At 62.7% G+C, this 57,671-nt stretch carries 53 protein-coding genes (1 of these 53 running past the window's edge); 28 read left to right on the top strand and 25 right to left on the bottom strand.

The window, feature by feature from the left end; translation table 11 throughout:
- The 21 genes from folP to galE all read left to right on the top strand — a co-directional run.
- Positions 1–552, top strand: the 3' portion of a protein-coding gene (gene folP, locus GX444_11140) for a dihydropteroate synthase (GenBank protein ID NLH49147.1). Its footprint begins 258 nt before the window's first position; the window shows 552 of its 810 coding nt (coding positions 259–810); the start codon falls outside the window, past its left edge; it ends in the stop codon at positions 550–552.
- On the top strand, positions 549–1,316 hold the full coding sequence (locus tag GX444_11135) for a TIGR00159 family protein (GenBank protein NLH49146.1): 768 nt from the start codon (positions 549–551) through the stop codon (positions 1,314–1,316). The genes folP and GX444_11135 overlap by 4 nt, the downstream gene beginning before the upstream one ends.
- Positions 1,317–1,318: 2 nt before the next feature.
- Positions 1,319–2,281, top strand: coding sequence for a hypothetical protein (locus GX444_11130; GenBank protein ID NLH49145.1), 963 nt, complete (start codon positions 1,319–1,321; stop codon positions 2,279–2,281).
- Positions 2,282–2,356: 75 nt separating this feature from the next.
- Positions 2,357–3,091 carry a pyridoxine 5'-phosphate synthase gene (locus GX444_11125; GenBank protein NLH49144.1) on the top strand — a complete coding sequence of 245 codons (735 nt, stop codon included), beginning with the start codon at positions 2,357–2,359 and terminating at the stop codon, positions 3,089–3,091.
- A gap of 3 nt (positions 3,092–3,094) precedes the next feature.
- Complete coding sequence (locus GX444_11120) at positions 3,095–3,466, top strand: holo-ACP synthase (GenBank protein ID NLH49143.1); 372 nt, start codon at positions 3,095–3,097, stop codon at positions 3,464–3,466.
- On the top strand, positions 3,463–5,046 hold the full coding sequence (locus GX444_11115) for an NAD(P)H-hydrate dehydratase (GenBank protein NLH49142.1): 1,584 nt from the start codon (positions 3,463–3,465) through the stop codon (positions 5,044–5,046). The genes GX444_11120 and GX444_11115 overlap by 4 nt, the downstream gene beginning before the upstream one ends.
- Positions 5,047–5,051: 5 nt before the next feature.
- The gene (tsaE, locus tag GX444_11110; GenBank protein ID NLH49141.1) at positions 5,052–5,519 is read left to right on the top strand and encodes a tRNA (adenosine(37)-N6)-threonylcarbamoyltransferase complex ATPase subunit type 1 TsaE; all 468 of its coding nucleotides are present in this window, start codon (positions 5,052–5,054) and stop codon (positions 5,517–5,519) included.
- Complete coding sequence (locus tag GX444_11105; GenBank protein ID NLH49140.1) at positions 5,520–6,758, top strand: aspartate kinase; 1,239 nt, start codon at positions 5,520–5,522, stop codon at positions 6,756–6,758.
- 34 nt (positions 6,759–6,792) lie between these two features.
- Entirely contained in the window at positions 6,793–8,358 is a 1,566-nt protein-coding gene (locus GX444_11100) for an oligosaccharide flippase family protein (GenBank protein NLH49139.1), read from the top strand.
- A gap of 104 nt (positions 8,359–8,462) precedes the next feature.
- Complete coding sequence (locus GX444_11095; protein ID NLH49138.1) at positions 8,463–9,374, top strand: formylglycine-generating enzyme family protein; 912 nt, start codon at positions 8,463–8,465, stop codon at positions 9,372–9,374.
- Positions 9,371–10,528, top strand: a complete 1,158-nt coding sequence (locus tag GX444_11090) for a glycosyltransferase family 1 protein (GenBank protein NLH49137.1) — start codon at positions 9,371–9,373, stop codon at positions 10,526–10,528. The genes GX444_11095 and GX444_11090 overlap by 4 nt, the downstream gene beginning before the upstream one ends.
- Positions 10,525–11,697 (top strand): glycosyltransferase family 4 protein, encoded by a 1,173-nt coding sequence (locus GX444_11085; GenBank protein ID NLH49136.1) that lies wholly within the window; start codon positions 10,525–10,527, stop codon positions 11,695–11,697. The genes GX444_11090 and GX444_11085 overlap by 4 nt, the downstream gene beginning before the upstream one ends.
- Positions 11,698–11,756: 59 nt before the next feature.
- On the top strand, positions 11,757–12,986 hold the full coding sequence (locus GX444_11080; protein ID NLH49135.1) for a glycosyltransferase family 1 protein: 1,230 nt from the start codon (positions 11,757–11,759) through the stop codon (positions 12,984–12,986).
- 32 nt (positions 12,987–13,018) lie between these two features.
- Complete coding sequence (locus GX444_11075) at positions 13,019–14,098, top strand: glycosyltransferase family 4 protein (protein ID NLH49134.1); 1,080 nt, start codon at positions 13,019–13,021, stop codon at positions 14,096–14,098.
- 5 nt (positions 14,099–14,103) lie between these two features.
- Positions 14,104–15,486, top strand: coding sequence for an O-antigen ligase family protein (locus GX444_11070; protein NLH49133.1), 1,383 nt, complete (start codon positions 14,104–14,106; stop codon positions 15,484–15,486).
- Positions 15,467–16,846, top strand: a complete 1,380-nt coding sequence (locus tag GX444_11065; protein ID NLH49132.1) for a flippase — start codon at positions 15,467–15,469, stop codon at positions 16,844–16,846. The genes GX444_11070 and GX444_11065 overlap by 20 nt, the downstream gene beginning before the upstream one ends.
- A gap of 2 nt (positions 16,847–16,848) precedes the next feature.
- A complete protein-coding gene (locus tag GX444_11060) occupies positions 16,849–17,958 on the top strand; it encodes a glycosyltransferase family 4 protein (protein NLH49131.1) in 1,110 nt (369 codons plus the stop codon).
- Positions 17,955–19,349 (top strand): undecaprenyl-phosphate glucose phosphotransferase, encoded by a 1,395-nt coding sequence (locus GX444_11055; GenBank protein NLH49130.1) that lies wholly within the window; start codon positions 17,955–17,957, stop codon positions 19,347–19,349. Before GX444_11060 ends, GX444_11055 begins: the two co-directional genes overlap by 4 nt.
- Positions 19,350–19,370: 21 nt before the next feature.
- The gene (locus GX444_11050; protein NLH49129.1) at positions 19,371–20,702 is read left to right on the top strand and encodes a UDP-glucose/GDP-mannose dehydrogenase family protein; all 1,332 of its coding nucleotides are present in this window, start codon (positions 19,371–19,373) and stop codon (positions 20,700–20,702) included.
- A 19-nt stretch (positions 20,703–20,721) separates the two neighbouring features.
- The gene (locus GX444_11045; protein NLH49128.1) at positions 20,722–21,660 is read left to right on the top strand and encodes an SDR family oxidoreductase; all 939 of its coding nucleotides are present in this window, start codon (positions 20,722–20,724) and stop codon (positions 21,658–21,660) included.
- Between the two features lie 3 nt (positions 21,661–21,663).
- Positions 21,664–22,641 carry a UDP-glucose 4-epimerase GalE gene (gene galE, locus GX444_11040; protein ID NLH49127.1) on the top strand — a complete coding sequence of 326 codons (978 nt, stop codon included), beginning with the start codon at positions 21,664–21,666 and terminating at the stop codon, positions 22,639–22,641.
- 9 nt (positions 22,642–22,650) lie between these two features.
- Here the strand turns inward: galE and efp are convergent, their stop codons facing one another.
- Positions 22,651–23,220, bottom strand: coding sequence for an elongation factor P (efp, locus tag GX444_11035; GenBank protein NLH49126.1), 570 nt, complete (start codon positions 23,218–23,220; stop codon positions 22,651–22,653).
- A gap of 153 nt (positions 23,221–23,373) precedes the next feature.
- Here efp and dacB point away from each other — a divergent pair, with 153 nt between their 5' ends.
- Entirely contained in the window at positions 23,374–24,849 is a 1,476-nt protein-coding gene (gene dacB, locus GX444_11030; GenBank protein ID NLH49125.1) for a D-alanyl-D-alanine carboxypeptidase/D-alanyl-D-alanine-endopeptidase, read from the top strand.
- Between the two features lie 37 nt (positions 24,850–24,886).
- Positions 24,887–25,426 (top strand): AAA family ATPase, encoded by a 540-nt coding sequence (locus GX444_11025; GenBank protein ID NLH49124.1) that lies wholly within the window; start codon positions 24,887–24,889, stop codon positions 25,424–25,426.
- Here the strand turns inward: GX444_11025 and GX444_11020 are convergent, their stop codons facing one another.
- From GX444_11020 to GX444_10985, 8 genes are all read right to left on the bottom strand, one after another.
- Positions 25,427–26,359, bottom strand: coding sequence for a dihydroorotate dehydrogenase (locus GX444_11020; protein ID NLH49123.1), 933 nt, complete (start codon positions 26,357–26,359; stop codon positions 25,427–25,429).
- Positions 26,356–27,177: a dihydroorotate dehydrogenase electron transfer subunit gene (locus tag GX444_11015; GenBank protein NLH49122.1), complete on the bottom strand. Its 822-nt coding sequence runs from the start codon at positions 27,175–27,177 to the stop codon at positions 26,356–26,358. The genes GX444_11020 and GX444_11015 overlap by 4 nt, the downstream gene beginning before the upstream one ends.
- Entirely contained in the window at positions 27,174–27,647 is a 474-nt protein-coding gene (rimI, locus tag GX444_11010; protein NLH49121.1) for a ribosomal protein S18-alanine N-acetyltransferase, read from the bottom strand. The genes GX444_11015 and rimI overlap by 4 nt, the downstream gene beginning before the upstream one ends.
- A gap of 1 nt (position 27,648) precedes the next feature.
- Positions 27,649–29,217, bottom strand: a complete 1,569-nt coding sequence (locus GX444_11005) for a hypothetical protein (protein ID NLH49120.1) — start codon at positions 29,215–29,217, stop codon at positions 27,649–27,651.
- An 80-nt stretch (positions 29,218–29,297) separates the two neighbouring features.
- A complete protein-coding gene (locus GX444_11000; protein ID NLH49119.1) occupies positions 29,298–29,996 on the bottom strand; it encodes a hypothetical protein in 699 nt (232 codons plus the stop codon).
- Positions 29,997–30,077: 81 nt separating this feature from the next.
- Positions 30,078–30,974 (bottom strand): FHA domain-containing protein, encoded by an 897-nt coding sequence (locus tag GX444_10995; GenBank protein NLH49118.1) that lies wholly within the window; start codon positions 30,972–30,974, stop codon positions 30,078–30,080.
- Between the two features lie 51 nt (positions 30,975–31,025).
- On the bottom strand, positions 31,026–32,201 hold the full coding sequence (locus GX444_10990) for a glycosyltransferase family 4 protein (GenBank protein ID NLH49117.1): 1,176 nt from the start codon (positions 32,199–32,201) through the stop codon (positions 31,026–31,028).
- On the bottom strand, positions 32,198–33,145 hold the full coding sequence (locus GX444_10985; GenBank protein NLH49116.1) for a glycosyltransferase family 2 protein: 948 nt from the start codon (positions 33,143–33,145) through the stop codon (positions 32,198–32,200). Before GX444_10985 ends, GX444_10990 begins: the two co-directional genes overlap by 4 nt.
- 47 nt (positions 33,146–33,192) lie before the next feature.
- Here GX444_10985 and GX444_10980 point away from each other — a divergent pair, with 47 nt between their 5' ends.
- A complete protein-coding gene (locus GX444_10980; GenBank protein NLH49115.1) occupies positions 33,193–34,593 on the top strand; it encodes a phospholipid carrier-dependent glycosyltransferase in 1,401 nt (466 codons plus the stop codon).
- Here the strand turns inward: GX444_10980 and GX444_10975 are convergent.
- The 6 genes from GX444_10975 to GX444_10950 form a co-directional block, all read right to left on the bottom strand.
- Positions 34,523–35,119, bottom strand: coding sequence for an XTP/dITP diphosphatase (locus GX444_10975; GenBank protein NLH49114.1), 597 nt, complete (start codon positions 35,117–35,119; stop codon positions 34,523–34,525). The genes GX444_10980 and GX444_10975 overlap by 71 nt on opposite strands.
- Positions 35,119–35,847, bottom strand: coding sequence for a ribonuclease PH (rph, locus tag GX444_10970; GenBank protein ID NLH49113.1), 729 nt, complete (start codon positions 35,845–35,847; stop codon positions 35,119–35,121). Before rph ends, GX444_10975 begins: the two co-directional genes overlap by 1 nt.
- Before the next feature lie 8 nt (positions 35,848–35,855).
- Complete coding sequence (locus GX444_10965) at positions 35,856–37,220, bottom strand: CCA tRNA nucleotidyltransferase (protein ID NLH49112.1); 1,365 nt, start codon at positions 37,218–37,220, stop codon at positions 35,856–35,858.
- 144 nt (positions 37,221–37,364) lie between these two features.
- Positions 37,365–37,964 carry a dephospho-CoA kinase gene (locus GX444_10960; GenBank protein NLH49111.1) on the bottom strand — a complete coding sequence of 200 codons (600 nt, stop codon included), beginning with the start codon at positions 37,962–37,964 and terminating at the stop codon, positions 37,365–37,367.
- Complete coding sequence (locus tag GX444_10955; protein NLH49110.1) at positions 37,961–39,154, bottom strand: hypothetical protein; 1,194 nt, start codon at positions 39,152–39,154, stop codon at positions 37,961–37,963. Before GX444_10955 ends, GX444_10960 begins: the two co-directional genes overlap by 4 nt.
- Before the next feature lie 104 nt (positions 39,155–39,258).
- On the bottom strand, positions 39,259–39,843 hold the full coding sequence (locus GX444_10950) for an HD domain-containing protein (GenBank protein NLH49109.1): 585 nt from the start codon (positions 39,841–39,843) through the stop codon (positions 39,259–39,261).
- A 125-nt stretch (positions 39,844–39,968) separates the two neighbouring features.
- On the opposite strand from GX444_10950, the gene GX444_10945 reads away from it, so the two are divergent.
- From GX444_10945 to GX444_10930, 4 genes are read left to right on the top strand one after another with little or no spacing between them, the layout of a single operon-like run.
- On the top strand, positions 39,969–40,544 hold the full coding sequence (locus tag GX444_10945) for an HDIG domain-containing protein (protein ID NLH49108.1): 576 nt from the start codon (positions 39,969–39,971) through the stop codon (positions 40,542–40,544).
- Positions 40,545–40,557: 13 nt separating this feature from the next.
- On the top strand, positions 40,558–40,866 hold the full coding sequence (locus tag GX444_10940; GenBank protein ID NLH49107.1) for a hypothetical protein: 309 nt from the start codon (positions 40,558–40,560) through the stop codon (positions 40,864–40,866).
- Complete coding sequence (locus tag GX444_10935) at positions 40,866–41,807, top strand: alcohol dehydrogenase catalytic domain-containing protein (GenBank protein ID NLH49106.1); 942 nt, start codon at positions 40,866–40,868, stop codon at positions 41,805–41,807. Before GX444_10940 ends, GX444_10935 begins: the two co-directional genes overlap by 1 nt.
- A 2-nt stretch (positions 41,808–41,809) precedes the next feature.
- Positions 41,810–42,886: an alpha/beta fold hydrolase gene (locus tag GX444_10930; protein NLH49105.1), complete on the top strand. Its 1,077-nt coding sequence runs from the start codon at positions 41,810–41,812 to the stop codon at positions 42,884–42,886.
- On the opposite strand, the gene GX444_10925 is transcribed toward GX444_10930, so the two are convergent.
- From GX444_10925 to acnA, 10 genes are all read right to left on the bottom strand, one after another.
- A complete protein-coding gene (locus GX444_10925; GenBank protein NLH49104.1) occupies positions 42,883–44,052 on the bottom strand; it encodes an MFS transporter in 1,170 nt (389 codons plus the stop codon). The two genes, GX444_10930 and GX444_10925, sit on opposite strands and share 4 nt — an antisense overlap.
- Positions 44,053–44,133: 81 nt before the next feature.
- Positions 44,134–45,288, bottom strand: coding sequence for an AmmeMemoRadiSam system radical SAM enzyme (gene amrS, locus GX444_10920; GenBank protein ID NLH49103.1), 1,155 nt, complete (start codon positions 45,286–45,288; stop codon positions 44,134–44,136).
- A 120-nt stretch (positions 45,289–45,408) separates the two neighbouring features.
- Positions 45,409–46,425 (bottom strand): iron-containing alcohol dehydrogenase family protein, encoded by a 1,017-nt coding sequence (locus tag GX444_10915; GenBank protein NLH49102.1) that lies wholly within the window; start codon positions 46,423–46,425, stop codon positions 45,409–45,411.
- A 137-nt stretch (positions 46,426–46,562) separates the two neighbouring features.
- Positions 46,563–47,801: a citrate (Si)-synthase gene (locus tag GX444_10910; protein NLH49101.1), complete on the bottom strand. Its 1,239-nt coding sequence runs from the start codon at positions 47,799–47,801 to the stop codon at positions 46,563–46,565.
- 92 nt (positions 47,802–47,893) lie between these two features.
- Positions 47,894–49,300 carry an aspartate ammonia-lyase gene (locus GX444_10905; GenBank protein NLH49100.1) on the bottom strand — a complete coding sequence of 469 codons (1,407 nt, stop codon included), beginning with the start codon at positions 49,298–49,300 and terminating at the stop codon, positions 47,894–47,896.
- A 21-nt stretch (positions 49,301–49,321) separates the two neighbouring features.
- Entirely contained in the window at positions 49,322–50,035 is a 714-nt protein-coding gene (locus tag GX444_10900; protein NLH49099.1) for a succinate dehydrogenase/fumarate reductase iron-sulfur subunit, read from the bottom strand.
- A 14-nt stretch (positions 50,036–50,049) separates the two neighbouring features.
- A complete protein-coding gene (locus GX444_10895) occupies positions 50,050–51,702 on the bottom strand; it encodes an FAD-binding protein (protein ID NLH49098.1) in 1,653 nt (550 codons plus the stop codon).
- Between the two features lie 80 nt (positions 51,703–51,782).
- Positions 51,783–52,643 (bottom strand): 2-oxoacid ferredoxin oxidoreductase, encoded by an 861-nt coding sequence (locus GX444_10890; GenBank protein NLH49097.1) that lies wholly within the window; start codon positions 52,641–52,643, stop codon positions 51,783–51,785.
- A 152-nt stretch (positions 52,644–52,795) separates the two neighbouring features.
- On the bottom strand, positions 52,796–54,505 hold the full coding sequence (locus GX444_10885; GenBank protein ID NLH49096.1) for a 2-oxoacid:acceptor oxidoreductase subunit alpha: 1,710 nt from the start codon (positions 54,503–54,505) through the stop codon (positions 52,796–52,798).
- A 38-nt stretch (positions 54,506–54,543) separates the two neighbouring features.
- Positions 54,544–57,255 carry an aconitate hydratase AcnA gene (gene acnA / locus GX444_10880; protein ID NLH49095.1) on the bottom strand — a complete coding sequence of 904 codons (2,712 nt, stop codon included), beginning with the start codon at positions 57,253–57,255 and terminating at the stop codon, positions 54,544–54,546.
- Positions 57,256–57,671 lie beyond the last annotated feature (416 nt).

Here is a 57,671-nt window from a genome sequence, read left to right as displayed (position 1 = left end):
GTCGATACCCGGCGGGCGGCGGTCGCGCGGGCCGCGATCGAAGCCGGAGCGAACATCATCAACGATGTCTCCGCCTTGAGCGATCCGCCGATGGCGGAACTGGCGGCGGCGACCGGCGCCGGCGTGGTGCTGATGCACATGCAGGGGACGCCGGAGACGATGCAACAAGCGCCGCATTATTCCGACGTGCTGGCGGAAGTGACGGATTTTTTGGCGGCGCGGGCCGCCTTTGCCCAGTCCGCCGGGATCGCCCGCGAAAGCATCGTCATTGACCCCGGCATCGGTTTTGGCAAGAATTTGGAGCACAATCTGACTTTACTCGGCCGGTTGGGCCGATTGACGGCAACGGGATTCCCGGTTCTCATCGGTCCGAGCCGAAAAGCGTTCATCGGCGCCTTGACCGGCGCCGGCGCGGCGGCGCGGCTACCGGGAACCTTGGCGGCGGTTTCGTTGTCGGTTGCTCTGGGGGCGCGTCTGGTGCGGGTGCACGACGTGGCTGCGGCCGTCCAGGCGATCCAGGTGGCGACGGCGATCAAACAGGCGGGCGGATGAATCCGGAATTTTTCGAAACCCTGCGCTCGACATTCTTCGAGATCAATTTCATTGATCTGCTGGATATCTTTCTCGTCGCGCTGGTGATTTATCGCATCCTGCTGATGATCCGCGGAACCCGCGCCCTGCAAATCCTGGTCGGCCTGGGCGTGATTTTCTTCGTCTACGCGCTGAGCGACGTGATGGGCCTCTACACCCTGCACTGGATGCTGTCGACGTTTCTCGGCAGCCTGATCCTGATGATCGTCGTTCTGTTTCAAACGGAAATCCGGCGCGGCCTGGCCAAATTCGCGCGCAATCCCTTTGCGGCGCCGCCGGCCGAGGAATCCGAATACGTCGAGGAACTGGTCCGTTCGACCACCGCGCTGACCAACCGGCGCATCGGCGCCCTGATCGTGCTGGAGCGCGAAACCGGCCTGAACGAGTACATCGAGGAAGGCATCCAACTCGATGCCGCGATCAGCCGCGAGTTGATCGTCAGCATTTTTCTGCCGTCCTCGCCGATTCACGACGGCGCGGTGATCATCCGCAAGGGGCGGATCGTGGCGGCGGGTTGCTTCTTCCCGCTGGCCACCGAGGTCGAGCTGGATAAGGATATGGGCACGCGCCACCGGGCGGGCATCGGCGTCTCCCAGGAAACCGACGCGATCGTGTTGATCGTTTCGGAGGAGCGCGCGCAGGTCAGCATGGCGATCGAAGGGCGGATCACCAGCAACTTGTCGGCCGAGCAGTTGACCGACCTGTTGCATACGCATCTCGGGTAACGATGAAACAGAAGATCATCCGATTTTTCACCACCAACCTGCTGTTCAAGCTCGTCAGCCTGGGCTTTGCGGTCGTGCTTTGGATTTATGTGAGTCTGGGCCAGACCGAGTCGGAGGTCCCGGCCAAGGTCAGCGTGGAAACGAAAAATCTGTCGCGGTCGCTCATCCGCACTTCCGATCTGCCGAACGAACTGGAAATCAAGGTCCGCGGCCCGCGCACGGTTTTACGCGGCATCCGCGACCGGCAATTGCGCTATGTCATCGATCTGATGGGCGCGCTGCCCGGGCCGATGGTCGCCAAGGTTTACGCGCCGAAAATCGAGGGTTTGTCCAACGGCGCCAAGGTGACCGAAATCGTCCCCAGCCAGATTCAAATCACGATATCCGAGCGCAAGAACAAGACGGTGCGGGTCAACCCGATTTTCCGCGGCAAACCGTCCGAGGGGTTGGAAGTGCTCGGCACGCTGGTCGAGCCGGAGCTGGTGGAAATTTCCGGCGCCAAGGAAGAGGTCGATCTGTTGACCGAGGTCGATACCGAAATCATCGACCTGACCGGGCACGGCAAAACCTTCACGGTCGAAGTCGGCCTGGATCTGATCAATCGGCACGTCGAGGCGGTCAACGATCAGAGCGTCAAGATCACGGTGCAGATCGGCGAGCCGAACATCAGCCGCATTTTCTATGGCATCCCCATCGAGGTGCGGAATTGCGCGACGGAATGCCGGTTGAACCGCGCCGAGTTGGACGTGCAACTCGAGGGTGCGCAGGCGCCGTTGTTGCAGTTGACACCGAACGAATTGAAGTTGGTGCTGGACGCGGGCGGCCTGGAACCCGGCGGAACCTACGAGGTCGTCCCGGATTTGAAGGTGCCCGAGGGGATGGGGTTCCGAAAAGTCAACATGCCGCCGGTCAAGGTCACCATCCTCGACCAGGCGAAAAAATCGGGTAAAAAAAAGATTAAATAGAGAACGCGCCGGCGAGGCGCGGCGGAATCGCCGCCGCCGGCGTTTCGCGTCGCGCGATCTAGGGAGGAAACGAAAATGCCCGTCAAATTATCCGTGAACGTCGACCATGTCGCCACGGTGCGCGAGGCGCGGAAAATCGACGTGCCCGATCCCGTGCTGGCCGCGGGCCTCGCCGAACTGGCCGGCGCGGACGGGATCACGGTTCATCTGCGGGGCGACCGGCGGCACATTCAGGATCGCGACCTGGAAATCCTCCGCCGGACGGTGAAAACCCATTTGAACGTCGAGATGGCCGTCAGCCAGGAAATGTTGCGCATCGCCTGCGAGGTGCGGCCGGATATGGTGACGCTCGTTCCCGAGCGGCCCGAGGAAGTGACGACCGAGGGCGGGTTGAATATCCTGCACAATAAGGACGGCATCCGCGGCGCGGCCAACCTGTTCGAGGAACACGAGATCGAACTGAGCGTGTTCATCGATCCCGATCTCGATCAGGTCAAGGCGGCGCGCGAGGTCGGCGCCAAGGTGGTCGAAATCAACACGGGCCGCTACTGCGAGGCGAAGAAATCGGCGGACCGCGAACGGGAATTCCAGGCGGTGGTCGACGCGGCGCGGATGGCCGGCAAGTTGCGCCTGGGCGTGGCGGCCGGGCATGGGCTCGATTACAAAAACGTCGGCCCGATCGCCGCGATTCCCGAAATCCGCGAATTGAATATCGGCCACGCGATCATCGCCCGCGCGCTGTTCGTGGGCCTCGATCAGGCCGTCCGCGAAATGATCGACGCCATGAACGGCGTCCGTCCGTTCGAATGAGCCGTGATCCGGGGCGTCGGCGTCGATCTGGTGTCCGTCGAGCGTCTGGGGTGGATCCTCGAACGGACGCCGCGCTTTCGTTCCCGCGTCTTTCATCCGGTTGAAATCCGGCAGGCGGCCGACCGCCCGGATCGACTGGCGGCCCGCTTCGCCGCCAAGGAAGCCTGGCTTAAAGCCATGCAACTGCCGCTCTTTTCCGTCGCACTCACCGAGATCTGGGTCGAAAACGACGATGACGGCCGACCGCGCCTGCGGACCACGGGCGGGGCGGCCGCGCTGCTGGCCGCGCGGGGCGTGACGGAAATCCACCTGAGTCTCAGCCATGACGATCGTCAGGCCATCGCCATGGTCGTGTTGGAAGGAGAGGACCGATGAAACTGGCCACTGCCGCGCAGATGCGCGCCATGGATCGACTGGCGATCGAACATTACGGTATTCCGGGGATCGTGCTGATGGAAAACGCCGGCCGCGGCGTGGCCGACCTGATCGGCGAACACTATCCGGAAGAGTGCGAACTCGGGATCCTGGTGCTGTGCGGTCCGGGCAATAACGGCGGTGACGGTTTCGTCATCGCCCGGCAACTTTTCAATCGCGGTTACGAGGTCGAATGCTTCCTGTTGGGACTGAAAAACAAGCTGACGGGCGACGCGCGAGCCAACTGCCGCGTCGCCGAGCGGATCGGCGTGCCGATCGGCGAATTGCGCAAGGAAAAGGAATTGGCCCGGGCGGCCGAGGCGTTGAGCGAAGCCGGCGTCGTCGTCGACGCGTTGTTCGGCACCGGATTGACGCGGGCGATCGAGGGGCCGGGCGCGGACCTGATCGACCTGGTCAACGAACTCGAGGCGCCGGTCGTTGCCGTGGACGTTCCCAGCGGCCTCAACGCCGACACCGGATACCCGACCGGCCCGGCGGTCATTGCCGATCTGACTTGCACGCTGGCGGTGCCGAAGATCGGCCTGTTCGTGAATCCGGGCGTCGAATATTGCGGCGAGGTGGAAATCGTCGACATCTCCCTGCCGTATTTTCTGCAACAGATCGTCGAACTGCCCGTTCATCTCATCACCGAGATCGACGTCGCGCAGCATTTCGGGCCGCGCGATCCCGAGTCGCACAAGGGCGATTTCGGCCATGCACTGATCGTCGGCGGTTCGCGCGGGATGAGCGGCGCGGTCGTGATGGCCGCCGAAGCCGCGTCGACGGCGGGGGCGGGATTGGTCACGGCGGCGGTCCCCGGTTCGATCCTTTTACCGGTCGAAACGGCCTTGTTGGAGGCGCTGAAGGCCGGGCTGGCCGACGACGGCCACGGGCGATTTTCCGCGGAGGCGCTCGACGCGGTTTTGGCGCTGGCCGAAAAGAAAAGCGTCGTGGCGCTCGGCCCGGGATTGGGCCGCTCCGATAGTCTGGAAACCCTGGTTGCCGGCTTGGCTACCGCGCTGAAAATCCCCCTGGTCATCGACGCGGACGGACTCAACAACCTGGCGCCGAATCTCAAACTGTTGGAAGCCGAACACGGACCGCTGGTGCTGACGCCCCATCCGGGTGAAATGTCGCACCTGCTGGGTGTGCCGACGGAACAGGTTCAGGCCGATCGTTTGGGATCGGCCATCGCGCTGGCGAAGAAAATCAAGGCGATCGTCGTGCTCAAAGGCGCCCGCACAGTCGTCGCCGCGCCGGACGGACAGGCCTGGATCAATCCCACGGGCAACCCAGGCATGGCCAGCGGCGGCATGGGGGACGTATTGACCGGTCTGATCGCCGGGTTGATCGCGCAGGAAATGGACCCGCTGACCGCCGCGATTTGTGGGGTGTATCTGCATGGCCTGGCCGGCGACCGAGCCGCTGACAACGTCGGTGAGCGTGCGCTCACGGCCGGCGCCGTGCTACGGGAACTGCCCGCGACGATCAAATCCATGGAAGATCAACTCGACGAACTGGAAACGGAGTCGGCGGATTGACGGACCTGGGCAGGCTGGAAACCCATAGCGAAAACGAAACCCGCGCGCTGGCGGCGCGACTGGCGGGTTTGCTGCGGCCGGGCGATGTGCTGGCGCTGGTCGGCGACCTGGGCGCTGGAAAAACGCGGTTCGTCCAGGGTTTGGCGCGCGGTTTGGGAGTTCCGGAAGACGTTCCGGTAACCAGCCCCACATTCACTTTGCTGGCGACGTTTCGCCAGGGACGGTTGCCGCTTTTTCATTTCGATCTGTACCGGCTCGCCAACGAGGATGACCTGGCGCGCATCGGGGCGGAGGAATATCTCTGGGGCGAGGGCGTCGCGGCGGTGGAATGGGCCGAGCGAGCGCCGAAAATGATGCCGGACGAGACGCTGTGGATTCACTTTTCGTTTGCCGGCGAGGTCCGAGAGTTGGCTTTTCGTTCGATCGTCGACCGCTGGCGGACGGTGGTGAAGGATTTGGGAGGGCCGGTCTAGGTGGCGCTCATTGTGCAAAAATTCGGCGGCACCAGCGTCGGCACGATCGAGCGGATTCGCGCGGTCGCCGCGCGGGTCGTGCGAACCCACGAGCAAGGCAACGAGGTCGTGGTGGTCGTGTCGGCCATGGCCGGTGAAACCGATCGCCTGCTCGATCTGGCCCGCCGGATCTCCGATCGCCCCAACGAGCGCGAACTCGACCAGTTGGTCGCGACCGGCGAGCAGGTGAGCATCGCCCTGCTGGCGATGGCGATCGAATCGCTGGGCCATCAGGCGCGCTCGTTTCTCGCCCACCAGGTGAAAATCCGCACCGACGCCAATTTCAGCCGCGCGCGCATCGCCTCGATCGATCCGACGGCGATCCTGGACCGGCTCGGCGAACGCAAAATCGCGGTCGTCGCCGGTTTTCAGGGCGAAGACCCGGACGGCAATGTCACCACGTTGGGACGCGGCGGGTCGGACACCACGGCGGTCGCCATCGCGGCGGCTTTGCAGGCCGACGTCTGCGAAATCTACACCGACGTTCCCGGCGTGTTCACGACCGACCCCAATCTCTACGCCAAGGCGCGCAAACTGGCCCGGATCAGCCACGACGAAATGCTCGAGCTGGCGGGGTCCGGCGCCAAGGTGCTGCACATCCGGAGCGTCGCGTTCGCCAAAAAATTCAAGGTGCCGCTGCACGTGCGCAGCTCCTTCGGCGACGAAGAGGGCACGTGGGTGGTGGCGGAGGAGCAGTGCATGGAATCCACCCCGATTACCGGCGTGACCTACGCGAAGAACGAAATGCGCATCCGGGTGCTGGGCGTTCCCGAAACGCCCTCGGCGACCCGCGATCTGATCGTGCCGCTGGGCGAGGCGGGGCTGCACCTGGACGTGATTCTGCAAAACGCCGGCGTGGACGGCTATTTCGATCTCACCTTCACGGTGCCCAAGCCCGAGGCGATGCAGGCGAAGGAACTGGTGGAGCACGCGGCCGACGAATTGGGCGCGGTGGGCGTCGAAATGGAAGGGCCGGTGGCCAAGGTGTCGGTGGTGGGCATCGGCCTGCGTACCCATGCCGACGTTCCGGCCAAGGTTTTCGCCACGCTCGCCGCGCGCGGCATTCCCATCCAAATGGTGGCCACCAGCGAGATCAAGCTCAGCGTGGTGATCGACGAAAACCATCTGAACGAAGCGGTGCGGGCTTTGCACGACGCCTTCGAACTGGATAACATGCCGGCGGGTTGCGAAGCTTTGTGACCGTTTTCCCGCAACAATGACGGAAAGGGATCGCGTGGGTCGACTGGGGGCGCGAGCGGCCGATGCCATGTTCTGGAACTTGATCGGCAAGTTCACCTTGATGATTTTGCGCTTTCTCGAATCGGTCGTGCTCGTGCGCCTGCTCGGCGATCAGGGTTACGGCGCGTTTTCGCAGGCCGTCAACCTCAACGGCATCGTGGTCCTGCTCGCGGCCCTGGGGCTGGAAAACGCCATCCTGCGCTTTTTGCCGGCGACGGTGATGACTCACGGCGCGAGCGGCGAACGAAAACTGATCGGGAAGATGATCGCCTTGCGCCTGGCGGCCTCGGGCATCGCCGTTCTGGCGCTCTGGCAACTGGCGCCGTTTCTGGCCGAACGCTTACTGCACGACGCGGCGCGCGCCGATCTGATCAAGCTGGTCGGGGTGTTGCTGCTGGCGATGGGGCTGGACAACCTACTGGCCCGCGTTCTCGTCGCCCACTACGAGCAACGGTACATCAACCTGATCCAGGCGGCCCTGACCGCGGCGTACCTGGCGCTGGCCTCGCTGACCGTCTGGCTCGGCGGCGGTATCGGTGGCGTCCTGTGGTGCCTGATCGCCATGCACGCGGCGACCGCGGCGTTTTGGGCTTGGCGCTGGCGACGCAGCGAAGCCCCGGCGATGGGCAATCAGGCCGCGACCGCACCGCCCCCGACCTCGCTCTGGCGCCTGCTGACCTTCTCCGGTTACACCTACGTTTACAATTTTCTGCAGTTCGTTTTTCAAAAAGGCATGGACGTCATGCTGTTGGGCGTGTTGCTGGACGATCTGTCGCCCATCACGTGGTACGTCATCGCCTACAATTTCGTCTTCTATTCCGTTTCTTTCTACTCCCTGGCCTTTTCCGAGGGTTTTTCGCTGGCGATGATCAGCGAGGTGGCCGCGCAGGGCGACCGCGAAAAACTGCGGCGGATCTTCACCGTTTCGGTGGAGTACCTGTATCTGTTCATCCTGCCGATCTGCGTCGGCGGCACGCTGGTCGGCCCGGACATTTTGCGTCTGCTGTATCCGGCCGGCACGGCGGCCGGCGCGATCGCGCCGATGCTGGTGCTCCTATACGGACTTTCGTTCGCCAAGATGAGCGGCATCACCGCGAACTTCCTGCTCGGTCTCGACCGCGAAAAAACCATCGTCCGCCTGCGATTGGTTTTCGGGCTGTTGAATCTGGTGCTTGATTTGCTGTTGATCCCGTGGCTGCATGCCGTCGGCCCGGCCGTCGCTACCAGTTTGTCGCTGGCCGCCAGCACGATTTATGAGTGGCGGATCACCCATCGGATGATCCAGCCGAGTTATCCCAAGCGGTTCCTGCTGAAAATCCTGATTGCGAGCCTGGGCATGGGCGGGGTGATCTTTTTCGCCGGCCGGTCATTCGCCGGCGTGTTGTATTGGCGGGTGCCGGCGCTGCTGCTCGTCGGCTTCGTTTCGTTCGTGGCGTTTTTACTGGTGCTGCGGCCGTTCCGCAAGGAACACACCGATTTGATCGACACGCTGCCGCTGCCGGGGAAATCCGTCTGGTTGCCGCTGTTGATGGAAAGAACGCCTTCCCGGAAAGCGGTTTGAGCGCCGGCTCGGCCCGCCTTCTTCGCTCTTCAACGCCGGCCGCTTTTTCGCTAAGATGGTCGCGCTTTTCCACTGATTGACGACGGGAAACCAGGAAACAACGAATGCAAACCACGCGCCTGCTTTATTTTGCGTTATGCCTTTGCCTCTGTCTTTGGGGGGCGACGGCCTGCGACGAACCGAGCGACTCGGAATTCAAGAGCGATCTCTATCGCGCCGCGCCGCCGACGGAAATGATTTACGTCGAGGCCGGCGCGTTCACGATGGGCTCGGATTACGATCCCGACCCCGATTTCCTCAGCGGCGAAATCGACGAACCTTTCTCCGACGAGCACCCGGAGCGCACCGTCGAGCTTTCCGCCTATTGGATCGAGCGGAGCGAGGTGACCAACGCCCAGTATCGGGCTTGCGTCTGGGCGAAGGTCTGCACGGATCCGCAGACCAATCGGGCCGCCGGAATCGACGAGTATTACACCAGCCACGCGTACGACGATTACCCGGTCGTCAATGTGACGTGGCGGATGGCCGCCGATTACTGCCAGTGGCGCGGCCGGCGCCTGCCGACCGAGGCCGAATGGGAAAAGGCGGCGCGCGGCGCGGCGGACGAGCGGATCTACTCCTGGGGCTGGCAGGAGCCGGTCTGCGGGCTGGCCGACATTTCCGTTCCTCGGCTGAAGTCCTCGGATTCCACCGAATGGTATGAGACCTGTTACGGCCGGCCGGTCGCCGTCGGCTATTACGGGAATGCGGCTTCGCCGTACGGCGCGACGGAAATGACCGGCAATGTCGCCGAGTGGACCGCCGATTATTACGCCGCGGATTATTATGATCCCGAGCTGTGGCCCGACAACGACGTCGATCCGTCGGGTCCTTCGGCAGGCGACCGGCGGGTGACGCGCGGCGGCAGTTTCGCCGCGACGGCGATGTATGCGCGGGTGACCTACCGCGATCCGATCCCCGAGTCGTTTTACGACCCCACCGTCGGTTTCCGTTGCGCCGGCGAGTCGCAACCGTGAGCGCATTTTCCCAGTTCGATCTGCCTCGTCAGGTGGTCATGCTTTCCACCGCCGATTGGGACGCGCCGCTGTGGACGAACAAACAGCAGATTGCCGTCCGACTGGCCGAGGATTTCGCGGTGCTGTACGTCGAGCCGCTGGTGGCCATGGGCAGCGGCAAGCGGTCGCTAGCGCGGGCGTCCCATTGGCGCGACCCCTCCGGCGTGACGGTCTATCGCCCGGCGTCCGCCCTGCCGTTCGGCAATAAATTGTGGTCGATCAATAAAACCAACGCCCGACTGCTGGCGGGCGATATCCGGCAGACGATGTGGGATCGCGGTTTTTCCCAGGCGATCCTCTGGTGCTATCCGCCGACCAGCCAGCCGTTTCTGGAGTTCCTGCCGCACGTGCTTTCCTGCTACGACTGCGTCGACGAATACAGCGCCTTCCCGGGCGCCTGGGTGACGGCGACCAAGCGCATGGAGCACAAGCTGCTGCAGTCCGTGGACGCCGTATTTACCACGGCGCGCAGCCTCTTCGACGAAAAGAAGCGGCACAACCCGCACACCTATTTCGTGCCGAACGTCGCCGATTTCGCGCTCTTCAACCGCGCCGCGACCGCCGTGCCTTCGCCCTTGTTGCGCGATCTGCCGCGGCCGGTGATCGGCTTCGTCGGTGCCCTGAATTACAAGATCGACACCGCGCTCCTCGAGGCGCTTTTCAAGCTGCGGCCGGACTGGAGCTTCGTGCTCGTCGGCCCGGACCGCGGCCTGGAGGTCCAGCGGTTTCTGGCCTATCCCAACGCCCGCTTCCTCGGGCGCAAGGAGATCGAGGAACTGCCGTCGCTGATGGCCGGTTTCGACGCCTGCATGATTCCGTACAAGATCGACCGCTACACGCACGGCGTCCTGCCGCTGAAATTTTTCGAGTACCTGGCGACCGGCAAGCCCGTCGTGGCCACGCGGATGGCGGAACTGCAAAATTTCGCGCCGCTGATCGACCTGGTCGGCGAGGCGGAGGAGTTCGTCGACGCCGTCGAATCCCGGTTGCAAAGCGATCCGCACCGTGACCGACGCCTGGCGATCGCCCGCGAAAACAGTTGGGAGAAGCGGATCGGCACGATGCTGGGCATCCTCGAAACGATCCGCAAGGAAAAGCAAGAGGGCATCGAGTGAAGGTCATCGTCTTCACGCGCGACTTTCCTCCCGAGTTCGGCGGCGTGCAGCGCCTGCTGGGCAAGGTTGCCGACCACTACGGGAAAGACGCGCTGGTCATCGCCCGCCGCTGTCCGGGTTTTCGCGAATACGATCAAGGACGCCCCTATACCACCATCCGAATGCGGCGGTTCGAGTGGCGCCACGCCAATCCTGTTATGAGCCGGATTCTCGGCGCGATTTCGTATTTGCTGCGCTTTTTCGTCGGCGGAATTCACCTGGGCGACGCCATTCGCCGTCAGAAAACCGACCTGGTGCTTTGCGGCTATGCCTTTCCCAACGGGCTACCGATGGTCGTGGCGCGGTTGCTGACGGGTTGCCCCTTCGTGGTGTGGTGCCACGGCACCGAAACGCTGCGGGCGCTGGAGAGCGGCGGGTTGCAACGGGCAGCGTTGCGCCTCGTCTGGCGCCTAGCGGTGAGGGTCGTCGTGCACAGCCGGTTCATGCGGGATGAAGTCGCCCGCTTCGTGCCGCCAGAAAAAATCATCGTCAATCGCCTGGGTTCCGACTCGGGAAACCTGGATTTCTCGGCGGCGCCCGCGACGGCTGTCGACGAGCTGCCGCTGGCCGGTCGGGCCGTCGTTTTGACGGTGGGCCGGCTGGAGCGTCGCAAGGGTCACGACCTGCTGGCGCATGCGATGCCGCTCATCCGCGAAAAAATTCCGCACGTGCTCTGGCTGATCGTCGGCGACGGCCCGGAACGGGAACGGCTGACGCAAGCGATCGCCGATTGGCGATTGGCGGATTGCGTCCGCTTGCTGGGCCGGCGAAGCGACGCCGAGGTAAGCGCGCTGCTGGCCCGGGCGGACCTCTTCGCCATGCCCAGCCGGCGAATCGGCCCGGACGTCGAGGCCTTTGGCATCGTCTACCTGGAGGCGGCCCGCTTCGGCGTGCCGGCGGTCGGCGGACGCAGCGGCGGGGTGGCCGACGCCGTTCAGGACGGGGTGACCGGCCTGCTGTGCGATCCGGAGGATCCGCGGGACATCGCGGCGAAGGTCATCACCCTGTTGGGCGATCCGGCGCGCCGGGCGGAAATGGGCCGCGCCGCCAAGGCGAATGCGGAGCGGCAAACGTGGGACGAGTTCGCCCGCCACTTGAGCGAGGAATTGTCCCGAATCGATTTGTCCTGAGCGGTTGCGTTGCGGCCCGGCCGGCGGCCGTTTAATATCATGGTCTACCGGGAGTGTGTGTGAATTTGACGGGCGCCGATATCGTTTGCCTGGCCAGTTCCAGTTGGGATGCGATGTGGGTGAATTCGCAGCACCTGATGCACCGGCTGGCGGCACAGAATCGCGTTTTGTACGTCAACAACCTCGGCTTGCGCGCGCCGGGCGCCTCGCGCGGCGATTGGCACAAAATCACCAGGCGGGTCGGCGAGTGGTTTTCCGGGTTACGGCAGGCGGAACCGAACCTGTGGGTTTTTTCGCCGGTCAGCCTGCCGCTACACGATCACGCCTCGATCCGGCGCTTCAATCAGTGGAATCTCAAGCGCACGCTACGGCGACACCTGACCGATCTGGGGTTCAAACAGCCTTTGCTGTGGACTTTTCTGCCGCTGGGGGTGCAATTGATCGGCAGCCTCGACGAATCGCTGGTGATTTATCACTGCGTCGACGATTACGCCGCCAATCCCGGCGTGCCGGCGGCGCGCTTGCGCGAAATGGAAGACCAATTGTTGCGGCTGGCGGATTTGACGATCGTCACCAATCCGCTGCTTTACGAGGAACGCAAATCACGCGCCCGGCAGGCGGCGTTTTTCGGCAACGTCGCCGACGCGGAGCATTTCGCACCGCGCCCGGATCGGCCGTTGCCGCTCGAATTGGCCGCGCTGCCGCGGCCGCTGCTCGGTTATCAGGGCAACATCTCCGGTTACAAAACCAATCTGGAGTGGATCGCCGCGCTGGCCAAGGCGATGCCCGCCGCGAGTGTCGTGCTCATCGGCCCCGTCGGTTGGGGCGACCCGCATACCGACGTCAGTGCGCTGCAGGCCTTGCCGAACGTGCATTTGCTCGGGCGGATGCCCTACGAACGGCTGCCCGAGCTGTTGGCGGCGCTCGACATCTGCCTGTTGCCGTTACACGACAACGAAAGCACCCGGCGCAGCTTTCCGATGAAATTTTACGAGTACATGGCGGCGGCCAAGCCGATTGTCGCCACGGATCTGCCGGCGTTTGCGACCTACCGCGACCGGCCGCAACTCTGCCGCCTGGCGACGGACGCCGATTCGTTCGTCGCCGGGGTGCGCGCCGCGCTGGCCGACGCGGACGATCATGCCGCCGAACGGCTGGCCGAGGCGCGACTACACTCGTGGCGGACGCGGACCGAGCAGATCGCCGCTTTGGTCGCGCAGACCTGGCAGGAAAAAGAGGCGCGGAACGAATCCGCAACCACCGACAATCCGGAAATGGAGAGGCAATGAAAATCGCGCTGGTCCACGATTGGCTGACCGGGATGCGCGGCGGCGAAAAAGTTCTGGAAGCGATGTGCGAGGTCTGGCCCGAAGCCGATCTTTACACCTTGCTGCACGTGCCGGGAAAACTGACGCCGATCATCGAAAATCGGCGCATCATCACCAGTTTCATTCAAGAGCTGCCGCGCGCCGCCGCTTGGTACCGCAATTATCTGCCGCTGATGCCCACGGCGATCGAGCAATTCGACTTGCGCGGCTACGACCTCGTGCTGTCCACCAGCCATTGCGTAGCGAAGGGTGTGATCACGCCACCCGCGACTTGTCACGTCAGCTACCTGCACACGCCGATGCGCTATGTCTGGGATCTGTTCGACGATTACTTCGGGCCGCACCGCGTCGGTCGTTTCAAGCGGCTCCTGATTTCCTTCTTTGCCAATTACCTGCGAATGTGGGACGTGACCTCCGCCGCGCGGGTGGACGACTTCCTCGCCAACAGCCGGCACGTCGCCCGGCGCATTCGCAAATATTATCAGCGCGAGGCCACGGTCATTCACCCGCCGGTCGACACGGCTCGCTTTTCCATCGGCCAGCCCGCGGATTATTACCTCTGCCTTTCGGCGTTGGCGCCGTATAAGCGGCTGGACCTGGCCGTGCTGGCCTGCGCGAAACTGGGCCGGAAGTTGAAGGTGGTCGGCTCAGGACAGGACGCCGATCGCTTGAGCAAGTTGGGCGGGCCGACCGTCGAATTTCTCGGCTGGCAGGACGATCGGTCGATCGACGAACTCTTCCGCGGTTGCCGGGCGTTTCTCTTTCCCGGCGAGGAGGATTTCGGCATCACGCCGCTGGAAGCGCAGGCGTCCGGGCGCCCGGTGATCGCCTTCGCCAAGGGCGGGGCGCTGGAAACGGTCGTCGGGCTGGAGGCGCTGCAACCGACCGGCGTGTTCTTCGCCGAACAGACGGTCGATGCTCTGGCGGCGGCGATTCAGCTTTACGAAAAAAACAGCGATCGTTTCGATCCCGAGGCCACGCGCCGGCACGCGCTCGGTTTCGACCGGGCGGTTTTCCGGCAACGCATCAAGGAACATGTGGAAACGGTTTACGCCGCTTACCAGGGGCGTTGACGCGCGTGCCGGCCGGACCCGCCCGCCTTGGCCTGTTGTCGCTTTCCCTGGCTTTGCTGTATTCCTTCGGGTTCGTGGAAGTCGGCCTCGGCTCACTCGGCCCGACCCGTCTGACCACCACGGAATTGCTGCTGGCGCTGTTCTTCGTTTCGGCCTTCCCGACTTTCCGCCCGACTTTCCGCCGACGCGACTGGCTCCTGTGGGGATTGCTGGCGATCGCCGGATCGATGTTGCTGACCACGCTCGCGGTGGCCGACGGGCGGGGCGAGGCCCTGAAATTCACCGCGCGATTCGCCATCGGCATCGTACTTTATCTGTTTCTGCGGTGCGTGGCCGAACAGCGCGACCGGGTGTTGACGATCTGCCGCGCGATTCTGGCCGTAGGCGTGATCCTCGCCCTGATCGGCATCGCGCAGCATTTTTTCCCGGTCACGGTGATGCCGTTCATCGCGCTGTTCGTGCCTAATAAATTCGCGGTGGCCGATCCGTCGCTGCCCCTGGCGCTGACCACGGGCGTCTTCAACCACGCCGGCCGCCTGGTGGTACGCGCGTCTTCGCTGTTCAATTACTGCAACTCCTTCGCGTATTTCTTGCTGATTGCCGCTGGCGCGGCGATTCTTTACGGTCGGCTGACGAAAGAACGATACGCCCGCCGATTCGCACTCTTTTGTCTGACGCTTTTTCTGACCGCGCTGTGGTTCACATACAGTCGCGGCACCTGGCTGGCGCTGGCGGTCGGCTTGTTCGCCGGCATCGTTTATCTGGCCGCGCAACGACGGCGATGGAGCCAGCGGCGGATGCGCCTGGGATTGTTGATCGTCGTGTTCGTCGGACTGTTGGTGGCCGCCGCCTTCCTGGTTCGTGGCGAGCGAACCGTGCCCGAGACGCTTCCCGTGTGCGCCGACGGGGTCGTGCCATTTCCCGGCATGATGAATGACACGGCCGATGCGGATACTTTCTCGACCCGCTTGCTGCTCTGGCGGGCCGCGATTCGTTTGTGGCGCGAGTCGCCGTGGCTGGGCATCGGCGTCGACCGCTTTCGGTACCGGTTCTATCCGGCCTTGCCGAGGACGACGTACGATTTGTTCGTCGGCCAGGGGCTGTATCAGGCGCACAATCTGCCGCTGACGATGTTGTGCGGGCAGGGGATTGTCGGCCTGGTCGCCCTGGTTTTTTTCCTCTTCGGTTGCGTCCGCGAAATGCGGCGCGACCGGAGCGGTGGGGATCCGATTTTGCGCGCGGTCGTGCTGGGAATGCTGGCGGCTATCGCGGCGGTGAACCTTTACGACGCGATGCTTTTCGATTCCTATGCCAATATGTTGCTGATCGGTCTGGTCCTGGCACTGGCGGTCGAGGACGGATGGGCTCATGAACCGCGTCTGGACTAATACGCTCTGGAAAATCCTGGCGATCCTCGGCGGCAAGCTGCTGGTTTTTGTGCTTCTGTTTGCGGCGGCGCGACGGTTATCGTTGGCGGACTTCGGCTACTTTTCGTTTGCGTTGGCGTTCGGCTACATCCTTTTCCCGTTGATCGACGCCGGTTTGGGCACCGCCTTGTGGAGGGAGGCGACGACCGCGGCCGACGCGGGCCGCCGCGCGTACTCGTCGAGCCGCCGGTTGCTCGGCGCGACCGCCCTCGGTGGCCTGGCGATCGGGCTGACGGTTCTTTGCTTTTTCGCGCTTCCACCGGCGGCGTTTTGGTTGACCGTGCTGATCCTGGCCGGCATCGCGATTTCGGTCGTCGTCAATCTGCGGCAGGCGGTTTTCAAATCGCGGGAACGATTGCGCGAGGACGCGCTCGTTTCGCTGGCGGCCAACTTGGCTTACGTTATTCTCGGCTTGCTTGGCCTTTGGGCAGGCGCCGGGTTGGTGGGCCTGGGCCTGGCGTTTCTCGCCGGGCAGGGCTGCGGAGCGTATGTCGCGTTTCGTTTGGCGCTTTTCACGGAACCCGAGAGGGTCGATCCCCATCCGACGCCGGGCGAGCTTTGGCGATCGTCATGGCCCTTTGCGTTGATCGGGCTGTTTACGGTCGTCTACTTCCGCGTCGACGCCCTGCTGCTGGAAAGACTGGCCGGCGCGGCGGAAGTGGGGCTTTACAGCGCGGCCTACCGGTTGATCGAAGCGGCGATGATCCTGCCGGCGGCTTTTCTGGCCGCCTATTTTCCGCGATTGGCGCGCGAAGCCGAAACAAAGCCGGTTTCCGGTGACCTGACGCCCCATTTCCAATGGTTGATCGGCACAGCCGCGCTTGGGGTGGTGTTCGGTTCCTTTTTCGCCGGAGACGTTCTCGAACTGCTTTTCGGCGCAGCCTACCGGCAGGGATCCTCGACCCTGATCTTGTTGTTGCCGGCGTTGCTGTCGATCTACCCGAATTATTTGCTGACGACCTTGCTGGTCGCGCATCGCCGCCAAAAATCTTTCATGAAAATCACCGCGCTGTGCGCCCTGGCCAATATCCTTTTGAATTGCCTGGCAATTCCGCTTTGGGAGCGCCTGGGAGCGGCCGGATCGACGCTCGTCACCGAGGGGTTGCTGACGTTTCTGGCGGTGCGGGAGCTGCGGCCTCATCTGCCGCGAATTTCGTTGCAAAAACTGCTAGTTCCGCTAAACTATGCCGCGATTTTCGGTTTGTTATTGGGGCTTCTATACTTCGTTTCGCCCTCGGCGGCGATGGTCGGCGGCTGCGGTCTGCTGATTCTTGGCTTGATCGCGGCGTGGTGGAGATTTCACCGGCAGGTCGAGGAATGATAGTGGCCATCGATGCGCGCGCGGCGACCGAACGTCCCAGCGGTGTGGGCGTGTACACGCGGAATCTCGTCGCCGGGCTGGCCGAGGTCGGCGCGGGCGACCGCTTTCGCCTGGTTTCGCACCGGGCTGTTGTTTTGGACCAACCCCTGCCGGAGTTCATCACCGTCAGCGACCCGTATTTTCCGGTCGGCAATGTCTGGTTGCAAACCGTTTGCCCGCTGTTGCTCCGGCAGGAGCGGGTTGACGTTTTTCACGGCGCCAATTTTCTCGCTCCGTTACGCAGCCCCTGTCCGACGGTCCTGACGATCCACGACTTGTCGAGCTTCGCCCTGCCGTGGGCTCACCATTGGCGCAACAATCTCATTCAGCGGTTGTTGCCGGCTGTACTGCGCCACGCGCGGCGCCTGATCGCCATCAGCGAGCGCACACGGCGCGATCTGCAGGAACGCTTTGCCGTCCCCGCCGAGAAAATCCGGGTGATCCCGAACGGCATCAATCCGCGATATTCGCCGGTCGCCGATCCGACGGCCGATGGGGCGGTCCGGGCGCGACTCGGCTTGCCGGAGCGCTATTTTCTGCATGTCGGCACCCTGGAGCGACGAAAAAATCTCACCGCCTTGTTGCGCGCGTTCGCTTTGTTTTGCCGCCGGCGGCCGGGCGATGCCCGGTTGGTTCTGACCGGGTCGGACGGCTTGGGCGCCGAGGAAATCCGGCTGCTCTACCGCCAACTCGGTCTCGGCGAGCGCGTGATTTTCACCGGATATGTCGCGGCGGACGATCTGCCGGCTTTGTACCGCGCGGCTTTAGCTCTGGTTTTTCCCAGCCTTTGCGAGGGGTTCGGCCTGCCGGCGGCGGAAGCGATGGCTTGCGGCACGCCCGTGCTGGCCTCCGCAGATCCGGCGCTTTTCGAGGTAGCCGGACCGGCGGCTTTGTACGCGCCGGCCGGCGAGCCGGCGGTCTGGGCCGAACGGTTGGCGGAACTGGCCGGCGACGACGCATTGCGCGCGCGGCTTGGTCGGGAAGGGGAGATCCGTGCCCGGTTGTATGATCGCACGCAATTCGCTAAACAGACACTGGCGGTCTATCGCGAGGCAGCGGGGGAAACGGCTTGATCGGCGAACGATCGAAATTCATGGGCAGCGTTCAACTGGTGGCCGACGTATCGGTCGTCGTCGGCTCCTGGCTCATCGCTTACCCGATCCGTTTTCACCTCCTGCCGTTGCGCATCCAGCACGTGCCGCCGTTCAGCCGCTATGCCTGGCTGGCGGTGCTGGCGCTCTTCATCTGGGCGGTGGTGCAGCGTTGGCCGGGGCGGATCCGCGTGGCCAGCGGTCTGACCCGCGAAATTCTGCTCGGACTGCAAGGGCACCTGCTGGCTTTCATCGCCTTCGTGGTGGTGACGTTCTTCATCAGCGAGTACAAACCCAGCCGGCTGGTGTTGGCGATCTTTCTTCTATTGTCCACCTCGGGACTGATCGGCGTGCGCGTTTACCTGGACCGCTGGCAGCGACGGCGTTTCGCGAAGGGCGAAGGCATCAGCCGTTGTCTGGTGGTGGGAACCGGCCCGCTGGCGAAGTCGCTGGTCGCGCGGTTGCACGCGCATCCGGAGCTGGGGCAGAAGGTCATCGGTTTTCTGACCGACGAGCCGGGGGAAATCGCCTCCGAGATCGACGGTCTGCCCGTTCTGGCGGCCGTGGAAAACGTCCAGTCGGCCGTTCAGGAACAGCGGATTCAGCGCGTTTACGTCGCGTTGCCGATGGCCGCGCACGATCGCCTCGCGGTGGTGCTCAACAACCTCGAAGAAGAGATGACCGACGTCAACGTCGTCGTCGACCTGCTGAATTACGTGGTTTTGCGTTCGGGCGTCGAGGATTTCGAGGGCCTGCCGATCGTCAGCCTGAAGCAGATTCCCATTTCCGGCTGGGGGATGGTGGCCAAGCGCGCGTTCGACGTCGTCTTCTCGGCGGCGGTGCTGGTGCTCGGCAGTCCGGTGTTTCTGCTGATCGCGCTGGCGATCAAGCTGTCCAGCCCGGGGCCGGTTTTTTATCGGCAGGAGCGCATGGGACTGGACGGCAAGGTTTTCGGCATCTGGAAATTCCGGTCGATGCGCGTCGACGCCGAGCAGCAGACCGGCGCCGTGTGGGCGACCGAGAATGATCCGCGCCGCACCCGCGTCGGCACGTTTTTGCGGCGCACCAACCTGGACGAGTTGCCGCAGTTCTTCAACGTGTTGCAGGGCGAGATGAGCGTCGTCGGGCCGCGGCCCGAGCGACCGGTGTTCATCGAGGAGTTTCGCGGCCGGATTCCGAAGTATATGCTGCGCCATATGGTCAAAGCCGGCCTGACCGGCTGGGCCCAGGTCAACGGGTGGCGCGGCAATACGGATTTGCGCCGCCGGATTGAATCCGATCTCTATTACGTGGAAAACTGGAGTTTCTGGCTGGACTTGCGCATCATCTGGATGACCGTCTTTTCCAGGTCCGCCCGAAAGAATGCATACTAAACAGCGCTAAGGGAGTGGAACATGAACATTTGCGTCATCGGCACCGGCTACGTCGGCCTGGTGGCCGGCACCTGCTTCGCCGAAACCGGAAACGACGTCATTTGCGTGGACAAGGTCGAGGAAAAAATCGCCTGCCTGAAGCGCGGTGAAATTCCCATTTACGAGCCCGAACTGGATGTCTTGGTCGAGCGCAACGTGAAGGAAGGGCGCTTGAGCTTCACCACGGATCTCGCGGCGGGCGTGGTGAAAAGCGACATCATCTTCATCGCCGTCGGCACGCCCCAGGATGAGGACGGCGCCGCCGATCTCACCCACGTGCTGGCCGTCGCCCATGCCATCGGTCAGGCGATGAACGGCTTTAAAATCATCGTCGACAAATCGACGGTCCCCGTCGGCACCGCCGACCGGGTGCGCGAGGCGGTGCGCCAGGAAACCACGCTGGACTTCGAAGTCGTTTCCAATCCCGAGTTCATGAAAGAAGGCGCGGCGATCAACGACTTTCTGTATCCCGACCGCGTGGTGATCGGCACCGGCAACCAGAAGGTGATGGAAACGATGGGCGAGCTTTACGCGCCGTTCGTCCGCACCGGCAATCCGATCATCTTCATGGACGTACGCAGCGCGGAAATGACCAAGTACACCGCCAACGCGATGCTGGCCACGAAAATCAGCTTCATGAACGAGATCGCCAACCTGTGCGATGAGGTCGGCGCCGACGCGATGATGGTGCGGCGCGGCGTGGGCAGCGACAAGCGCATCGGCTCGCAGTTCCTCTTCCCCGGCGTCGGGTACGGCGGCTCCTGCTTCCCGAAGGACGTCCGGGCTTTGCTGCGCACGGCGGCGGATTTCAAGCAACACCTGCAGATCCTGAAGTCGGTCGACGAGGTCAACGAACGGCAGAAGTTGATCCTGTTCGAGAAGGTCAAGAAGCACTACGGCCCCGATCTGAAGGGAAAGCTGTTCGCGATCTGGGGCCTGTCCTTCAAGCCGCAGACCGACGACATGCGCGAGGCGCCGGCCAAGTACCTCATTCGCGCGTTGATCGGCGCCGGCGCCAAGGTCCGGGCGTACGATCCGGCCGCGCTGAAAGAGGCCGCCAAGCCCTACAACCTCAAAGATATGATCGACAGCGGCGGCCTGACGCTGTGCCAGAACAATTACGAGGCCGTGGACGGCGCCGATGCCCTGCTCGTCGTGACGGAATGGAACGAATTCCGCCGGCCCAACCTGGAACGCATCAAGGCGCTCCTGCGGCAGCCGGTGATCTTCGACGGGCGCAATCTGTACACTCCGGCGATCCTGCGGGAAATGGGCTTCGCCTATTATTCCATCGGGCGGGACGCCGTAAAATAAATAACCGAGAGGAAACAGCATGCCGCGCATTCTGATCACCGGCGCCGCCGGTTTCATCGGCTCGCATCTATGCGAATTCTACGTGCGTAAGGGTTTCGATGTCATCGCGATGGACAACCTGCTGACGGGAAACATCGCCAACATCGCCGCGATCACCGCCGACAATTTTCATTTCATCAAGCACGACGTCACCAATTACATCTACGTCGACGGGCCGCTGGATTACATCCTGCATTTCGCGAGCCCGGCCAGCCCCATCGATTACCTGGAACTGCCCATCCAGACCCTGAAAGTCAACGCGCTGGGCACGCACAAGGTGCTGGGCTTGGCCAAGGAAAAGAAGGCGCGCCTGCTGCTCGCTTCCACCTCGGAGGTCTACGGCGATCCGTTGATCCATCCGCAAACGGAAAGTTACTGGGGCAACGTCAATCCGATCGGCCCGCGCGGCGTCTACGACGAATCCAAACGTTTCGCCGAGGCCCTGGTCATGGCCTATCAGCGGACGCACGGCGTGGAAACGCGGATCGTGCGCATCTTCAACACCTTCGGCCCGCGGATGCGGCTCAACGACGGCCGCGTAGTGCCGGCCTTCATCAGTCAGGCGCTGCGCGGCGAGCCGCTCACCGTCTTCGGCGACGGCCAGCAGACCCGCAGCTTCTGCTACGTCAGCGACCTGGTCGAGGGGATCTATCGCCTGCTGATGAGCGACGAAACGGAACCGACCAACCTCGGCAACCCGCGTGAGATGACGATCCTGCAGTTCGCCGAATGCATCCAGAAACTGACCGGCACGCATTGCCCGATTGAATTCAAGGATCTGCCGGTCGACGATCCGAAAGTCCGTCAGCCCGACATCTCCAAGGCCAAGCGCATTCTGGGCTGGGAACCAAAAGTCTCGCTCGAAGAAGGGCTGAAACTCACCATCGACTACTTCATGAAAGTGCTGAATAAAGGATAGACAATGAGCATTCTGATCGCGGGCGGAGCCGGGTACATCGGCAGCGTGACGGCGGCCCAATTGTTGGCCTCCGGTTATGAGGTGGTCGTCTACGACGACCTGAGCCGCGGGCACCGGCTGGCCGTGCCGCCGAAAGCCGTCTTCGTCCAGGCGGAACTGGGCGATACCGATACCCTGGTCCGGACGTTTAAAAAATACCGCGTCGACGCCGTGATGCATTTCGCGGCCCACAGCCAGGTGCCGGAAAGCATGACCTTTCCGGAAATCTATTACGAGAACAACGTCGTCGTCGGCAAGCGCATTCTCGACGCTATGCGGCAGGCGGACGTGAACTTCATCATTTTTTCCAGCACCTGCGCCACCTTCGGCGATCCCGAAACCATTCCGATCCACGAACAGGTGCCGCAGCACCCGGCGAATCCCTACGGCGAAACCAAGCTGGCCTTCGAACGGATGCTGCACTGGTATCACCAGATTCACGGCTTGAATTACAGCATTTTGCGGTATTTCAACGCCGCCGGGGCGGCCTACGGTCTGGGCGAGGATCATCGGCCCGAGTCGCACCTGATTCCGCTCGTTTTACAGGTGGCGCTGGGCCAGCGGGATAAAATCGCCGTTTTCGGCAACGATTATCCGACGCCCGACGGCACCTGCATCCGCGATTACATCCACATCGCGGATTTGGCGCAGGCACACATTCTGGCGATGGAAAAGAAGCGGAACGAGGCGTCGCACTTCAACCTGGGCAACGGCAGCGGCTACAGCGTCCGGGAGGTCATCGACGGCGCCCGGCGGGTGACCGGCCACCCGATTCCGGAATACCTGGCGGCGCGGCGGCCGGGCGATCCGCCCCGGTTGATCGGCGACAATAAAAAAATAAAGCGGGAACTCGGTTGGGAGCCCCGCTTTCCGTCGTTGGAAGAGATGATCGCCACCGCCTGGGAGTGGCACCGCCGCAACCCGGACGGTTACGCCGACTGAGCGACTCGTCTAGCGCGCGCGCTCGATATATTCGCCGGTTTCCGTATCCACGCGAACCACTTCGCCGACCTCGATGAAACCCGGTACGCCGACTTCCAGCCCGGTCTCCAGCTTGGCGGGTTTGCTCTGGTTGGTCACCGTCGCGCCCTTGATGTAAGGGGCCGTTTCGATCACCTTCAGCTCGACGATTTTCGGCAGTTCGATGCCGACCAGATCGGTTCCGTAAAACAGCATCTGCACGTGCGAATTGGGCAGCATGAAGTGCAGCTCGTTTTCGATCAGGCCGATGCCGTAGGAGACCTGTTCGAAGGTTTCGGCGTTCATGAAGTGAGCCATTTCGCCGTCCTCGTACAGGAACTCCATTTTCACCATGTCCAGCGTGATGCGCTTCACGTTTTCCACCGAGCGGTAACGCTGCTCGCGTTGAACGCCGGATTTGATGCCGCGCATCTTGACCTGCATGACGGCATTGCCCTTGCCGGGAGTGATGTGCGTCGCGGCCAGCACCTTGTAGGGTTCGTTCTCGAACTCGATGATGTGACCGACACGAATATTGGTCGCGGTATAAATCGTGGCCATGTTTTCCTCCGGGTAATAACCCTCGCCAACGTGGGCCGTATTCTACACAGCGAAAAAGCCAATGCAAGAGGCGGGAAAATCCGCAGGAAATGGTTGCATCCGGCGCGGCGGGCCGTTAGGATTTGGGCCAAAATGGAAAGGGACAGCGAACCGATGAGCAGTCGCAAAAGCCTGTTTCTGGCGTGTTGGATTGTTGGGGGACTGATTTCCATTCTTGCGCTGGTCGCCGCCGCGCAGCCCGCGACGCCGGTCGCCGCTCCTGTGGCCGCCGGTCCGGCCTTGACGCCGACGCAGCGCCAGCAATTGGATAAAATCTTTACCGATCCCATTTTTCAGAAGGCCACGGTATCCGTGCAGGTGAAGCGCGTGCGCGACGGGGCGCTGCTTTTCGAGCATGAGCCGGATACCTTTTGCATTCCGGCCAGCACCAACAAGCTCATCACGGGCGCGGCGGCCTATGCGATTCTCGGGACGAATTATCATTTCAAAACGCGCCTGCTGGCCGATCGCCGGCCGACGGCACAGGGAGTCATTCAGGGCAACTTGTACGTCGTCGGTGGCGGCGACCCGGACCTGACCACCGAGCAAGTGTGGAAAATGGTTCGCGCCCTTTGGCTGTCGGGCGTGCGGCAGGTGACCGGCGATCTGGTCGGCGACGACAGTTTTCATGACGAGGAGCGGTATTATCCCGAATGGGGGCCAAAATCGTTCCAGGCTTATCGGGCTCCGTTGGGCGCTTTGTCGGTCAATTACAATACAATCGAATTCTGGGTCCGCCCCGGGCCGACCGAAGGCGCGCCGGCGTTCGTTTCGCTCAATCCGCATCCGGCCGGCCTGACGATCCAAGGCGCCATCAACACCGTGGCGGGGCGCGGCAACAAGACGGTCATGACCATGACCGACAACGCGGTGCAGATCAGCGGCCAATTGGGCATCGAGGCGCATCCGGACCCGACGTATCAGGCGGTGCGCGACCCGCTGACCTTCGCCCTGGGAACCATCCGGGAAATGATGAAAACCCAGGGGATCACGATCGCCGGACAAAGCCGCCCGGGAAACGCGCCGAAAGGCGCCGTCCTGATCCACGAGCACGAGAGCGCCGAGTTGCCGATCATCATCCGGCGGCTGTATCGCTTCTCGAACAATTTTACCGCCGAGCAAATCGCCCGGACGATCGGCGCGGTGACCTCCGGACAGCCCGGCAGCCGTGAAAACGGCGCGGCCGCGGTGACCAATTGGCTGCGGCAGGAAAATCTCTATCGCGAAGGCGAGGTGATTTTCGACGGTTCCGGTTTGTCGAAGGACAATCGGCAGAGCGCCGCCAGCATGGTCGCGGTGTTGGAATGGATGGGGCGCAATCCGCGGGCCTTTCCGGAATATCTGGACGCCCAGCCGATCGGCGGCGTGGACGGCACGCTGCGCCGGCGCTTCAAGAAAAGCAGCCTCTACGGCCGGGTGCGCGCCAAGACCGGCTTCGTCAACGGCGCGGTCACGCTGGCCGGCTATTGTTACGACGCACGCGGTGAAATTTACGCCTTTGCCTCGCTGGTCAACGACTTCCAGACCGTCACCGGGGTTCGCGGTCCGCAGCAACTGACGGAACGACTGCTGGAAATTCTGATGCAATGATCATCCGGCCGGGCCGCGACGAACGGGAGGAGAAGCCATGATTTTTTCGCTCATCGGTCCGCGCGGTGCCGGCAAGACGACGATCAGCAAGCGGCTGGCCGAATTAACCGGTTGGCCGCGCATGGCGACCGACGAATGGGTGGAAAAAATTGACGGTCGCCGCCCGGCGTTGATCATCGCCGCGGACGGACTCGATACCTATCTGCGGCTGGAAAAGGAGGCGTTCGCCGCCTGCCTCGCCGATCTCCGGGAACGAATGACCAATGCGCCGGGGGTATTGTTCGATGTCGGCGGCAGCCTGATCCTGGCCCCGGACGTTCGGGAGGAACTGCGCCGGATCGGCGAAGTCGTTTATCTGCAGGCGCCGCCGGAAATCCTCGCCGCGCGGCTGCAACCGGAAAATCCGGGGTTGTTGCCGGCGGAGATGCGCCGGCTGATCGCCGAGCGCGACGCGCACTTTCTGGAGACCGCCCACCTGGAAATCGACACCCACGATCTCGGCATCGAGGCAAGCGTCACGGTGCTGATGAATTGGGTGGCGGCCCGGTGCGGGATCTGCGAATTTCGGCCGGAATGATCAGCGGCGGTCGGCGAACGTGCCGACGATCTGCGCCGGGCTCGTCAATCCTTCGCGCTCCAGCCAGACTTCGATTTCGCCGGCCACGCGCAGCGGCGCGCGCGGATCGATGAAATTGACGGTGCCGGTTTGCACCGCGCGGCAGCCGACGCACAGAAATTCCAGGGCGTCCTCGCCCGTCAGAATGCCGCCGATGCCGACGACGGGGACATTCACCGCGCGCGCCACTTGCCAGGCCATGCGCAGCGCGACCGGCTTGATGGCCGGGCCGCTCAGGCCGCCGGTGATGTTGCCCAGCTTCGGCCGCCGGGTTTTCAGATCGACCGCGATGCCCAGCAGCGTATTGATCGCCGAGAGCGAATCGGCGCCGGCCGTCGCCGCCACCTTGGCGAGGGCGACGATGTCGGTGACGTTGGGAGTCAATTTGACCATGACGTGTTTGCTGGTGGCCGCGCGTACGCGCTCGACCAGTCGGCCGAGAATTTCGGGATACGCGCCGAAGGTCACGCCGCCCGCTTTGACGTTCGGGCAACTCACGTTGAGCTCCAGGCCGCGGACGAACTCGGCGTCCGGTTGCGAGAGGCGTTCGATCACCCGCAGGTAGTCGTCCTCGGTCTCCCCGTAGACGTTGGCGACCAGGGTCACGCCCAATTCGGCCAGGCGCGGATATTTTTCCGCCATGAACGCCACTACGCCGATGTTTTCCAGGCCGATCGAATTGAGCAGGCCGGCCGCGGTTTCGACCAGGCGGGGCGGTTTGTTGCCCCGGCGCGGCAACGGCGAGAGCCCCTTGAGGACCAGGGCGCCCATGGCGGACAAGTCGACCAGATCCTCGTATTCCACCCCGTAGCCGTAGGTGCCGGACGCCCCCATCACCGGGTTTTTCAGAATCAGGCCACGGCCCAGATCGACGCGCAAGTCCAACGGCTTCATGTCAGTTCTTCCCAGACAATTTGGTTGGCGGCGAAAACCGGCCCCTCGTAGCAAACCCGCTGATAAGGAATGCCGTGGCCGGTCGGATCGCCGATCGTCGGGACGACGCAACCGCGGCACGAACCCAAGCCGCAGGCCATCTGGCTTTCCAGGCTCACCTGGCACCGCACCGCGGCCTCGCGGCAAAGCAGCGCGACCGCCCGCAGCATTGGCAGCGGCCCGCAGGCGAATACCTCGGTGGCCTCGGCCGGCGAATCGGCGAGCCGGGCCCGCAGTTCGTCCGTGACCAGCCCCCGGTGGCCGAGCGAACCATCCTCGGTCGTATAACGGCAGTCCAGACCCAGCGCCTCGAAGCGGTCGCGCGTCACCAGATCGGCCGCGCCGCGACCGCCGAAAATCAAGGTGGAGTGAAGGTCCGGCCGGTCGTGCAGGCGATCGGCCAGGAACAGAAACGGCGCGATACCGACGCCGCCGGCGACGAAAATCGGCTGTGTCGTTGGGGGAGAAACCTGAAACACGCCGGCGCCAAGTGGCCCGAGGACATCCACCGTTTGTCCGGGCCGCAATTCGGCCAGCGCTCGCGTTCCGGCGCCGACGATCTTGATCAGCAACCGGACTTCGCCGTCGGGCGAAACGCGTTGAATGGAAAACGGCCGGCGCAGCAGAGGTGGACCGGTTTGGATCGGCGTCAGGGTGACGAAGTGGCCCGGCTGGGCGAGCCGCGCCAACTCCGGAAAGGCAAAGGCCAGTTCGAAGTAGTCCGGGCTGATCATTTCCCGGGCGACGACCGGCACGGTCTGTTGCAGTTTGGGGGTCATGCGGGTTTCTCCAGCGCGAGCAGATCGCCCATGAATATCAGCGCGTCCTCGCCGGTGTCCGCGTAATATTTTTTCCGCGTGTAGGCTTTGTGGAACCCGTGGCGGGAATAAAGCGCGATCGCGGCCTCGTTGCTCGGCCGCACTTCCAGCCAGGCCATCGCTGCGTTGGCGGCGCGGGCGCGGCGCAGGGTTTCGGCGAGCAATCGCCGGCCGAAGCCGTTGCGCCGCAGCGATTCCTCGACCGCGAACTTCAAAATGTGCAACTCGTCAGCCACGACCCACGACAGGGAATAGCCGATCAAGCGATCGTTCAGCCGCAAGGCGAGGAAGAGCGAATACGGCCGATCCAGCGCTTCGCGGAAACTGTCGAGGTGCCAGGGGGTGAGGAAGGATTCGGCTTCGAGCCGCGCCACGGCGTCCAGATCGGCGGCAGTCACGTCATCGATGCGCGGCGGCTCCGGCGCGGCCATCTCAATCTTCGTCGTCGTCACGGTCATGGTAAGCGACTTGTACGCGGAAGGTCGTTTCCACGTATTCCATCAGTTCGTCGACCACGTCGCCGTAGGCGCCGCCGAATTCCGTGGCCGCCTGGTTGACGTAATGGCTGTAGCCGGCCAGTCCGTCCGCGTCCCGGCTGCCGTCGAGCACGATCAGCAGCGCTTGCTTGGCCAGTTTGCGATGCGCCAGGTCGCCCTGGTCGGCCAGCAGGTAACTCCAGTCGGCGAGGGTGCTGTGGCGATCGTGGAAGACGTAAACGACCGGATAGCTTTTCCAGGCGCTGATCTCGTTGAAATAGCCGGCCGGGAAGCCGACGCCGAACCGCACTTCTTTTTCCAACACTTCACTATAGAAAGAGCGGATTTGCCAGATCGCCGAATCTTCCTTGTGAATGTCGTTGGTGCCGTTGGGCATCCGCAGCGACAGAAACCGCAGGGCCTGATAAAAACGGCCGATCTGCAAGGCGTCGGACGCGGCGATCGAACTGGCGGGGTTGCCGCCCGGCAGGAGATCCAGGAAATATTTTTCGGGGAACCAGAGCGGTTCGGTCAGCACGGGATAATCGCCTTGCAGGCCCGTATAACGCCCCAGGCGGTTGCGGATGCAGAAATCATCGACGCCCGATTCCGCGCCGGACAACCGGGTTTCCAGCGTATCGGCCAGAAGTTCGATCTGCTCGTTGAACCCCCACGGGTCTTCTTCCAGCGCGTCGAGGTAGACGCTGTTTTGATAGCCGGCGGTGAGATCGAGCGCGGCGGACGCCGCCAGATCGGCCGGATTCGCCGCGCGCCAGGCGGCGGCGTTCGGGTTCCAATCGAATTGGCCGTTGCCTTCACCGTAGTCCCCGGTGCCGTCGACGCCGTCGACGCCGAAGTCGTCGTAGGCTTCGCCGGCGTCCCGGTCGCCGTTCTGATTCGTATCGACGAACGGTTCGTGCAATTGGCGAATCACCGGCTCGCCCGGGTCGCGCCGGCCGTTGCCGTTCAGGTCGTGCGCCAGCCAGAAATCCACGGCCAGGCCCGACTCATCGTCGAAGAATGTCACCGAATCATAAGTGCCGTCGGGATTGTCCGGGCTGTACAGCGGCGGCAACACCAGCGGTTCGCCGGCGGTATAGGAATCGGCGACGACCTCCGGCGGATAATAATTGCTGTCCTCGTTTTGATAATAAGGATTGCCATACGCCGCGAGGAAATCGCGCATCGCGAGGAGGCGTTCCGCCCGCGATGGTTCGGTGGGCCAATGGTCGAAATCGGCGGCCAGCGAATCGATTTGCGACAATTCGGCAAAGGCGCTGGTCGGGCCGTTCATCGCCAAGGTGACGTTGAATTTACCCGGGTGGCCCAGTGAAAGGCGAAGGGCGGGAATGACGCCTTCGCCGAATCCCAAAATCGCCCGGTAGCCGCCCGTAAAGTCCTCATCGATAATCTGGTCTTCGCAAAACGGCTCTTCATTGCCCTCGGGACCGGCGCCCGAGTCGCAGCCCAGGCCGATCCAGAGCAATAAAATGGCCGGCAGAATCCATAACTTATTGAAACGCAAAGGATTTCTCCATTGTTAGCCAACGGCTGCAAAGTCGGAGAATGCTAGCACCGGGCTTGGTGAAGTGTCAACGTGTGAAATCAATTATATCGATCGCGCAGAATGACCACGTTGGAGCGGCTTTTCAGCTCGGCAATGTGATCCTTCAATTTCTGATTATAGAGTTCTTTTTCGGCCAACGATTTGAGTTCCTCGGCGGTCGCCTGCGGGTTCTTTTGCCGCAATTCCGCCTCGTGATCGGCCAGGTAGGTGGGCAAGCCGAGTTTGACCTGGATGTCGATTTTTTTCGTCAGGTATTTCTCGATGATCAGGCAACGGAAAAAACAACGATGGATCGAACGGAATTCTTTGAGGTCTTTGGCGGTTTGTTTGACGTCTTCGTCGCGCAGATCGTAGTTTTCGAGCCAGGTCGTATATTCCTCGCGGCTGGTGAAGGTGGCGCGGAATTTTTCCAGCATTGTTTCCAGCTCGTCGTCGGGGACCTCGGTGAAGCCCATTTTCCGCGCCTGATTGTAAAGCAGTGAGCGAGTGATCATTTCATTGAAAGCGTCTTTTTCGGTCGGATTCGCCGGCGGTTGCGGCTGGCTGAACCAGATGTTGGTGCGGGAGAGAATGTCGCGTTCGACTTGCACGTCTTCGATGGAAATCGTTTCGTTATCGACCGTGGCGACCAGGGAATCCACCATGACGCCGGCGCTCTTCTTTTTTTTTGCGAACGCGGGCGATGCCCCAGCCAGGGAAACGATCAGTAAAATCAACAGGGCGCGACGCCAGGACATCGGGGTCACCTCATGAATGTTCGCTCGTCGATCTTTCTAAAATACCCGAACGAAACCTGCAAGCCGGAAGCAACACCGGTGCTAGGCCCAGATCCAATACAAAACCACGGTTAGCGCCAGCAGGGTGATGCCGCCGATCGCGACCCAGCGCCAGGGCCCGTAAGTACTGGGAATGTTTTGCGTCGCCGGTTTTTCCGCCGGCGCCTGCTTTGCCGGGCGCGGTTTGGTCGGGTCTTCGTAACGGATCGTCGTATCGCCCAGCCGGATCAGATCGCCGGTTTGCAACGGCACGCCGCGAACCTTGGCGTTGTTGACGAAAATGCCGTTGAGCGAGCGGTTGTCGTAAATGAAATAGCCGCCCTTGCGCTTGATGATTTTCGCGTGATGCGCCGAAACCTGATTGTCGGGCAGCACCAGGTGGCATTCAGGGCTGCGTCCGATTTCGAGTTCCGGTTGCACCAGCGGCAACAGGCAGTGGCGTTTCGGGCCATTTTCCACCACCAGCCGGGGCAGGGAACGTTCGGCTTCGGAAAGCGCGTCGATCTTGGTTTTCAAGCCCGCGTCGGGCGCGGCGACGGTGGTTTGCTCGACGTCGCCGGCGATCTCAGGCTTGAAGTCGGCGCTGGGAAGCCGCAGGTGGCGGATCACCTCGTCGTTCATGGCGATCGTGGCCTGTAGGCGCGAGGGTTCCTCGGCCACCAGCATGAAATCGTGCGGCCCGATTTGTAGGTGGTCGCCGACCGTCAGTTGAAAAAGGCCGTGAATGCGATTGCCGTTGACGAAGGTGCCGTTGGTGCTCGCCAGATCGTTGATGAAAACGCCTTCCTCGGTTTGCGTCAATTCGGCGTGGACGCGGCTGACGTTTTCATCGTCGAGAAAAATCTCGCAGGAAGGATCGCGACCCAGGCGTTGCAAAATGCGGGTGATCGGGTAACGGATTTTCGCGCGATCGTCGACCGTTTTGATCAGGGCATACATTCCGCGTCCTCCTTACGATGAAAATCAGAATAAAAAGCGGTTGCCCCAGCGTCAAGCATTGGCCGGACCGAGGCGGCGATACAGTTCGGCCAACGGCCGGTTGACGGCCGTCGGGGAATAATCGCGCGCCGCCATCTCCCGCGCGCGTTCCCCCATGCGGTCGCGGCGGGCCGGGTCGGTCAGCACGTGCCGCAACGCGGCCGCCAGCGCGGCAACATCGCCGGGCGGCACCAGAAATCCTGTTTCATCCTGCCGGACGAGTTGCGGCAATGCCCCGACCGCGGTCCCGACCACCGGCAGGCCGGCGGCCATGGCTTCGAGCGTCACCACGCTGAAACCTTCGCGGCGCGAGGGAACCGCCAACAAATGGGCGTGGCCCATCTGTTCGCGGACCGCTTGTGGCGGCAAGGGGCCGGCGAATTCGACGCGCCCGGCGATGCCGATCGATCGCGCTTGCTGGAGCAGTTTTTCTCTTAACGGGCCTTCGCCGATGACGATCAGCCGCCAATCGAGCGTGGCGGAGAAGTGGCGCAGCGCCTCGAGCAAGACGTCGAAGCCTTTTTCCTCACTCAGACGGCCGACCGCCAGGATGCGGACCGGTTCGGCGGCGCGCGTGACGAGTGGGTAATCGTCGATTGCAATGCCGTGCGGAATCACCAGGATTTTTGCTTCCGGCAAGCCGAGCGCCAGCGCGCGGCGTTTCATCTCGTCGCTGTGGACCACCACGCCGGCCGCGCGTCGCGCCGCGCGTTTCGCCGCCCAGGCCAGCGGCCCAGCCGGTTGCGCCAGATCGCTGCCGTGAAAACTGACGACCAGCGGCCGCCGCGAAGCGATGCCGGGCAACGTGGCCAGCAAACCGGCGAATGACCAGTGCGCGTGCAGGATATCGATGTCGGGCAACAGGCGGATGGCATGGCGGCGTAGCGCGGTGGCAAACCCCGGCACGGTCCACCAGAGCGAACGATCGTTTTTCAAATTGGCGGGAATCCCGCCGCCATACGCCAGCGGATGGGTGCGATCGCCCGGATAGGGAAAGCGGTGGACGGCGACGCCGTCGATTTCTTCCCGAGCGGCGGCTTTTCCGTCACCCGGCGCCAGAACGGTGACGGGGCAGTTCAACCGGGTTAGCGCAATGGCCTGCCGCAACAGGAAAACCCCCGACCAATGATCGCGATGCAGGGGAAAGCTGGTGGTCAGAAAAAGGACGCGGGGCTGATCGTTGCTCAAGGCCGGTCGTTCCTGCCGGTTTCGCGGGATCGAATCAACAGTTCCTCGAGGTGGCGGCGGTTGGTGGCGATCAGGTCGGCTAGAATGCCCAGAACCCCGGTCTGAAAACCGATGATGATCAGGATCGACGCCAGGAGCAGGCTTTGTACATGGCCGCGACCGTTGACGGTCAGATAGAAGTAAAGAAACCGCAGGCCGATCAATGTGCCCAGGCCGAAGAGCGTCAGCGCCAACGAACCGAGCGCCCGCAACGGTTCGTAGGTGAGGTACATCCGCAAAATCGTCATCGCGCTCCGAAAAACGTAATTCAGGTTGGAGCGGACCAGCCGGCTTTCACGGGTCTTCGGGTTGGCGCGGATCGGCACCGAGGCCACGGCCAGGTTCGAGCGCCCGGCCTGGATGAGGGTTTCCAGGGTGTAGGTGTAGCGTGACAGGACGTTGAGCCGCAGGGCGGCGCGGCGCGAAAACGCGCGGAAACCGCTGGTGGCGTCCGCGACCTGCAACCCGGAGAAGCGCCGGACGACCCAGGAGCCGTAGCGCTGCAATTTCTTTTTTTGCGCCGAAAAATAGGGGATCGCCTCGATATCGCGCACCCCGATGACGACGTCGGCCCGCCCGGCGACGATCGGCGCCGCCAGTTCGGGGATCGCCGCGCCGGGATATTGGTTGTCGCCGTCGGTGTTGACGATCACGTCGGCGCCGACTTCCAGCGCCTTGTCCAACCCGGCGCGAAACGCCGCCGCCAGCCCGCGATTGGCCGCGAAGCGGACCACGTGATGCACACCCAGCCGGCGAGCGATTTCGCTCGTGCCGTCATCGCTGCCGTCGTCGACGACCAGGTATTCCACGGCATCGAATCCGGGAACCGTGCGCGGCAAAGCCGCCACCACTTCGGGCAGGGTTTGTGCCTCGTTGAAACAGGGTATTTGAATGACGAGCTTCATGAGCTATTTTTATGCCATACCGCACCGCCAAATGGTAGGGCTTTTCATTGCGACGCTTTTTTCTTCCGTGGTGGCTGCCACCCGCGTTTTACTTCGTACTGCAAATGGCGCGGTGGCGCGGTTTTGTTTTCGTCAACCCGGACGCGGCGACCTATCTCGATTTCAATCTGCTCATCCACACCCAACGCCTGCCGCTGTTTCCGTTGCTGGTTCAGGCGTTGTCCGACTGCGGGATTGAAAAACTTTTCGCCGGCCAGTGTATCGCCGCGTTATCCGGCGCCTTGACGCTCGGGGTTCTGGCGCAATGTGGCAAACGGCTCGGCCTGAACCGCTCGACCGCCTGGTATGCGACGGCGACGCTCGCGGCCAATCCGATTTTTTACTTGTATGGCGCGCAGGCGATGACCGAAACGACCTTTCTGTTTCTAGCCGCGTCGACTTTCCTCTGTTTCCTGCGGTTCCTGTCATCCGGCCACGACTTCGATCTGTTTTGGCTGATTTTCGTCGCGGGCCTTTCCGCTGCCACCCGCGCCGAAGGTTTTGTCTTTTTTCCGCCGGTGATCTGGTGCGTCTGGCGATTCGTCCGCCGCGAAAATCGGTCGCTTGGTCTGTGGCTCGCGTCCGCCGGCTTCGCCTCCTGGTCGCTGGTATTTTTCTGGTACCTGTCGATCGTGCGGCGGACCGGCTATTTCGGCGAATATTTTTCGCACCTCGCCCATCCGGAATGGTGGAATGTGTTGAAACACCTGGCCGCCTACCCGCTGGCGGTTACCGCCAATTTGTACGTTTTCGGCCTCGCGTTTGTCCGGAAAGGTCGCCGGGAGTGGCGGCACAACGCGGGTTCGTCCGGCGCGGAATCGTTTTTCTGGCTTCATTATTTATTCATCGCCTCCTGGCTCGGTCTGGCGGCGCACTGGTATTTCGACTGGCGACTGACGTTGATTTTATCGCTTTGGATCTCATTGCCGGCCGCCCTGGGCATGCAGGTCTGGCGGAATGGTTCCGACCGCGCGCGGCGCCTGACGCAAGGGGCGATCGCGCTGATGCTGCTGGGCGGCGTGCTCGGCGGCCAGTTGTTGATTGCGCAAGTGAAGGAACTGGGTGATGACATTCGCCGAGCCGCGGCGGTCGCGGCGCGGCAAGCGCCGACGCTGACCGTTCTGGCCGACGAATTGGCGATGACTTCCTATCATTTAGGACGGCAGGTCCGGCCATACGATCAGGCGACGATACTTCCAAAGGCGCTGGTGATTCTGAGCAGTCGACAGAGCGATTTGGCAGTCGAGCAAAAGCGCCTGGAACGGACCCGGACGATCGTTTCCCTGGGCGATTTTCGCTCGCGGGGGCCGGACGGCGAACGCCGCACGGTGGTGTGGCTTATTTCCCGCCGGCCAGAAACGACGGCAGCAGTTCCGCCAACCGCCGGAGCGACCGGCCCCGGTGACTGACGCGGTTTTTTTCTTCCGGCGGCAATTCCGCAAAGGTGGCCGCAAGGGGCGCATAATAAAAAACCGGGTCGTATCCGAAGCCGTTTTCGCCGCGCGGCGCGGCCAGGATTTCTCCCTCGCACTCGCCGCGCGCCTCGACGATTTCACCGGTCGGCTTGGCGCAGACGCTGACGCAAACGAACCGGGCCCGGCGTTCGGCCTGCTCCGTCAGCGCCGCGAGCAGCTTGGCATTGTTGCGGCGATCCGTGGCGCCGGGATCGGAATAGCGCGCGCTCCGCACGCCCGGTTCGCCGTTCAGGGCGTCCACGCACAAACCGGAATCGTCGGCAATGGCCGGTATTCCGGCGTGCTGCGCATAATAGAGGGCCTTGAGGCGGGCGTTTGCCGAGAAAGTGGCCCCGGTTTCCTCCGGCGATTCGATGGGGGGCAGATCGCCCAGGCCGATCGTTTCGATGCCGAGCGGTTCGAGTATCTGGCGCAGTTCGCGCAGCTTGCCCCGGTTGCTGGTCGCGATCAGGATTTTCATCAATCGCCCTGGCGCAACGGCGGCATTTCCAACGCTTGCCGTTGCAACTTCTTCAAAACCGCGGTGCCTTTTTTGGCGAGCGCCAGCAGGCGTTGGATATCCGCCTCGTCAAACGTGGCTTCCTCGCCGGTGATCTGGACCTCGACCAGGCGGCCCTGGCCGGTGATGACGAAATTCGCGTCCGCGCTGGCAGCCGAATCTTCCTCGTAGCACAAATCCAGCAACGCCTGGCCGTTCACCAAACCCACGCTGATCGCGGCCACGGAATCCAGCAGGGGATCGGCCTTGATCAGACCGCGATCACGGCACCAGGCGAGTGCGTCGGCCAACGCCACGTAACTGCCGGTGATCGCGGCGGTGCGCGTGCCGCCGTCGCCCTGCAGGACATCGCAGTCGAGGGTAATGGTCAGGCCCGGCATCCGCGACAGGTCGGCGACGGCCCGCAGGCTGCGACCGATCAGGCGGCTGATCTCGAGGGCCCGGCCGTTGCGATTGCCGCCACGCTGTTTCCGTTCGCGGTTGGCGCGTGGCAACATGTCGTATTCCCCGGTGATCCAGCCGCCTTCCTCGGCTTTGCGCCAACGCGGTGTTTGCTGTTCGACGCTGGCGGTGCAATAGACGATGGTTCGGCCGAACTGTGCCTGGCAACTGCCTTCCGCGAAATCGGCGATACCCCGCGCTAAAAGAACCGGCCGCAATTCCGTCGCTTTTCTGCCGTCAAATCGCATGCTTTACCTCACGGTTCCTCTTGGCCGGACGAGAGCGACTCGCCGGCCGCCAGTTTAGCCGCCAAAGCAAGGGCTTCGGGGCGCGTCAGTCGGGGATTTTCGAAGCGTGCCTGCGAGATCGCCTCCAGGATTTCACCGATCCGCGGCCCGGGCGCCACGCCGAGCGCCAGAATGTCCTCGCCGCGCAACAGGGCCGCATCGCCGGCCGCCGACCGCCGCTCGGCGGCGATCCGCGTGAAATGTTCGGCCAGCAGTTGCGCCTGGCGATCGCCGTCACGCGGCGCGTCCGGCCCGGCCGTGGCGCGCAGATCGGCGCGGGATAGCGAGAGGCAGAGCAGCCAATCGCCCTGCAGGTCCTTGAAAAATTTGTGCACGCTGCGCGGGGTCAACCGGTTTTGGGCTAGTAGCTCCGCCAACTGATGCGGCCGCATGTGGGCGTCGACCAACCGCGTCAGGCGCCGCCGCAGTTGATTGGAAAGCCGCAAGCGGTCGGCCACGGCCGCCGCCAACTCGGCGCTTTTCGCCGTATGACCGTGAAACCGCAGATCGCCGTCGTGGTTCGGCGCGGCGGTCGCCGGTTTGCCCGCGTCGTGCAACAAGGCCGCCAGCCGCAGCAGGGCGCGATTGTCGGGATCGGCCAGCGCCGGCGCGTACAACCGATCGGCGATCAGCGCGTCGCTCTGTTTCGCCGCTTCGAGGCAATGATCGCGGACATCCAGGTGGTGGAACGACGGTTGCGCGCAGCCGGCGGACGCCGCCAACGGTGGCAGCAATGCGTCGAGGATGCGGGTTTGCGCGAGGCGTTCGATCCACGGCGCGGCGGATTCGACGGCCAAAATCCGGCGCAGTTCTTCCCAGACCCGTTCGCCGGGCATGTCAGGCAAACGGCTGACCGCGGCATGAATTTCGTCCTCGGTTGGGGCTTCGATCCGCAAATCCAACTCGGCGGCAAAACGATAGACCCGTAAAACGCGTACCGGATCAGCGAGCAGACAGCCGGGCGAGGGTCGGCGGGCTATTTTATCCGCCAGATCGGCCAGGCCGCCGGTCGGATCGAGCAACGAATCGGCGGCGGGCCAGGGTAAGGCCAAAGCATTGATCGTCAGATCGCGGCGTCGCAGATCCTCCTCGATCGACGCGCCCTGCAGATCCGTCAGATCCAGCCAGCCGCCGTCAGCCAGCACGATCCGGCAAGCGCCGAAATCCTCGTGCAAGAGCACGAAGCGCCCGCCAAGTTCCGCCGCCAACCGCTCGCCCAACGGCAGCGATTCGCCGCGCGGCGCCACCAGGTCGAAATCGGGCGCTGATTTTTCCAGCGCCCAGTCGCGCGGCGCGCCGCCGACCAGCCAGACGGGAGTTTTTTGCGCACCCATGGCGCGGCTCCACGGGAAATCCCGCGCGAGCGCGGCCGCCGCAAAAATATTTCGGCGAAAACTGGCGATTCGTTCGTTCATCCGCCGCATGTTATAGCCGATTCGGGAAAAAGTTGCAGCCGGTCGCAAGCCGGCGGCGCCGGTTCAGGATGGCCGCACCAATTTTTCGTAAAGCGCCGCGACCTGCCGCCGCGTTGCCGCGAGATCGCCGCTGTTATCGATCGTGAAATCCGCCCGGCGCGCCTGTTCGGCGGGCGGCATCTGTGCCGCGAGAATGCCGGCGATGGTCGTCTCGTCGTATCCCGAACGTTCCTTGGCGCGGTCGATCTGGGCGCGGCGCGTCGCCGTGACGCAAATTGTGTGGTGGAAACCGACCGGCGAAACCGACTCGAACAACAGCGGGATTTCGATGATGGCCAGTGGCGTGTTTTTGTTTTGCTCGGCCGCGATCCAGGCGGCGATTTCCTGATAGACCAACGGATGGACGATCGCTTCCAGGTCGCGGCGGGCTTGCGGATCTTGAAAAACCAGCCGGCCCAGGACGCCGCGGTCGATGGCGCCTTCGGCGGTCAGGATTTCCGGACCGAAGCGACGGACAACTTCCCGATGACCGCTTCGGCCCGGATGGAGCAGGTCATGCGCGACCTGATCGGCGTCCAGCGTGGCGGCGCCGAGTTCGCGGAAAATGGCGGTGACGACACTTTTCCCGCTGGCCAGGCCGCCCGTCAGCCCGACAACCTTCATTGATCAGCCACGAGCTCGGCGATGAGGCGATAGAATTGTTCGACCGCCGCAGGGCCGACCGATACCGTCTTTTCGTAATGGTACTTCGGGTCGGACCAAAGCTGCTCGTCAAGGAGATAGCCCAATTCGTCGTTACCCAGACAGAAAAGGAAATTCGGTTTGCCGTGCATCAGGCGTTTGACCTTGAAACCCACGGCGGGTAGCGCTTCGCCCGGCAGGCTGACGAATTCGGCCGGGCCGATCTTCCAGTAGTCGATCCGGGTGAAAATCCGGTCGTCGGTCATTTCGCGGTTTAGAATTCCCAGGTTTTTCATAAAGAACAAAACCTTGTTGTCGAAGGGAAACAAACCGCAATGATAGCGGTGCGTGATCTTTTCCACGGCTTCCGGCGAAATGGATTTCCAGGTGGCGGCGGCGATCTTGCCCAGCGCCTTGCCCATCTTGCGGTAGAAGACGCGGCGTTCGGCCAGCGGCGTTTCGTCGGGCAGGGAAGACGTTACCATGCCCCCGAGCGCGCCGCTGATATAGATGCCGACGGCGCCGGAGGCTTCTTCCACGGTGCGCAGCAGGTGATGGACGAAGTCCGGGGAAATGTCCGTGTTCTTTTCCCACAGCGTTTCCGGGTGGCAGGCGAAATTCACCAGACAGGCGATGGGTTCGCCGGCGAGGCCGTCGACGCGCATCACGGTCAGGGCCTGGTCGTTATAGCCTTTCTGGCGGATGTTCACGACCCATTCGCTTTTCTCGCTGAGATCCTCGCCGCAACCGATGACCGCCGGCTGCTTCCGCGCTTGCGCCCGCCGGACGCCCGTCGCGATTTGTTCCACCATCCACTTGAGGTATTCCGGGTCGCGACCGCTTTTCACCGGCACCGGCCCGACGGACGGCCCCCACAATCCCATGGTGTCAGGCCCGGAGTGCGTGTGCGTGGCGCAGGCAAACAACCGTTCGGGCGCGATCTCCGGCAATTTGGCGCGCAAGTCATCGATGTCGCCGTACAGGAAACCGATGAGATCGGTGGCGATCCAGACCAGCGGGCCGTTTTCGTCTTCCAGATATAGGATTCGGGCGCACAGCGGCTCGGCGACGCCCGTCGCCAGGCGGTTGGGCGCGAACCCGGCCAGGTAGGTTTTTGTCACCAGATACGGCGTAATATCGACTTTGGCGGCGGCGGCTTGAATGGTTTTCATGATTTACTTCTCGATCCGGCGATCCACGATAAAATCGTCGAACAACCTCTTGATTCCTTGACTGAAACTCGAAATCTTGTAGCACATGGGTAGGGGGCGTGCAATCAAGGCTCCGCCGGCGAACCCGTCGCCACTACCGGCCGGCGCCGGCGCAATTCCGCAAATATCTCACGCACTTCGGGTAGGTCGAAATCGCGGAAATTCGGCGCATGGTTCCAGAAGCCGTCGACACCCGTCGCGCCGTTTTGCTGGTAGCGCAGGACTTTGGCCATCATCTGGAGTTTGTCGGCGGCGTGCACGAGCCGCGCTTCCCGAGTGCGCGCCTCCTGGTATTCGGTAAAAAGCCGCAGGTATTCCTCGCCGCGAACCTCGAGGCCGGAAAGCAATTCCGCGGCGATCTTCGTTTCCGCGGCATCCTTGGCGCCCAGCGGCAGATACTCCTCGGCGATCTTCGGGATGTCGGTCAGTTTGACCTCGCCCAGTTCGTGCAACAACGCCAGGCGCAACACTTTGAGCGGGTCGACGCCGCCAAGTTCGTCGGCCAGCAGCATCGACCAGACGGCGACTCCGAAAACGTGAGCGGCCACCGATTCCGGGTGCGCGATCCCGCGCATCAGGTAACCCATGCGTGGCAGCGATTCGAGCCGGTCCAGTTGCATCGCCAGGTCGATCAGCGTTTGCGGATTCACGGCGCCTCCGTTCGCGGGTTGAACCGCCATGATAAACGGCGGCGGAATCCGCGCAACCGGTGATGCGGGGTTGCGACGCTCCGGTCCCCTCCGGTACGATGTCGACGCAACCGGAGGAAGACGCGATGACCGAGAAATCGGCGGGGATCACCCGGGAAAACGCGTACGCGCTGCTCGCGGAAAAACTGGCCGGCCAGCCCCGGCTGATCAATCACTGCCTGGCGACCGAGGCCATTCTGCGCGATCTGGCGCCGCGTTTCGGCGCGGATCCCGAATTCTGGGGCATCGGCGGCTTGCTGCACGACATCGACCTGGGCGAGGTCGGCGACGACATGCGCCGCCACGCCGAAGTGGGGGCCGGCTGGCTGGACGCGCTGGGCGTTCATCCGGAAATCACGCTGGCCATTCGCAAGCACAACGACGCCCTCGGCCTCCCGCGCGCCACGACCTACGAACACGCCTTGGCCGCCGCGGAAACCGTCACGGGCTTGATCATCGCCACGGCGCTGGTATATCCGGACAAAAAGTTGGCCTCGGTGAAACCAAAAAGCGTGGCGAAGCGCTACAAGGAAAAACTCTTCGCCGCCGGCGCCGATCGGGCAATCATCGCCGAATGCGAAACGATCGGCGTGCCGCTGGCGGAGTTCCTGGAATCCAGTCTGGCTTCCATGACCCGGATCGCCGATCAATTGGGTTTGTAGGAAAGGAACAAGCATGGATCATCGGTGGCGCGAGCAGTTGCATGAAATCTACGAAAAAGCGACCGGCCAGACCCGCGAAATGACCGAGGCGCTGATGGTCATCTCGCCGGTCGCGCCCTACGCCGACAAGGGCATGGTGACCGTGCTGGTCACCGCCGCCGGGTTGATCTCCATTGCCTTGCTCGGCGGCGTCGGGCTGGTTTCCATGGCGATTTTGCTCGTCGCCCTCGGCTTGATTTTCATGATCCTCTCCAGCGTTTTCGGCATCACCTTCGACGTCGATCCCGCCGATCTCTTTCGGGCGGGCGCGGGCCCCTGGTGATGCGGGCGCTCGTTTTCGATCGCGCGCTGACCTGGGTCGACCGGCCTCTGCCGCGCCACACCGGCGAATGTCTGATCCGGGTGAAAAAAGTCGGCATCTGCAATACCGATTTGGAAATCACCGCCGGTTACATGGGTTTTCGCGGCGTTCTGGGCCACGAATTCGTCGGCGTGGTGGAGGAGGGGCCGAGCGAGTGGGTGGACCGGCGAGTGGTCGGCGAAATCAACGTCGGCTGCGGCGATTGCCCATCTTGCCGCCAGAATCTGCCCCGCCACTGCCTGAACCGGACTGTCCTGGGCATCCTGGGCCGCGACGGCGCCCTGGCCGAATTCCTCTCGTTGCCCGCCGCGAACCTGCACGAAGTGCCCGCGGATGTGAAAAACCATGAGGCGGTTTTTGTCGAACCGCTGGCGGCGGCGCTCGAAATTCCCGAGCAATTGCATCTGCGGCCGATCGACCGCGTCTGCCTGATCGGCGACGGCAAACTGGCCGTGTTGATCGCGCGGGTTCTGGCGTTGTACGGCGTCGAGTTGGTCGCGGTGGGCCATCATCCGGAAAAACTGGCGAAATTGCCAGCGACCGAACGGCTCGTCGAGGCGGATTTTTATCCCCGGCGCGATTTCGACATTGTGATCGAGGCTTCCGGCCAGGCCGGCGGCTGGAACCTGGCGCTCAAGGCGGTGCGGCCGCGCGGCACGGTGGTGCTGAAATCGACCTACGCCGGTTCGTTCGATTTCAATCCCGCGCCCCTGGTGATCGACGAAATCACGGTGCTCGGCAGCCGTTGCGGCTCCTTCGTGCCGGCGTTGCGACACCTGGCGGCCGGACGGGTGCAAGTTGCGGATTTGATTTCATCGACCTATACTTTCGACGAGGCCGTCGCGGCGTTCGAGGCGGCGCGACAACCGAAAAATTTAAAAATACTGATCGATATGCCGTAACCATGAGCAATCCACGCAACATTCTCGAACGACGTTCGTTTCCGCGGGTGCCGGTAACCACCGTCTTGAACGCACACCTGCGCCATCGGGACCAGCACCTCACCGCCGAAGTGGGCGACATCAGCGCCAGCGGCATGCGGGTGCGGGTGGAGAAACCCTGGTCGGAGGGGACGATCGTCGATTTCGAATTCACCCTGATGGACGACCTGCGCCCGTTTATCGGTCGCGCCGAAGTAATTCACGTCAAGGGTGACGAATGCCGAGGGAACGGTGGCGTCTGCATGGGGTTGCGGTTTCTCTTCGTCCAGCCCAAAACGTTGACCGCGAAGGAAATGGCGCGCTACGCGTTGCACATGCAGGTGATGAATCTCGAGCAGGCCGTCAACGTGCTGTTGTATGCCTGGGGCGAAATCCACGGCAACCTGGTCGATAGTCGGGAATTCGGCGAGCCGAGCGCCGGTTTTCGCCAGCCGGTTCTGTTGATCCACGGCTGGCTGGGCACACGCGGCGTGCTCCGTTTTCTGGAGCGCCGGCTGAAGCTGGAAGGCTTTCCCGTCCTTTCCATCGATCTGGGCCTGCTGAACGTCGGTTCGATCGAAAAAAGCAGCGAACTGCTGACCGCCAAGGTGGCGAAGCTTTCCGCGCGGATGGGCGGCGTCCGCATCAGTGCGCTGGCGCATTCGATGGGCGGTCTGATCGCCTTATGGGGCTTGAAAAAACTGGACCTCGGAAAATACGTGAACCGCCTGATCGCCGTCGGTTCGCCGTTCCACGGCACCTACATGACCGTACCCGGGCTGGCGCTGTTCGCGCCGTTCTACAAGACGCTCTGGCAGATGACGCCGGGCTCGACGTTCCTCAACGAATTGCATGAGGGACCGTTGCCGGCCGACGTGGAAATCCACTGCGTGGCCGCGCGCGAGGATTTTTTCGTCACCCCCGACAGCGCCACGCTGGCCGGCGCGCACAATTTGCTCATCGAAGGCGGCCATGCCTCGTTGATCACCAGCCGCGGCGCCATCAACAAGATCCTGGCGCTGCTGGAAAAACGCAACCCATTCACGCCGTCGTTCGACTAACCGAATCGCTTTCCCAGGCGGGTTTTCGCCACCAACGGCAAGGCCAGCAACAAGAGCAGGATGCCGCTCACCCAGATCGGCAGGCTATAGCGGACTTTTTCGCCGAGCGGCCCGGCGATCAACGCGCCGGTGATCATTCCCAGGGTCATCGCCAGATTGATCGCGCCCGCGTTGCCGCCCATGCGGTTGACGTCGAACAGGCGGGCGATTCCCAGATAGGTCAGCACCATGATGATGCCGTCACCGACGCCGTGCAAGGCGCGAAAGGCGAGCGAGACGGCGACGTGGTGGTTCACCATGCCGATGTGGCCGACTCCCGAAAGCAGCAGGCCGGCGATGCCGTAAGCCGTAAGCGCGCCGGGCCGGCCCATCCGCGGACCGATCAGCAGCGCGGTCGCCAGCACGGCAAGGTATTCGACGCACATGTAGTGGCCCATCTGCGTCAGCGACAGGTGCAACTCGCGTTTGAGAAACAAGCCGTAGCAGGTGTATTCCACACCCCAATGCGTGGTGAACAGGAACATCCAACCGATGAAGAGGATCACCGGCCAGGATTTCAGATCGCCCCAATAGGCCGACAGCCGGTTTTTCGCGATCGGCGTCGGTGCGAGGCGATACGCCGGGACGATCAAAAACAGGCAGAACAGGCCGATCAACAGAAACGTGCCGCGAAAATCGAGCCGGTACAGCACGTAACCGGCGAAAAAGGTCCCGATCGCCAGGCCGCCGAACCGGCAAGCCAGAAACAGGCTCATCCGTTGGCTCGTCCGTTCGCCGGTATCCGATTTCAGCATTTGCATTTCGGCGCTGAGCCGGAAGACATTGTTGGTGATCGACCAGACGAAGTAGATGGCCAGGACCACCGGAAACAGCGAGACGCGGTTGAGCAGAAACAGCGCCCCGCCTTGCACCACGAGCGCGCCGATGATTAGCGAACGGCTGGTGAGGCGGTCGTTGCCCAGGCCGGCGGGCAGGGCGGCCAGAAATCCGGCCAGGGCGAGCACGGAATACAATTGCCCGATCTGAATGCCGCTGAAACCCAATTCGTCGGCGAAATAAATCGGCATGAAAAAGAACATCACCGAGGTGAACAGGCCGTAACCGCCGACGATCAGGCTGGGCAGCCAATCGGTTTGCGAACGGGAATGCGGCGGTGTGGGCGTCATCGTTTTTCCATCCCTTAAAAACGCGACGATTTTGGAAAGCGCGGGAGCAATGTCAAGCGATTTGTCGCGGCGCGGAGTATTTTAGGACCAGACGCCGGCAATGGCCGTGCGACATTTGGCGCAAGCGCCGTCCTTCATCCCGACCAATTCCGTGGTGAAGCCGACCCGGCGGATGACCGTTGCGCCGCAGTGCGGGCAATAGGTGTTGCCTCCCGGGTGTCCGGGCACGTTGCCGACGTACGGGTAATGCAAGCCGGCGTCCAAGGCGATCTGGCGAGCTTTTTCCAGCGTTTCGACCGGCGTGCGCGGCAGGTTGCGCAGCCGGTAGAGTGGTTGAAATCGCGTGAAATGAACCGGAACGTCCGGCCCGAGATGGTCCAGCACCCATTTGGCGAGCTGCCGCAATTCCTGCGGATCGTCGTTGAGGGTGGGAATCACCAGCGTGACAATCTCCAGCCAGCACTTCTCTTCGCGGACGCGCACCATGCCGTCCAGCACCGGTTGCAAACTCGCCCCGCAGATGTCGCGGTAGAATTTTTCGGAAAAACCCTTCAAGTCGACTTTATACGCGAGCAATGATTTGGCCAGTTCACGTTGCGGGGCCTCGCGGATGAAGCCGTTACTGATCAGGATCGTCGGCAGGCCAACCGTTTTCGCCGCGGCCGCCGTGTCCAAAACGTATTCGGTCCAGATTGTCGGCTCGTTGTAGGTAAAGGCGATGGCCCGGCTTTTGGCCGTTTTGGCCTGGCGGACGAGATCTTCCGGCGACCAGTTGTAAGCGGGAAGGTCGCCGGGCTTGGCTTGAGAGATCTGCCAGTTCTGGCAATGGCGGCAAGTCATGTTGCAACCGACGGTAGCCAGCGAAAACGCGAACGAACCCGGAAGAACGTGGTTGAACGGCTTTTTCTCGATCGGATCGTTGTTGACCGTCACGGGCTGGCCGTAAACCAGGCTGACGAGTTGACCGTTGTCATTGCGACGGACGCGGCAGAAGCCCGTCTCGCCCGGTTTGATCGTGCAGCCGTGCGGGCAGAGATCGCATTGAATCGCCCCGGATTCGGCCTTCCAGAACCGGGCCGGATGAAAAGCGGCGGTCTTTTCGGCCGGAAGGGGACGAGGCGTTTCGGACGAATTGGCGCCTTTCATGCAGCCCAGGCATAGCGCGCCGCCGACGCCGGCGAGCAAGGACAGAAAATCGCGCCGTGTCAGGCCTTCGGAATGAGGCTTCATTTCCATGGAGTTGATATATCACATTTCAAGCGGTTTCGACATCTAGAACGGCAAGGCGGCAAATGGATAGAATGTACTTTAAGTGTCGCTATATAATATATTGAATATTAGACATATTATCGTTTGTTAGATTACCGAATGAAGGCGGTTCAGCAAGGCATCCGCGCTTTCCGGCGTCATGCCTTTGTGGTGGTAGATGCCGTAGGGCAATTGCCGTTCTTCCGTCAGGTATTGCGGCAACGCGATCAATGTATGGCAGATCTCCTCGTCGGTAACGCCGATTGCCGCCGGCCGGTATTCGACCTGCGTTTCATGAAGGAAGGCAAGAATGCGATCCAGCGGCTGTTCCTGATAAAGCGCGCCGAGCAACACGCCGAGTGCGATCAATTCGCCGTGGAGATACTGTTTGTGGGTCAGCGATTCGAGACAGTAGGCGAAATAGTGTTCGGAGCCTTCCTCGGGGCGACTGTTGCCGGCGATTTCGCACAGCGCCACTTCCGCGACGTACAGTTCGGACAGCAACTTCAAACCCTCGTCGGTGCAATCGCGGATCGCCGTCGCGCCGGCAAACAGCCGATCCAGAAGCGCCTGGGATTGCCCGGCGAGCGTTTCGTCGAACGCTTCGCCCGTCGCCTGATGCGCCAGCCGCCAATCACTGAGCGCCGTATAAATCGACAGAATGTCGCCGACGCCGGCGCGGTTCAGCTTCGGCGGCGCCTGACGGATCAGGTTGAAGTCGATCAGCAGATGATCGGGATAGACCTCGCCGACGTACCGCACCCGGTGGTTGACGCGCACGCCGATCGCTTTGGTGAAGGGCGCATCCACACTTAAAATCGAGGGGACGAGAATCAACCTGGCGTGCGTCAAATGAGCGAAGAGCTTGGCCGCGTCGCAGGCGCTGCCGCCGCCGATGCCGAAAACCGTTTCGCTTTGCGGCATGCGTTGGATGCGGCGTTCGAGGCGCGCCTGCTCCATTTCCTTGGGAACGGCGATTTCCTTCGGCGGAAATTTGAATTGGTGCTTGGCGATATTCCACGCCTCCGGCGCGCAAAAAACCACGCAATCGTCAAAGTACCGTTGATCGAGAGTCGGGATCAGGTCGGTTCCGTAGACGGGAAGGGCTTGCTTGATGTCGGTCACGTCGAACTCCTCGTTTCGGCACTAAAAAGGCACTCGGTGCCACATTCTTTGGATTAACCGAATTTTTGTCGTCTGGCAAGAAACAAAAAAATGCCCGGTTCGTCAAGCGAACCGGGCGGGGAAACGGAGGAAAGGGTTCAGGCGCGATGATCGAGATCTTCCCACTGGCAGCCTTCCGGGCCGCAATACCGGCCGATGTATTCGGCTTTGGGGCGATAGAGGGCCGGTTTCGGCGCGGCCTCGGCGAATTTTTCCTCGATGTAATGGGCCGCCCAGCCGGCCACGCGGGAGACCGCGAAGATCGGCGTGAACAGATCGACCGGAATGCCCATGTAGTGGTAAACCGAGGCCGAGAAGAAATCGACGTTGGCGTTGATGTCGGCGCCTTTGCGGCGTTTGAACTCTTCTTTCGTGACGCGCTGAATTTCCTCGCTCAGCTCGTACCAGATCGGATCGCCGGACTTCTCGCCGAGCGCCTTGGACATCGGGCCGAGAATCTGCGCCCGGGGATCGAGCACTTTGTAAATCGCGTGGCCCATGCCCATGATGCGCCCGCCTTCGTCCAGCGTGCGCACGACGTAATCGCGGACCTTGTCCTTATGCCCGACCTCCTTGAGCATCTGGTAGACCTGCGCGTTGGCGCCGCCGTGCAATTCGCCCGACAGCGAGCCGATGGCGCCGCCGATCGACGCGTACAGATGCGCGCGCGTCGAGGCGATCTGGCGGCAGGTAAACGTCGAGGCGTTGAAGGAATGCTCGGCGTGCAGCGTCAGCGCCACATCCATGTTGCGGACTTGCTCGGCGGTGGCTTCCTTGCCCAGCAGCGCAAAGAGGAAGGCCGCCGCGTGCGACAACGAGGGGTCGGGTTCGGCGACCGGCAATCCCTGGCGGATGCGGTGCCAGGCCGCGACGACCAGCGGGAACCGGGCGATCAGCCGCGCGCCCTTGCGATAATTGGCTTCCTTGCTTTCGTCGGTCAGGTCGGGATCGTAGGCCGCCAGCAGCGAGTTGAGCGCTTGCAAGACGTCCATCGGGGCCGCCTTGGCCGGAATGGTTTGCAGCGCGGCGATAATGCCCGCGGGCAATTGGCGATATTCGGCCAATTTCTTTTTAAAAGTCGCCAGTTCCTTGGGGTTCGGCAATTTGCCGCGCAACAACAAGTGGGCGACTTCCTCGAAGGTCGCATTTTGAGCCAGCGTTTTGATGTCGAAGCCGCGATAAAGCAGAATCCCGTTGGCGCCGTCCACTTTGCAGATGGCGGAATCGGCGATTGTGACGCCGCGCAAACCGATGTTTTTCACCTCGGCGGAGGGAACGCCGGCGGCCGCGGAAATAGGCTGAGGGGTAACCGTGGATTCATTGCGATGCAGAATCATGGCGGTTCTCCTTGTATAAAACGCCTCACTGGACTTAGATAAAACTTAAGCCCGCCGCCGCAACAATCAAGCTTATTGCGAATGATTTTCAGCTATTTTTTCTTGGCCTTGGCCAGGTCGGGGTCGGGTCGAGTCATCCGCACCGGGTCGAGCACGCGTTTCAATTCCGCTTCCGTCAGCAACTTCTCTTCGCGCACCAGGTCCGGAACCGTTTTTCCTTCCGCCAGCGCCCGCTTCATGACTCCGGCCGAAGCCAGGTAGCCGATGGACGGCGCGAGGGCCGTGGCCAGCCCCATGCTGCGGTAAGCGTAATGACGGCAGCGGTCCGGATCGGCGGTGATGCCGTCGACGCAGCGAAGGCGCAATTGGCGGCATGCCGAGGTGAGGACTTCGACGGCTTCGATCAGATTTTCGGCCATGATGGGCATCATGACGTTGAGTTCCATCTGGCCGGCGGCCACGGCCTGGCTGACGGTCAGATCGTTGCCGATCGCGTGGAAGCAAACCATGTTGACCATTTCGGGAATCGACGGGTTGACCTTGCCCGGCATGATCGAGGAGCCGGCCTGCACCGCGGGCAATTTGATTTCGGCCAGGCCGGTGGTCGGGCCGGAGGACAGCAGGCGCAGATCGTTGGCGATGCGGCCCAATTCGACGGCGAAATCGCGCATCGCGCCGGAAGCGCGGCCGAGCGCCGCCTGCGACTGCATCAGGTGGATCAAATCTTTGCCCTTGCGGAACGGCAGGCCTGTTTCGCGGGCCAGTTCGGCCGCCATCCGGCCGGCGTAAGCAGGGTGGGTGTTCATTCCCGTGCCGGTCGCGGAGCCGCCGATGCCCAGTTCAAACAGATCCTGCGCCGTGCGGCGGACGTGTTTGACCGACGCCAGGATCGCCTCGGCATAGGCCTTGAATTCGCTGCCCAGCGTCATCGGCACGGCGTCCTGCAGGTGGGTACGGCCGCTCTTGAGCACGCGCGCGAATTTTTTTCCGACCGCCGCGAGCGATTTCGCCAGCGCCTCGGCCTCGGGGTAGAAAGCGGCCAGCGCGTCCGCCGCCGCCAGCCGCATGGCCGTCGGGTAGGTGTCGTTGGTGGACTGGCCCATGTTGACGTGATCGTTCGGGTTGAGGATTTTGTATTCCCCCTTGGGATGGCCGAGAATCTCGAGAGCGCGGTTGCAGAGCACCTCGTTGGCGTTCATGTTCGTGCTGGTGCCGGCGCCGGCCTGGAAGAGATCGACCACGAACTGGTCGCGCAGCGCCCCGCCGAGCACCTCGTCGGCGGCCTGACGGATCGCCCGGGCCTGGTCTTTCGTCAAGCGCCCGGCTTCCAGGTTCACCTTGGCGGCCGCTTTTTTGATCCGGCAATAGGCTTCGATGATCCGCGGATGGATCTTGCGGCGGCTGATCGGAAAGTTTTCCAGCGCCCGCGCGACGTTGATGCCCCAATACGCGTCGGCCGGCACTGCCAACGGACCCAACGAATCTTTTTCGATACGCACGTTTTTCTCGACCACGGCTGTCTACTCCTGTTTTGGCAAATCTTGTCGAATCAGGTTGATGGCCCTTAGCGGGCGCACATCTTTCGGACATACCTTCACGCAATTCGCATGCGAATCGCAAGCCACCACCCCGAAACCCGGGTCGGCGCTCAATTCGCGCCGCTCGGCGTGGATGGCGTCGCGCGGGTCGAAATAAAACTTGTACAGGTTCGCCGCCGCCGCCGGTCCCATGAACCGGGCATCCTCCCGCCGTTTGGGGCAGTCGGAAAAACAGGAGGCGCACTTGATGCAAAGAATCGCCCGATCGAGCTGGTCGAGGTGCTTTTTCGAAAGCTTGTCTTCCCAGGTCAGCCGGTAATCGTGCTGTTCCCGTTGCCGCACGATGTACGGGCGCACCTTGTCGTACGCTTCCCAGAAGAGGGCGAAATCGACGACCAGGTCCTTCAGACTCGGCAGATTGCCCAACGGATCGACGACGATCACGCCCTTTTCGGCCAGCGGCGCCGCCTGGGTTTTACAGGCCAGGGCGGCCGTGCCGTTGATCCGCACCGCGCACGAGCCGCAGATCGCGCCGCGGCAACTGTAGCGATAGGCAAAAGTCGGGTCCTTTTCCGCCTGGATCTTGTGGAAAAGATCCAGCAGCGTGTCGCCGGGCGCGGCCTCGATTTCGAAGGACTGGCGATAGGAATTTTTTTGCTCCGGTTTGCGGCGATGAATATCGAGCACGGCTTTCATCTCAGCCCTCCTTGCTAATACTTGATTTCATCGAGCGGCGGGGTGTCCACGATCGTCACGTCGCGATAGGCCAGCGTCGGATCCCCGGTGCCGCCGGTGGTCACCAGGCTGTGCTTGAGGAATCGGGAGTTGTCCATTTTCGGATAGTCGTAACGGAAATGGCTGCCCCGCGATTCCTGGCGCGGCAGCGAGGCGAAGGCGCAGGCGTATCCTACGTCGAGCATGCAACCCAGTTCGAGGGCGCGCGTCAGTTCGGCGTTGAAGACGAGCGACCGGTCGGCGACGCGGACGCCTTGATAGCGTTCGCGCAACTGGCGCACGGCGGCCAACCCGGTTTTCATGCCTTCCGCCTCGCGCTTGAGCGAGAAGCCGGCCACCATCGCGCTTTCCATTTCACGGCGCAGCGCCGGCACGTCCGTGGACGAGGGGCCCACGAAAAGCGCCCGGAATTTTTCCATCTCCCGTTCGAGCAGGTCCGGCGGCGCTTCGTGCCGGCCGTCGAGCGACGCCGGAATCGAAGCCGCGGCGCGAATGCCGAAGACGATCGTATCCAGCAGTGAGTTGCCTCCCAGGCGGTTGGCCCCGTGCACCGAAACACAGGCGGCTTCGCCGGCGGCGTACAAACCGGGCAGGGGAGTCGCGCCGTGCACATCGACGTCGATGCCGCCCATCGTGTAATGCACGGTCGGGCGGATGGGGATCGGCTCGACGATCGGATCGACCCCGGCGAAGTACATGGCGATTTCGCGGATCTGCGGCAGCTTCTGGTTGATTTTCTCGGCGCCGAGGTGACGCAGATCGAGCCGGACGCAACCGTCGTCGAAGCCCCGGCCCTCCATGATTTCGGTGTGGATCGACCGTGCCACCAGATCGCGCGGCGCCAGTTCCATGAACTTCGGCGCGTACTTGGCCATGAACCGCTCGCCGTCGCGATTGAGCAGGTAACCGCCTTCGCCGCGGGCGCCTTCGGTGATGAGAATGCCGTTGAGCAGGCCCGTCGGGTGCGTTTGGAAAAACTCGATGTCTTTCAGGGGCACACCGGCCCGCCAGGCCAGCGCCATGCCGTCGCCCGTGTTGATCAGGGCGTTGGAAGATTGGCCGAAGACGCGGCCCGCACCGCCGGTGGCGATCAGCCCGGCCCGCCCGGCGAAAAAGCCGATTTTGCCGGTCTGCAGATCGAAGGCGAGGAAACCGTAAAAACGGTCGGCGTCGGCGACGAGGGAAAAGACGAACCATTCGGCGAAAACGTCGATGCCCTTTTTGACGACCTGTTCGTACATCGTCGTCAGGAGCGCGTGACCGGTCAGATCCTGCACGTAGCAGGTGCGGTTGCGGCGCTGGCCGCCGAAGGGGCGTTGCGCGAAATTGCCGTCCGGCAGCCGGCTGAAATTCGCCCCCCAGCGGTCCAGCTCGAAAATCGCCGCCGGCGCTTCCTCGGTCAGTGCGCGCACCGCGTCCTGGTCGCCGAGAAACCAACCGCCCTTGAGGGTGTCGTAGTAGTGGTCTTCCCACTTGTCGTCCTGGGCGACCGCCGCGTTGATGCCGCCCTGCGCCGCGCCGGAGTGCGAACGGACCGGGTGCACCTTGGTCAGCAGCGCGACCTTGAGGCGCGGGTGGTTTTCGGCCATTTTGACGGCGGCCGTCATGCCGGCCAGGCCGGCGCCCATGATCACGACGTCATAGGAAAAACGATCCGTGATTTGCAAAGTCCACCTCCCGGAATAAAGCCGGTTTTCCCTCCGGCGCCTTATTTGAATTTGGCGAACAGCGGCCGGACGCGTTCGGGCGTGTATTTCCAGGTTCGCGCGGCGATGGGTTCGCCGCGCATCGCGGTCAGGTGATCGCCGAAGACCGGGCGCTGAACTTGATAGAGAATCCCCGTCGGGATGATTTCTTCGGTGGGCAACAGCGCCCACTTCAGCGCCGCCGCCAGGTCGGTGGGGTCGTGTTCCGGCCCGAGCGGCTTGGCGCGTTGCTTGTACCAGGCGAACGTATTGACCTTATTGAACGAAACGCAGGGGCTCATGATGTCGATGAACGACGCGCCGCGATGCCGTAGCGCCGCCTTGATCAGCGTGACGACTTCCGCTCGGTTGCCCGTGAAGGTCCGCGCGACGAAAGTCGCGCCCGCCACCAGGGCCAACGCGCTGGGATTGATCGGCGCCGCGCCGACACCCTCGGGATGGATTTTGGTGGTGAAATCGGCGGCCGAGGTCGGCGAGGCCTGACCTTTGGTCAGCCCGTACACACGGTTGTCGCTCGCCAGCATGGTGACGTCGAGGTTGCGCCGCAGGTTGTGAATGAAATGGTTGCCGCCCTCGGCGTAGAAGCAACCGTCGCCCGAAACCACCAGAACCGGTGCGGCGTGGTTCGCCATCTTCATGCCCATGGCCAGAGGCAACATGCGCCCGTGCAAGCCGTTGAACATGTTGGCCTTGAGCGAAAAACCCAGTTTGGACGCCTGACCGATGCCGACGGCGAGCATTAATTTGTGCGGTTCGATTTCCAGTTCGCACAGCGCCTGCTTGACGCTGTCGAGCAGATCGAAATTGCCGCACCCCGGACACCATTGCGGTTCGTGCAAGGCGTAATTTTCAACGCAATTCATGTTCGCCTCCCAGCAGGCGGTTGAAAAAGGCCGTCCTGGCCTTTTTCAACCGCGCTCAACAAAAAGCGTGGTTTTTCTTTCGCTTCATTTTCGACAACTTCGGAAGTTGCCGAAAATGGCGATCCATCCATGGATCGCACACCGGGTGTTTTTCAACAACCGGCTAGCGCCTCTTCCAGGCGGGCCAGCGCTTCCTGCACCGTGAACAGGCGGCCGTCGTACTTGCCCAGGTGGCCGTCGGTCGTCAGGCCGGTTTCGAGCAACAACAGTTTGCCGAGCTGACCGGTCTGATTCACCTCGATCGTGAAACGCCGCGCGGCGCGCGACAAAGCGACCGCCGTCCGTTCCTTGTTCATCGGGAAAAGGTGGCGGAACACGGCCACGCCGACCTTGCGCCCGCGGGCGCGCAACAATTCCGCCGCCTCCAGTACCGGCCCGACCGTCGAGCCCCAGGCCAGAAACAGCGTGCCGTCCGGATCGCCGACGATCTCCGGACCCGGAAATTCCGCCGCGATGCCGTCGCGTTTGCGTTCGCGCTTGTCGACCTGCCGCACGCGGTTTTCGCGGTTGTCGCTGAGGTGGCCGACCTCGGTGTGCTCGTGGCTGTCCTGTTGCACGATCCATTTCGACTGGGTCGGGATCGCGCGCGGCGAAACGCCAGACGGCGTCACTGCGTAGCGCTTCATTAAGGTCGGTTCCGGCGGTTCGGCGGCGATGGCGCCGCGCTCGATTTTCACGGTGGAAAGATCGAATTCATCGACGGTCTGTTGCGCGTCGGCCAGCACCTGGTCGGTCATGATGAACACCGGGACCTGCCAGCGCTCCGCCAGATTCAAAGCCTCGGCGCCGAGGTAAAAGGCGTCGCGATGATCGGTCGGAGCGAGGATGATCCGTGGAAATTCGCCTTGCGACGCGTGCGCAACGAACAAGAGGTCGGATTGCTCGGTACGGGTGGCCATGCCGGTGCTGGGGCCGGGACGCTGGGCGTCGATGACGACCACGGGCGTTTCGGAGATGCCCGCCAGGCCGATGGCTTCCGACATCAGGCTGATGCCCGCGCCCGAGGTGCCGGCGGCGGCCCGCGCGCCGGCGAAGGCCGCGCCGAGGGCGACGTTCAGCGCGGCGATCTCGTCTTCCACCTGCTCCACGACGATGCCGGCCTTGGCGCCGAATTCGGCCAGCGTGTTGAGGACGGAGGTCGCCGGGCTCATCGGGTAGCCGGCATAGACGCCGATGCCGCCGGCGATCAAACCCAGCGCCAGGGCCTCGTTGCCTTCGAGAAACAGCCGTTCGCGGCCCGGATCGGTTTGAAAGGGCAGCGCGTGGCGGTCGGGCGCGGCGACGAAAGCCGCCGCGGCGTCGATCGCCTCGAGGTTCAGTTGCAGGACTTCGGGCTTCAGCCGTTTGCCCATCTCCACCTGTACGGCGTCGATCAGCGGCGCCTTGGTGAAACCGGTCATCTCCGCAAACATCGCCATCAGCTTGACGCCGACGTATTTCGCGTTGCGCGCGCCAACCGGGCCGACTTCGGCGGGCAAGGCCCGAATCCGGGGATCGGCGACCTCGCCCCGATCCTCGGCCATGCACAACGCCAGCCCGTCGGCCTGCAGATTGGGCAAATGCAGGCGCAGACTCTCTTCGTTGAGCGCGATCAGGTAATGGATGTTCCGCACCGAGGCTGAGACGGGCCGGTCGGCGATGCGGATCGCCATGAAGTTGTGCCCGCCGCGGATGCGCGATTGGTAATCCTGCGTCACGAACACGTGCAATCCCTGGCGCAGCAGCAGGCGCCCGAGAATGGCGGCCGCCGATTGCACGCCCTGTCCGGCCGCGCCGGCAATCACGAGATTCAAATCGGCCATGTCAGTTCACCCGTTTGGTGGTTGATTGACGTTTCCGTTTATTCCCGGACCATCCGCCGCAGCGCCATGTTGAGCACGCCGCCGTGGCGGTAGTATTCGACTTCCACTGGCGAGTCGATCCGGCATTTGACCTGGAACGAGCCGCGGCTGCCGTCCTCGCGAATGTAATCCACGGTCAACTCCTGGCCGGGTTGCAGGCCGTCATCGAGGGCGATGTCAAACGTCTCGCGGCCGGTCAGCCCGAGCGTTTCGGCGGATTGCCCTTCCAAAAACTGCAGCGGCAAGACGCCCATACCGACCAGGTTGGCGCGGTGGATGATCTCGAACGAACGCGCGATCACCGCTTTGACTCCGAGCAACATCGTCCCTTTGGCGGCCCAGTCGCGGCTGGATCCCATGCCGTAGTCGACTCCCGCCAGCACCAGCGTCGGCGTGCCCGCCGCCTTGTATTGGAGCGACGCCTCGTAAATGGAGGTCACCTCGCCGGTCGGCAGGTACGTGGTGAAGCCGCCTTCGGTGCCAGGCGCGATTTGATTGCGGATGCGGATGTTGGCGAACGTGCCGCGCGTCATCACGCGGTCGTTGCCGCGCCGGCTGCCGTACGAATTGAAATCGGCCGGCGCGACGCCCTGGGCGATCAGGTATTGCCCCGCGGGCGACTGAGCAGGAATCGAGCCGGCCGGGCTGATGTGGTCGGTGGTGACGCTGTCGCCGACCTTGACCAGCACGCGCGCGCCGCGGATCGGCCGGATCGGCTCCACCGTCAATTTCATGTCGAGAAAGAAAGGCGGCTCCTGGATGTAGGTGCTGTCGTCGCGCCAGAGGTAAACCGCTTCGTCCGTCGAAGGAATGGCGTTCCAGGCCGGATTGGCGTGATAGATTTCGCCGTAGCGCGCGCGGAAGGCTTCCGGTTCCATGGCGTTGGACAGGAGGGCTTTGATTTCCGCGTTGGTCGGCCAGATGTCACGCAAATAAACCGGCCCGTCTTTCCCTTGGCCGACCGGTTCGGCGTTCAAGTCGAGATCGACCGTGCCGGCGAGCGCATACGCCACGACATACATCGGTGAGGCCAGATAATTAGCCTTGGTCAATGGGTTGATCCGGCCCTCGAAATTGCGGTTGCCGGACAACACCGCGGCGGCCACCAGGTTGCCTTTTTCGATCGGCTTGGCGAGGTGTTCGGGCAGGGGGCCGCTGTTGCCGATGCAGGTCGTGCAACCGTAGCCGACGGTCGCAAAGCCCAGTTGATCCAGGTAGGGCGTCAGGCCGGATTTAGCGAGGTAATGGGTGACGACCTTGGAACCCGGCGCGAGGCTCGTTTTGACGTGCGGTTTGACCCGTAACCCTTTTTCGACGGCCTTTTTCGCGAGCAGGCCCGCGCCGATGAGTACCCAGGGGTTGCTGGTGTTGGTGCAACTGGTGATCGCCGCGATCACCACGTCGCCGTGCGTCAGCTCGCCGCGCGAGCCGTCCGGGTATTCGACCGTTTCTCGGGCGGCGCCCGCCTCGACCGGCAAGCCGTAGCCGCGCTCGGCCACCGGCTTGTACAGATCGGCCCGCCAGTTCGATTTCATCTCGGATACGGGAATTCGATCCTGCGGGCGCTTCGGTCCGGCGAGACAGGGCGCGACCGTCGTCAGATCAAGTTCGACGACGTCCTGATAGTCCGGGTCGGGAGTCGCGGCGGTGCGGAAGAGCCCCTGCGCTTTGTAGTAGATTTCGACCAGTTTGATTTGTTCGTCGCGGCGTCCCGTGTCCCGCAGGTACCGCAGCGTGTTGTCGTCGACAGGAAACAGGCAGGCGCGCGCGCCCATTTCCGGGGCCATGTTGGCGATGGTCGCCCGATCGGGCAGGGACATGGTCGCCAGCCCGGTGCCGAAGAATTCGACGATTTTCCCGACCACGCCCTTCTTCCGCAACAGGTGGGTGATCGTCAGCACCAGGTCGGTGGCGGTCACGCCTTCGGGCAGCGCGCCGGTGAGACGGAATCCGATCACCGCGGGCATGACCATGTAATAGGGCTGCCCCAGTGTCACGGCCTCGGCTTCGATGCCGCCGACGCCCCAACCTAGCACTCCCAGGCCGTTGATCATCGTCGTATGGCTGTCGCAGCCCACCAGCGTGTCGGGAAACAACTCGTCCAGCTCGGGACTCTTGTTCCGCCGCCGGTAAACCACCGTCGCCAGGGATTCGAGGTTTACCTGGTGGCAGATGCCCATCGCCGGGGGAACGCAGCGGAAATTGTCGAATGCCTTCTGGCCCCAGTGCAGGAACTCGTAGCGTTCGCGGTTCCGCTGGAATTCGAGATCGGCGTTGATCCGCAAGGCGTCGGCGGAACCGTAGGCGTCGACCTGAACGCTGTGGTCGATCACCAGGTCGACCGGGATCAGCGGATTGATTCTCCGCGGGTCTTTGCCGAACCGCTTCATGGCGCTACGCAAAGCGGCCAGGTCGACCACTGCCGGCACGCCGGTGAAATCCTGCATCAGCACCCGGGCCGGAGCGAAGGGGATGGTGGCGTCGCCCGGTTGTTTTGCCTGGTAGCGGGCAAGTTTCAGGACATCTTCGCGGGTGACTTCCAGGCCGTTTTCGTTGCGTAACGCCGATTCGAGAAAAATTCGGATGGCGAACGGCAAGCGGTCGGTTTGCGCCAGCCCATCCTCGGCCAGTTTGCCCAGGCGAAAATAAGTGAAATTGCCGAAGGGAGTGGATAAAACGTCGCGGGCGCCGAAGGTATTGCTTGCGGTCATGGCGGCTCCTTGCCAGAGATGCACCAATTCGTTTTGGCCTGTCAGGCCGGGATTTTTCGATAATTTGATGTTGCCGAACAGCGAAAATCGCTCGTTTCGGATTGCGAAAACCTTGTCATTTACGTCATCTATCGAGTTGCCCGTCAGCCGCTTTAACGCTAAGGCTTGCCATGAACCTTGTCCAGTTCCCTGGTCAGTACGCCGGACGATTTTTCATTTGAATCAGTCTCAAATAACACCGTATATCTCTTCGCCGCCAAACGGAAATCGCCGCCTGCTGTATTAGCTTAGCGACTTTGTCCCCTGTAACTGCTTAGCGATTATGTCCCCCATGAAGAAGGACATGATTTCGATGACTCCCAAGGAGTTACAGCGGATGAGGTTGCTGGTCTGCGTCCTGGAGGGGCAGCTGCCCC

The sequence above is a fragment of the Myxococcales bacterium genome (assembly GCA_012517325.1).
In the GTDB taxonomy this organism is placed as follows: Bacteria; Lernaellota; Lernaellaia; order Lernaellales; family Lernaellaceae; genus JAAYVF01.
This window is presented reverse-complemented; position numbering and strand designations above follow the sequence as displayed.

Excerpts from the sequence above, each read along its gene's own strand:
- GX444_10885 (NLH49096.1), bottom strand. The coding sequence starts at position 54,505 with ATGGCCGATTTGAATCTCGTGATTGCCGGCGCGGCCGGACAGGGCGTG.
- GX444_10895 (NLH49098.1), bottom strand. The coding sequence starts at position 51,702 with ATGGGCGCCGGCCTGGCCGGCATGACGGCCGCCGTCAAAATGGCCGAA.
- GX444_10965 (NLH49112.1), bottom strand. The coding sequence starts at position 37,220 with ATGGGTGCGCAAAAAACTCCCGTCTGGCTGGTCGGCGGCGCGCCGCGC.
- GX444_11075 (NLH49134.1), top strand. The coding sequence starts at position 13,019 with ATGCGCGGCGGCGAAAAAGTTCTGGAAGCGATGTGCGAGGTCTGGCCC.
- dacB (NLH49125.1), top strand. The coding sequence starts at position 23,374 with ATGAGCAGTCGCAAAAGCCTGTTTCTGGCGTGTTGGATTGTTGGGGGA.
- efp (NLH49126.1), bottom strand. The coding sequence starts at position 23,220 with ATGGCCACGATTTATACCGCGACCAATATTCGTGTCGGTCACATCATC.
- GX444_10945 (NLH49108.1), top strand. The coding sequence starts at position 39,969 with ATGACCGAGAAATCGGCGGGGATCACCCGGGAAAACGCGTACGCGCTG.
- GX444_11115 (NLH49142.1), top strand. The coding sequence starts at position 3,463 with ATGAAACTGGCCACTGCCGCGCAGATGCGCGCCATGGATCGACTGGCG.
- GX444_11000 (NLH49119.1), bottom strand. The coding sequence starts at position 29,996 with ATGTCCTGGCGTCGCGCCCTGTTGATTTTACTGATCGTTTCCCTGGCT.
- GX444_11025 (NLH49124.1), top strand. The coding sequence starts at position 24,887 with ATGATTTTTTCGCTCATCGGTCCGCGCGGTGCCGGCAAGACGACGATC.
- GX444_10975 (NLH49114.1), bottom strand. The coding sequence starts at position 35,119 with ATGAAAATCCTGATCGCGACCAGCAACCGGGGCAAGCTGCGCGAACTG.
- galE (NLH49127.1), top strand. The coding sequence starts at position 21,664 with ATGAGCATTCTGATCGCGGGCGGAGCCGGGTACATCGGCAGCGTGACG.
- GX444_11095 (NLH49138.1), top strand. The coding sequence starts at position 8,463 with ATGCAAACCACGCGCCTGCTTTATTTTGCGTTATGCCTTTGCCTCTGT.
- GX444_10955 (NLH49110.1), bottom strand. The coding sequence starts at position 39,154 with ATGAAAACCATTCAAGCCGCCGCCGCCAAAGTCGATATTACGCCGTAT.
- GX444_10935 (NLH49106.1), top strand. The coding sequence starts at position 40,866 with ATGCGGGCGCTCGTTTTCGATCGCGCGCTGACCTGGGTCGACCGGCCT.
- GX444_10900 (NLH49099.1), bottom strand. The coding sequence starts at position 50,035 with ATGAAAGCCGTGCTCGATATTCATCGCCGCAAACCGGAGCAAAAAAAT.
- GX444_10910 (NLH49101.1), bottom strand. The coding sequence starts at position 47,801 with ATGATTCTGCATCGCAATGAATCCACGGTTACCCCTCAGCCTATTTCC.
- GX444_10925 (NLH49104.1), bottom strand. The coding sequence starts at position 44,052 with ATGACGCCCACACCGCCGCATTCCCGTTCGCAAACCGATTGGCTGCCC.
- GX444_10995 (NLH49118.1), bottom strand. The coding sequence starts at position 30,974 with ATGTATGCCCTGATCAAAACGGTCGACGATCGCGCGAAAATCCGTTAC.
- GX444_11065 (NLH49132.1), top strand. The coding sequence starts at position 15,467 with ATGAACCGCGTCTGGACTAATACGCTCTGGAAAATCCTGGCGATCCTC.
- GX444_10890 (NLH49097.1), bottom strand. The coding sequence starts at position 52,643 with ATGAATTGCGTTGAAAATTACGCCTTGCACGAACCGCAATGGTGTCCG.
- acnA (NLH49095.1), bottom strand. The coding sequence starts at position 57,255 with ATGACCGCAAGCAATACCTTCGGCGCCCGCGACGTTTTATCCACTCCC.
- GX444_10940 (NLH49107.1), top strand. The coding sequence starts at position 40,558 with ATGGATCATCGGTGGCGCGAGCAGTTGCATGAAATCTACGAAAAAGCG.
- GX444_10930 (NLH49105.1), top strand. The coding sequence starts at position 41,810 with ATGAGCAATCCACGCAACATTCTCGAACGACGTTCGTTTCCGCGGGTG.
- amrS (NLH49103.1), bottom strand. The coding sequence starts at position 45,288 with ATGGAAATGAAGCCTCATTCCGAAGGCCTGACACGGCGCGATTTTCTG.
- rimI (NLH49121.1), bottom strand. The coding sequence starts at position 27,647 with ATGGCCGCGCCGGAGCCGCCGCGCATCGATGACGTGACTGCCGCCGAT.
- GX444_11015 (NLH49122.1), bottom strand. The coding sequence starts at position 27,177 with ATGACCCCCAAACTGCAACAGACCGTGCCGGTCGTCGCCCGGGAAATG.
- GX444_10960 (NLH49111.1), bottom strand. The coding sequence starts at position 37,964 with ATGAAGGTTGTCGGGCTGACGGGCGGCCTGGCCAGCGGGAAAAGTGTC.
- rph (NLH49113.1), bottom strand. The coding sequence starts at position 35,847 with ATGCGATTTGACGGCAGAAAAGCGACGGAATTGCGGCCGGTTCTTTTA.
- GX444_11130 (NLH49145.1), top strand. The coding sequence starts at position 1,319 with ATGAAACAGAAGATCATCCGATTTTTCACCACCAACCTGCTGTTCAAG.
- GX444_11045 (NLH49128.1), top strand. The coding sequence starts at position 20,722 with ATGCCGCGCATTCTGATCACCGGCGCCGCCGGTTTCATCGGCTCGCAT.
- GX444_11135 (NLH49146.1), top strand. The coding sequence starts at position 549 with ATGAATCCGGAATTTTTCGAAACCCTGCGCTCGACATTCTTCGAGATC.
- GX444_11125 (NLH49144.1), top strand. The coding sequence starts at position 2,357 with ATGCCCGTCAAATTATCCGTGAACGTCGACCATGTCGCCACGGTGCGC.
- GX444_10985 (NLH49116.1), bottom strand. The coding sequence starts at position 33,145 with ATGAAGCTCGTCATTCAAATACCCTGTTTCAACGAGGCACAAACCCTG.
- GX444_11050 (NLH49129.1), top strand. The coding sequence starts at position 19,371 with ATGAACATTTGCGTCATCGGCACCGGCTACGTCGGCCTGGTGGCCGGC.
- GX444_11020 (NLH49123.1), bottom strand. The coding sequence starts at position 26,359 with ATGAAGCCGTTGGACTTGCGCGTCGATCTGGGCCGTGGCCTGATTCTG.